79 protein-coding genes (1 of these 79 running past the window's edge) are annotated in these 52,055 nt (G+C 57.9%); 44 read left to right on the top strand and 35 right to left on the bottom strand.

Annotated elements, in window-relative coordinates; all coding sequences use genetic code 11:
* From M1B34_RS31960 to M1B34_RS33800, 28 genes are all read right to left on the bottom strand, one after another.
* Window positions 1–442, bottom strand: partial view of a tyrosine-type recombinase/integrase gene (locus M1B34_RS31960; protein WP_268267246.1) — the 5' end (the start) only. It extends 695 nt beyond the left edge of the window; 442 of the gene's 1,137 nt are visible here — the first part of the coding sequence; the start codon lies at window positions 440–442; its stop codon lies off the left edge, out of view.
* Window positions 442–675 carry a hypothetical protein gene (locus M1B34_RS31955; RefSeq protein ID WP_268267245.1) on the bottom strand — a complete coding sequence of 78 codons (234 nt, stop codon included), beginning with the start codon at window positions 673–675 and terminating at the stop codon, window positions 442–444. Before M1B34_RS31955 ends, M1B34_RS31960 begins: the two co-directional genes overlap by 1 nt.
* A 38-nt stretch (window positions 676–713) precedes the next feature.
* Window positions 714–1,253 carry a hypothetical protein gene (locus tag M1B34_RS31950; RefSeq protein WP_268267244.1) on the bottom strand — a complete coding sequence of 180 codons (540 nt, stop codon included), beginning with the start codon at window positions 1,251–1,253 and terminating at the stop codon, window positions 714–716.
* Between the two features lie 49 nt (window positions 1,254–1,302).
* Window positions 1,303–1,503, bottom strand: coding sequence for a hypothetical protein (locus M1B34_RS31945; RefSeq protein ID WP_268267243.1), 201 nt, complete (start codon window positions 1,501–1,503; stop codon window positions 1,303–1,305).
* A 177-nt stretch (window positions 1,504–1,680) separates the two neighbouring features.
* Window positions 1,681–2,082, bottom strand: a complete 402-nt coding sequence (locus tag M1B34_RS31940) for a hypothetical protein (RefSeq protein ID WP_268267242.1) — start codon at window positions 2,080–2,082, stop codon at window positions 1,681–1,683.
* Window positions 2,079–2,468, bottom strand: a complete 390-nt coding sequence (locus M1B34_RS31935) for a hypothetical protein (RefSeq protein WP_268267241.1) — start codon at window positions 2,466–2,468, stop codon at window positions 2,079–2,081. The genes M1B34_RS31940 and M1B34_RS31935 overlap by 4 nt, the downstream gene beginning before the upstream one ends.
* A gap of 48 nt (window positions 2,469–2,516) precedes the next feature.
* Entirely contained in the window at window positions 2,517–3,167 is a 651-nt protein-coding gene (locus tag M1B34_RS31930; RefSeq protein ID WP_268267240.1) for a hypothetical protein, read from the bottom strand.
* Between the two features lie 253 nt (window positions 3,168–3,420).
* Window positions 3,421–4,212, bottom strand: coding sequence for a hypothetical protein (locus tag M1B34_RS31925; protein ID WP_268267239.1), 792 nt, complete (start codon window positions 4,210–4,212; stop codon window positions 3,421–3,423).
* A gap of 45 nt (window positions 4,213–4,257) precedes the next feature.
* Entirely contained in the window at window positions 4,258–5,418 is a 1,161-nt protein-coding gene (locus tag M1B34_RS31920; protein WP_268267238.1) for an RNA-directed DNA polymerase, read from the bottom strand.
* Window positions 5,419–5,630: 212 nt separating this feature from the next.
* Window positions 5,631–5,987 (bottom strand): four helix bundle protein, encoded by a 357-nt coding sequence (locus M1B34_RS31915; RefSeq protein WP_268267237.1) that lies wholly within the window; start codon window positions 5,985–5,987, stop codon window positions 5,631–5,633.
* 38 nt (window positions 5,988–6,025) lie between these two features.
* Window positions 6,026–6,499: an HNH endonuclease gene (locus M1B34_RS31910; RefSeq protein WP_268267236.1), complete on the bottom strand. Its 474-nt coding sequence runs from the start codon at window positions 6,497–6,499 to the stop codon at window positions 6,026–6,028.
* A 53-nt stretch (window positions 6,500–6,552) separates the two neighbouring features.
* Entirely contained in the window at window positions 6,553–7,173 is a 621-nt protein-coding gene (locus M1B34_RS31905) for a DUF1566 domain-containing protein (protein WP_268267235.1), read from the bottom strand.
* Window positions 7,174–7,249: 76 nt separating this feature from the next.
* Complete coding sequence (locus M1B34_RS31900) at window positions 7,250–7,840, bottom strand: DUF1566 domain-containing protein (RefSeq protein ID WP_268267234.1); 591 nt, start codon at window positions 7,838–7,840, stop codon at window positions 7,250–7,252.
* A 56-nt stretch (window positions 7,841–7,896) separates the two neighbouring features.
* Window positions 7,897–8,208, bottom strand: a complete 312-nt coding sequence (locus M1B34_RS31895) for a hypothetical protein (RefSeq protein WP_268267233.1) — start codon at window positions 8,206–8,208, stop codon at window positions 7,897–7,899.
* 69 nt (window positions 8,209–8,277) lie between these two features.
* Complete coding sequence (locus tag M1B34_RS31890) at window positions 8,278–8,805, bottom strand: hypothetical protein (RefSeq protein ID WP_268267232.1); 528 nt, start codon at window positions 8,803–8,805, stop codon at window positions 8,278–8,280.
* 7 nt (window positions 8,806–8,812) lie between these two features.
* Window positions 8,813–9,310 (bottom strand): siphovirus Gp157 family protein, encoded by a 498-nt coding sequence (locus M1B34_RS31885; protein ID WP_268267231.1) that lies wholly within the window; start codon window positions 9,308–9,310, stop codon window positions 8,813–8,815.
* Window positions 9,307–10,050 (bottom strand): hypothetical protein, encoded by a 744-nt coding sequence (locus tag M1B34_RS31880; RefSeq protein ID WP_268267230.1) that lies wholly within the window; start codon window positions 10,048–10,050, stop codon window positions 9,307–9,309. The genes M1B34_RS31885 and M1B34_RS31880 overlap by 4 nt, the downstream gene beginning before the upstream one ends.
* A 42-nt stretch (window positions 10,051–10,092) precedes the next feature.
* Window positions 10,093–10,413, bottom strand: a complete 321-nt coding sequence (locus M1B34_RS31875) for a hypothetical protein (protein WP_268267229.1) — start codon at window positions 10,411–10,413, stop codon at window positions 10,093–10,095.
* Window positions 10,414–10,572: 159 nt separating this feature from the next.
* Complete coding sequence (locus M1B34_RS31870; RefSeq protein ID WP_268267228.1) at window positions 10,573–10,944, bottom strand: hypothetical protein; 372 nt, start codon at window positions 10,942–10,944, stop codon at window positions 10,573–10,575.
* On the bottom strand, window positions 10,941–11,078 hold the full coding sequence (locus tag M1B34_RS31865) for a hypothetical protein (RefSeq protein ID WP_268267227.1): 138 nt from the start codon (window positions 11,076–11,078) through the stop codon (window positions 10,941–10,943). Before M1B34_RS31865 ends, M1B34_RS31870 begins: the two co-directional genes overlap by 4 nt.
* Window positions 11,075–11,260: a hypothetical protein gene (locus tag M1B34_RS31860; protein WP_268267226.1), complete on the bottom strand. Its 186-nt coding sequence runs from the start codon at window positions 11,258–11,260 to the stop codon at window positions 11,075–11,077. Before M1B34_RS31860 ends, M1B34_RS31865 begins: the two co-directional genes overlap by 4 nt.
* Entirely contained in the window at window positions 11,257–11,694 is a 438-nt protein-coding gene (locus tag M1B34_RS31855; protein WP_268267225.1) for a hypothetical protein, read from the bottom strand. Before M1B34_RS31855 ends, M1B34_RS31860 begins: the two co-directional genes overlap by 4 nt.
* 24 nt (window positions 11,695–11,718) lie before the next feature.
* Window positions 11,719–11,907 (bottom strand): hypothetical protein, encoded by a 189-nt coding sequence (locus tag M1B34_RS31850; protein ID WP_268267224.1) that lies wholly within the window; start codon window positions 11,905–11,907, stop codon window positions 11,719–11,721.
* A 21-nt stretch (window positions 11,908–11,928) separates the two neighbouring features.
* Window positions 11,929–12,246: a hypothetical protein gene (locus tag M1B34_RS31845; protein WP_268267223.1), complete on the bottom strand. Its 318-nt coding sequence runs from the start codon at window positions 12,244–12,246 to the stop codon at window positions 11,929–11,931.
* A gap of 167 nt (window positions 12,247–12,413) precedes the next feature.
* Window positions 12,414–12,557, bottom strand: coding sequence for a hypothetical protein (locus M1B34_RS31840; protein WP_268267222.1), 144 nt, complete (start codon window positions 12,555–12,557; stop codon window positions 12,414–12,416).
* A gap of 115 nt (window positions 12,558–12,672) precedes the next feature.
* Complete coding sequence (locus tag M1B34_RS31835) at window positions 12,673–13,161, bottom strand: Lcl C-terminal domain-containing protein (RefSeq protein ID WP_268267221.1); 489 nt, start codon at window positions 13,159–13,161, stop codon at window positions 12,673–12,675.
* A gap of 1,448 nt (window positions 13,162–14,609) precedes the next feature.
* Complete coding sequence (locus tag M1B34_RS31830) at window positions 14,610–15,443, bottom strand: FkbM family methyltransferase (RefSeq protein ID WP_268267220.1); 834 nt, start codon at window positions 15,441–15,443, stop codon at window positions 14,610–14,612.
* A gap of 165 nt (window positions 15,444–15,608) precedes the next feature.
* Window positions 15,609–16,346, bottom strand: coding sequence for a S24 family peptidase (locus M1B34_RS33800; RefSeq protein ID WP_279653530.1), 738 nt, complete (start codon window positions 16,344–16,346; stop codon window positions 15,609–15,611).
* 114 nt (window positions 16,347–16,460) lie between these two features.
* On the opposite strand from M1B34_RS33800, the gene M1B34_RS31820 reads away from it, so the two are divergent.
* From M1B34_RS31820 to M1B34_RS31615, 42 genes are all read left to right on the top strand, one after another.
* Complete coding sequence (locus M1B34_RS31820) at window positions 16,461–16,697, top strand: hypothetical protein (RefSeq protein WP_268267219.1); 237 nt, start codon at window positions 16,461–16,463, stop codon at window positions 16,695–16,697.
* Between the two features lie 30 nt (window positions 16,698–16,727).
* The gene (locus M1B34_RS31815) at window positions 16,728–16,928 is read left to right on the top strand and encodes a hypothetical protein (protein WP_095111155.1); all 201 of its coding nucleotides are present in this window, start codon (window positions 16,728–16,730) and stop codon (window positions 16,926–16,928) included.
* A gap of 19 nt (window positions 16,929–16,947) precedes the next feature.
* The gene (locus tag M1B34_RS31810; protein WP_268267218.1) at window positions 16,948–17,163 is read left to right on the top strand and encodes a hypothetical protein; all 216 of its coding nucleotides are present in this window, start codon (window positions 16,948–16,950) and stop codon (window positions 17,161–17,163) included.
* Between the two features lie 84 nt (window positions 17,164–17,247).
* Complete coding sequence (locus M1B34_RS31805; protein ID WP_268267217.1) at window positions 17,248–18,057, top strand: Rha family transcriptional regulator; 810 nt, start codon at window positions 17,248–17,250, stop codon at window positions 18,055–18,057.
* Window positions 18,057–18,995, top strand: a complete 939-nt coding sequence (locus tag M1B34_RS31800) for a hypothetical protein (RefSeq protein WP_268267216.1) — start codon at window positions 18,057–18,059, stop codon at window positions 18,993–18,995. Before M1B34_RS31805 ends, M1B34_RS31800 begins: the two co-directional genes overlap by 1 nt.
* Window positions 18,970–19,746 (top strand): hypothetical protein, encoded by a 777-nt coding sequence (locus tag M1B34_RS31795; RefSeq protein ID WP_268267215.1) that lies wholly within the window; start codon window positions 18,970–18,972, stop codon window positions 19,744–19,746. Before M1B34_RS31800 ends, M1B34_RS31795 begins: the two co-directional genes overlap by 26 nt.
* Window positions 19,743–20,090: a hypothetical protein gene (locus M1B34_RS31790; RefSeq protein WP_268267214.1), complete on the top strand. Its 348-nt coding sequence runs from the start codon at window positions 19,743–19,745 to the stop codon at window positions 20,088–20,090. Before M1B34_RS31795 ends, M1B34_RS31790 begins: the two co-directional genes overlap by 4 nt.
* Complete coding sequence (locus tag M1B34_RS31785) at window positions 20,087–20,557, top strand: hypothetical protein (RefSeq protein WP_025856078.1); 471 nt, start codon at window positions 20,087–20,089, stop codon at window positions 20,555–20,557. The genes M1B34_RS31790 and M1B34_RS31785 overlap by 4 nt, the downstream gene beginning before the upstream one ends.
* On the top strand, window positions 20,554–20,865 hold the full coding sequence (locus M1B34_RS31780; protein WP_268267213.1) for a hypothetical protein: 312 nt from the start codon (window positions 20,554–20,556) through the stop codon (window positions 20,863–20,865). The genes M1B34_RS31785 and M1B34_RS31780 overlap by 4 nt, the downstream gene beginning before the upstream one ends.
* Window positions 20,862–21,467, top strand: coding sequence for a recombination protein NinG (locus tag M1B34_RS31775; protein ID WP_268267212.1), 606 nt, complete (start codon window positions 20,862–20,864; stop codon window positions 21,465–21,467). Before M1B34_RS31780 ends, M1B34_RS31775 begins: the two co-directional genes overlap by 4 nt.
* On the top strand, window positions 21,464–22,045 hold the full coding sequence (locus M1B34_RS31770; protein ID WP_268267211.1) for a hypothetical protein: 582 nt from the start codon (window positions 21,464–21,466) through the stop codon (window positions 22,043–22,045). Before M1B34_RS31775 ends, M1B34_RS31770 begins: the two co-directional genes overlap by 4 nt.
* A gap of 271 nt (window positions 22,046–22,316) precedes the next feature.
* Window positions 22,317–22,655, top strand: a complete 339-nt coding sequence (locus M1B34_RS31765; RefSeq protein WP_268267210.1) for an MFS transporter — start codon at window positions 22,317–22,319, stop codon at window positions 22,653–22,655.
* Window positions 22,652–22,996 (top strand): hypothetical protein, encoded by a 345-nt coding sequence (locus M1B34_RS31760; protein ID WP_268267209.1) that lies wholly within the window; start codon window positions 22,652–22,654, stop codon window positions 22,994–22,996. Before M1B34_RS31765 ends, M1B34_RS31760 begins: the two co-directional genes overlap by 4 nt.
* Window positions 22,997–23,044: 48 nt before the next feature.
* Window positions 23,045–23,668: a putative metallopeptidase gene (locus M1B34_RS31755; protein ID WP_268267208.1), complete on the top strand. Its 624-nt coding sequence runs from the start codon at window positions 23,045–23,047 to the stop codon at window positions 23,666–23,668.
* Window positions 23,669–23,699: 31 nt separating this feature from the next.
* Entirely contained in the window at window positions 23,700–24,173 is a 474-nt protein-coding gene (locus M1B34_RS31750) for a DUF2280 domain-containing protein (protein ID WP_268267207.1), read from the top strand.
* Entirely contained in the window at window positions 24,173–25,723 is a 1,551-nt protein-coding gene (terL, locus tag M1B34_RS31745; RefSeq protein WP_268267206.1) for a phage terminase large subunit, read from the top strand. The genes M1B34_RS31750 and terL overlap by 1 nt, the downstream gene beginning before the upstream one ends.
* A 16-nt stretch (window positions 25,724–25,739) precedes the next feature.
* On the top strand, window positions 25,740–27,602 hold the full coding sequence (locus M1B34_RS31740) for a phage portal protein (protein ID WP_268267205.1): 1,863 nt from the start codon (window positions 25,740–25,742) through the stop codon (window positions 27,600–27,602).
* 3 nt (window positions 27,603–27,605) lie between these two features.
* Entirely contained in the window at window positions 27,606–28,421 is an 816-nt protein-coding gene (locus M1B34_RS31735; protein WP_268267204.1) for a phage head morphogenesis protein, read from the top strand.
* Between the two features lie 25 nt (window positions 28,422–28,446).
* Window positions 28,447–29,607, top strand: a complete 1,161-nt coding sequence (locus M1B34_RS31730) for a DUF2213 domain-containing protein (protein WP_268267203.1) — start codon at window positions 28,447–28,449, stop codon at window positions 29,605–29,607.
* 2 nt (window positions 29,608–29,609) lie between these two features.
* Entirely contained in the window at window positions 29,610–30,104 is a 495-nt protein-coding gene (locus tag M1B34_RS31725; RefSeq protein ID WP_268267202.1) for a structural cement protein Gp24, read from the top strand.
* A gap of 5 nt (window positions 30,105–30,109) precedes the next feature.
* The gene (locus tag M1B34_RS31720) at window positions 30,110–31,141 is read left to right on the top strand and encodes a DUF2184 domain-containing protein (protein WP_268267201.1); all 1,032 of its coding nucleotides are present in this window, start codon (window positions 30,110–30,112) and stop codon (window positions 31,139–31,141) included.
* 11 nt (window positions 31,142–31,152) lie between these two features.
* Window positions 31,153–31,539: a hypothetical protein gene (locus M1B34_RS31715; protein WP_268267200.1), complete on the top strand. Its 387-nt coding sequence runs from the start codon at window positions 31,153–31,155 to the stop codon at window positions 31,537–31,539.
* Between the two features lie 214 nt (window positions 31,540–31,753).
* Window positions 31,754–32,173, top strand: a complete 420-nt coding sequence (locus M1B34_RS31710) for a DUF4054 domain-containing protein (RefSeq protein WP_268267199.1) — start codon at window positions 31,754–31,756, stop codon at window positions 32,171–32,173.
* Window positions 32,174–32,773 (top strand): hypothetical protein, encoded by a 600-nt coding sequence (locus M1B34_RS31705; RefSeq protein WP_268267198.1) that lies wholly within the window; start codon window positions 32,174–32,176, stop codon window positions 32,771–32,773.
* Window positions 32,770–33,141, top strand: a complete 372-nt coding sequence (locus tag M1B34_RS31700; RefSeq protein WP_268267197.1) for a hypothetical protein — start codon at window positions 32,770–32,772, stop codon at window positions 33,139–33,141. The genes M1B34_RS31705 and M1B34_RS31700 overlap by 4 nt, the downstream gene beginning before the upstream one ends.
* Complete coding sequence (locus M1B34_RS31695) at window positions 33,138–33,683, top strand: phage neck terminator protein (RefSeq protein WP_268267196.1); 546 nt, start codon at window positions 33,138–33,140, stop codon at window positions 33,681–33,683. The genes M1B34_RS31700 and M1B34_RS31695 overlap by 4 nt, the downstream gene beginning before the upstream one ends.
* Before the next feature lie 17 nt (window positions 33,684–33,700).
* Window positions 33,701–34,846 (top strand): DUF3383 family protein, encoded by a 1,146-nt coding sequence (locus M1B34_RS31690; RefSeq protein ID WP_268267195.1) that lies wholly within the window; start codon window positions 33,701–33,703, stop codon window positions 34,844–34,846.
* Between the two features lie 10 nt (window positions 34,847–34,856).
* Entirely contained in the window at window positions 34,857–35,264 is a 408-nt protein-coding gene (locus tag M1B34_RS31685; protein ID WP_102624732.1) for a hypothetical protein, read from the top strand.
* Window positions 35,265–35,267: 3 nt separating this feature from the next.
* Entirely contained in the window at window positions 35,268–35,669 is a 402-nt protein-coding gene (locus M1B34_RS31680; RefSeq protein ID WP_268267194.1) for a hypothetical protein, read from the top strand.
* Between the two features lie 156 nt (window positions 35,670–35,825).
* Window positions 35,826–37,118, top strand: a complete 1,293-nt coding sequence (locus M1B34_RS31675; RefSeq protein WP_268267193.1) for a hypothetical protein — start codon at window positions 35,826–35,828, stop codon at window positions 37,116–37,118.
* Between the two features lie 2 nt (window positions 37,119–37,120).
* Window positions 37,121–37,777 carry a phage baseplate protein gene (locus tag M1B34_RS31670; RefSeq protein ID WP_268267192.1) on the top strand — a complete coding sequence of 219 codons (657 nt, stop codon included), beginning with the start codon at window positions 37,121–37,123 and terminating at the stop codon, window positions 37,775–37,777.
* Window positions 37,777–38,085: a phage baseplate plug family protein gene (locus M1B34_RS31665; protein ID WP_268267191.1), complete on the top strand. Its 309-nt coding sequence runs from the start codon at window positions 37,777–37,779 to the stop codon at window positions 38,083–38,085. Before M1B34_RS31670 ends, M1B34_RS31665 begins: the two co-directional genes overlap by 1 nt.
* Entirely contained in the window at window positions 38,082–39,497 is a 1,416-nt protein-coding gene (locus M1B34_RS31660; RefSeq protein WP_268267190.1) for a baseplate hub protein, read from the top strand. Before M1B34_RS31665 ends, M1B34_RS31660 begins: the two co-directional genes overlap by 4 nt.
* Before the next feature lie 72 nt (window positions 39,498–39,569).
* Window positions 39,570–39,977, top strand: a complete 408-nt coding sequence (locus M1B34_RS31655) for a hypothetical protein (RefSeq protein ID WP_268267189.1) — start codon at window positions 39,570–39,572, stop codon at window positions 39,975–39,977.
* Between the two features lie 79 nt (window positions 39,978–40,056).
* Window positions 40,057–40,764: a Gp138 family membrane-puncturing spike protein gene (locus M1B34_RS31650; RefSeq protein ID WP_268267188.1), complete on the top strand. Its 708-nt coding sequence runs from the start codon at window positions 40,057–40,059 to the stop codon at window positions 40,762–40,764.
* Window positions 40,761–41,111, top strand: coding sequence for a contractile injection system sheath initiator (locus tag M1B34_RS31645; protein ID WP_268267187.1), 351 nt, complete (start codon window positions 40,761–40,763; stop codon window positions 41,109–41,111). The genes M1B34_RS31650 and M1B34_RS31645 overlap by 4 nt, the downstream gene beginning before the upstream one ends.
* Window positions 41,104–42,324, top strand: a complete 1,221-nt coding sequence (locus M1B34_RS31640; RefSeq protein ID WP_268267186.1) for a baseplate J/gp47 family protein — start codon at window positions 41,104–41,106, stop codon at window positions 42,322–42,324. Before M1B34_RS31645 ends, M1B34_RS31640 begins: the two co-directional genes overlap by 8 nt.
* Window positions 42,324–42,965, top strand: a complete 642-nt coding sequence (locus M1B34_RS31635) for a baseplate wedge 1 family protein (RefSeq protein WP_268267185.1) — start codon at window positions 42,324–42,326, stop codon at window positions 42,963–42,965. The genes M1B34_RS31640 and M1B34_RS31635 overlap by 1 nt, the downstream gene beginning before the upstream one ends.
* Before the next feature lie 37 nt (window positions 42,966–43,002).
* Window positions 43,003–44,250 (top strand): hypothetical protein, encoded by a 1,248-nt coding sequence (locus tag M1B34_RS31630; RefSeq protein ID WP_268267184.1) that lies wholly within the window; start codon window positions 43,003–43,005, stop codon window positions 44,248–44,250.
* A complete protein-coding gene (locus M1B34_RS31625) occupies window positions 44,247–44,618 on the top strand; it encodes a tail fiber assembly protein (RefSeq protein ID WP_268267183.1) in 372 nt (123 codons plus the stop codon). Before M1B34_RS31630 ends, M1B34_RS31625 begins: the two co-directional genes overlap by 4 nt.
* A gap of 115 nt (window positions 44,619–44,733) precedes the next feature.
* On the top strand, window positions 44,734–45,315 hold the full coding sequence (locus M1B34_RS31620) for a glycoside hydrolase family 19 protein (RefSeq protein WP_425273562.1): 582 nt from the start codon (window positions 44,734–44,736) through the stop codon (window positions 45,313–45,315).
* Window positions 45,312–45,869: a DUF2514 family protein gene (locus M1B34_RS31615; RefSeq protein WP_268267182.1), complete on the top strand. Its 558-nt coding sequence runs from the start codon at window positions 45,312–45,314 to the stop codon at window positions 45,867–45,869. Before M1B34_RS31620 ends, M1B34_RS31615 begins: the two co-directional genes overlap by 4 nt.
* Here the strand turns inward: M1B34_RS31615 and M1B34_RS31610 are convergent.
* The 4 genes from M1B34_RS31610 to M1B34_RS31595 form a co-directional block, all read right to left on the bottom strand.
* The gene (locus tag M1B34_RS31610; protein WP_268267181.1) at window positions 45,811–46,143 is read right to left on the bottom strand and encodes a hypothetical protein; all 333 of its coding nucleotides are present in this window, start codon (window positions 46,141–46,143) and stop codon (window positions 45,811–45,813) included. The genes M1B34_RS31615 and M1B34_RS31610 overlap by 59 nt on opposite strands.
* 593 nt (window positions 46,144–46,736) lie before the next feature.
* The gene (locus M1B34_RS31605) at window positions 46,737–47,483 is read right to left on the bottom strand and encodes an acyltransferase (RefSeq protein WP_268261887.1); all 747 of its coding nucleotides are present in this window, start codon (window positions 47,481–47,483) and stop codon (window positions 46,737–46,739) included.
* Window positions 47,484–47,630: 147 nt separating this feature from the next.
* Complete coding sequence (gene prfH / locus M1B34_RS31600; protein ID WP_123334326.1) at window positions 47,631–48,251, bottom strand: peptide chain release factor H; 621 nt, start codon at window positions 48,249–48,251, stop codon at window positions 47,631–47,633.
* Window positions 48,251–49,384: an RNA ligase RtcB family protein gene (locus M1B34_RS31595; RefSeq protein WP_268267180.1), complete on the bottom strand. Its 1,134-nt coding sequence runs from the start codon at window positions 49,382–49,384 to the stop codon at window positions 48,251–48,253. Before M1B34_RS31595 ends, prfH begins: the two co-directional genes overlap by 1 nt.
* 317 nt (window positions 49,385–49,701) lie before the next feature.
* Here M1B34_RS31595 and M1B34_RS31590 point away from each other — a divergent pair, with 317 nt between their 5' ends.
* Window positions 49,702–50,052, top strand: a complete 351-nt coding sequence (locus M1B34_RS31590; RefSeq protein ID WP_268261884.1) for a hypothetical protein — start codon at window positions 49,702–49,704, stop codon at window positions 50,050–50,052.
* Window positions 50,053–50,301: 249 nt separating this feature from the next.
* Here the strand turns inward: M1B34_RS31590 and csrA are convergent, their stop codons facing one another.
* Entirely contained in the window at window positions 50,302–50,496 is a 195-nt protein-coding gene (gene csrA / locus M1B34_RS31585) for a carbon storage regulator CsrA (protein ID WP_007920550.1), read from the bottom strand.
* A 268-nt stretch (window positions 50,497–50,764) separates the two neighbouring features.
* On the opposite strand from csrA, the gene M1B34_RS31580 reads away from it, so the two are divergent.
* The gene (locus tag M1B34_RS31580) at window positions 50,765–51,121 is read left to right on the top strand and encodes an SPOR domain-containing protein (RefSeq protein WP_123330841.1); all 357 of its coding nucleotides are present in this window, start codon (window positions 50,765–50,767) and stop codon (window positions 51,119–51,121) included.
* A gap of 82 nt (window positions 51,122–51,203) precedes the next feature.
* On the opposite strand, the gene M1B34_RS31575 is transcribed toward M1B34_RS31580, so the two are convergent.
* Both M1B34_RS31575 and M1B34_RS31570 read right to left on the bottom strand, forming a co-directional pair.
* A complete protein-coding gene (locus M1B34_RS31575; protein ID WP_123330843.1) occupies window positions 51,204–51,893 on the bottom strand; it encodes an endonuclease in 690 nt (229 codons plus the stop codon).
* Window positions 51,894–51,897: 4 nt separating this feature from the next.
* The coding region (locus M1B34_RS31570) for a DUF1654 domain-containing protein (protein WP_268267248.1) at window positions 51,898–52,055 on the bottom strand (158 nt) is incomplete at its 5' end.

The raw sequence follows: 52,055 nt of genomic DNA, 5'->3' as shown, positions 1-52,055 counted from the left end.
TCTGCACCCACAGCCCGCGGTGCTTCGTGTAGGCGTTGTTGCTGAAGTTATCCAGGTACTCGGCCATGGCCAGCACATCCAGTTGTCCGATCAGGCGGTCGCCCAGATCCTGCCGGTAGCGCACTAGCTTGAACTTGATTTCCTCCAAGGTGCGCGCCGCGTATGAACGGTCTGGTAGCCACTCTTCTTCGAAGCGTGTCAGCAGGTTGCTCACGATTGGTAGGCGGTCGCCGGTCAGCACGGCCAGCAGCGAGCCGTCATCGACGACCAGCTCGGCGAATTTTAGGTTGGCCGCCCGGGCCAGCTTGATTGCCTCCTCCAGTGGGCGGTTGATGCTGGTCATCACGCCGGTGACCGGGTTGCGGTACCGCCAATACTTCCCGTTCGGGTAAAGGTTCGGCGGCAGCTTTCTGTTTTGCAGCGTGCGGGGCCGGGCAGCCATCAGTCGAGCTCCAGCATCTTGGCCAGCAGCGGGTCATTCGATCCCATCACCGCCGCTTGTACATCGACGAAATACATCCCGCCTTTTACCTCTCCGATCACTTCGCCTTCCTCAATCCATTTTTTCAACTGCTGCAGGCTCGGCTTTCCGCCGACGTACCGCAACTTCCTGTATTCGCCGGCCTCCATGAGGCGCGGCAGCTTGACCGTAATCTGGGCCAGAACTTTTGCCATGATGATGCTCCGCGCCGCGCTGGGCGGCAGAAGGTGGGTTAGGCGGTGGCTTTCTTGATTGCGGCCCGCGCGTCGAACATGGCGTAGTACAGGCGGTGGAAGATCGCGCAGCTCGGGTCTTCGTGATCGTCGCCGCCGTGTTCGAAGATTCCGTCGATGGTGCCGCTGTAGTTGCTGGCGATCTGCTCGCATTCGCCTGCCACCTGGGTTAGCGCTATTAGTGCCTTCAGCAGTTGCTCGCTGCTGGCGCGTTCCTCCCGGCCGATATCCCAGAACCGCTGCCCCCAATGATCCACCGGTGGCGGGTTGGTGTTTTGAGCGCCAAAGGCGATGGCTCCGACGATTGAGTCGCACAGGTCGCGCTTGTAGGCGTTGTCGCCGTCGATGCTCAGGCCGCGCCGGCGCAGGGCGCTGACCACCTCGTTTTTATCCAGGCCTTTATCTTCAAGGACGATGTCCCGCTCTGGCTCGCCGGGCGTGACAATGACCAGAGCAAGCTTGGCGCCCGGCAGGCAGTACTCGCTGAGTTTGACCAGTGCGTCGTTGGCTGCTTCGTGGAAACGCTGAATTGCTGACATAGGAATACCTCGCCCGCCGCTCACCGGCAGGCATGTAGGGGGATTGGGGTTAAACGAGTTCGGCGGGGACGCTGCAGGTCTTGCCGATGGCTACCGCCAGTACGGCACGGCACACCGCAATCGCTCGCGTCTCGCCGTGAGCGCGCTGAAATGGATCGCGCTTCGTGTCGGCCACCCAGTTGACGGCGTGGCCGGGCTCGACCCACACGGCGTACTTGGCGACCAGGCGCTCGCACTGTGCGTCGTCCACCGGTGGCGCACAGAAGGCCAGTTGCAGTTGGCCGGCCGCCGGTGACGGTGAACCTTCGATTGACTCTACGGCCCAGCCAAGGGCGGGGCGGCCAGATCTTCGGTTCTAACGCTGACCATATGGCTCATGGCCTTGGCCCCTTGTAGATGAAGACGTAGGCGAACCAGAGGGTGGCGATCATGGCGTCACCTGCTTGATATGGCTGTCGATCCATTTCCGCATCCGCTGCCAGCGCTGCTCTGGGGTTTCGTTCCATCCACATTCGTCGTTCTCGAACACGACTTCGGCGGCCATAGCTGGCGCAATTCCGAAAGCTTCCGACACCGTCTCTCGGCAATGCGCATCGATGGTGCTCATGTCCACCCCGCGCTTTGCACCGAGAGCGCCGAGGGTGCAGAACTGGCCGTCTGCTTCGAGCGTGTCTGCCACCAGGCGCTTTTCAGGCATGGCGTCGAGAGCATCGCGCAACTCGACCAGGAACGCCTGTCCGCGCTTTCCCCTGAGCGCCGAATTCACAGCGCCCCGCCAGCAGATCAGATCCCAACCACCACAATCGTCGCTGTATCCGCTCCGGCTCATGACCTTCTCCCGATTTCAGCTGCGGCTTCGACGATTGCGCGGCGAGTTGCCCCGAACGGATCGGCGTGGTGGTACATGGTGTGTTCACCGAACCGCTCAGCGTCCACGCAGGTGTAAGGCCCGGTGTCGCCGTCGAACGGCTCGACGATGTGGATTGCCACGCCTAGGCGCTCCATGCGGCCCATGACCACCGCCAAGCGCAGCGCATCCCCGTCGTTGATGAGCGGGTTCCAGTGTCCACGGACACCGGACTTGCCAGCCAGCCGGAAAGGCCACTTAGGATCGCTGCAGGTGCACGGTTCGATATCGATACGGGCGGAGTGCGCGGCCTGAATGAGTAGCTTGCGATCAGCTGCACCCAGGTCTTGTTTGTTTTCTTCAGGCATGACTTCGTCCTTGCCGCTATAGCGGCTGACTTGAATGTGGGGGAGGGGTTACTTGGTGTTGAGGCGGGCTACTTCGTCGAGGCAGGCATTCCAGCCGTGCTGGTATGCCGGATGATTTATTGGGTCGTAACTAGGCTTGCGCTCCGGCAGAACCACCGCAACCGGCGCGGGCTGCTCGGCGTAGAGCGGTGACAAATCCTTAACATCCACAGCGTTAGTGTCCGGGGCCTCGTGCTCGACCTTGTCGCGCCAAACCAGGCCTATGCCAGCGGCATGCACGCGAACCTTGTACGACCACGCCACCGGCTCGCCCTGGGGCTGGGCGGCTGGCATGTCATTGCCGTGCGCATCGCAAATCGCAGCCATGTTTCTCAGGGAATCCAATAGCTCCTCCTTGCTTGGGTTGCATCCTATGTCATGGCCGATGGCGTCCCATGCCTCAAGGACTGTGATGGGTTCCGTCTTGAAGCCTGAGTAGTACAGCTGTACGGCCTCTTGCTTGGAAAACGGATAGCCCAGGCCGTTGGCGATTAATTCGTCTTCGGACGGGTGACGCGCATCAAGCAGGGCTCGCAGCCTTTCCATGGCGGCCCATCCTGCGACCAGCTCAGAAGCCGTTGCGCCACGACTTGCATCGGCCTTTAAGGCCGCCTCAAGATCAGCAAGCGGCACGCCGTCAATCGTTGGGTTGGTGGTCATGGCTCAGTCCTTACTTTGTTATCGGCATGAGCGCCGCGATAAACCGCCCACTTGTCCCAGTGGATTACAGATTCGTCGTCGCTCTGTTCGTGTCGCCACATGAAGTGACCGCTGTCCAGCTGAATCAGTTTGTACCCAGGTGGCATCTTGCATCGGCCAAGGATATGGCTTACGTCCTGATGATCCATAAATCACCTCAGGAAATCAGTTGTGCCAGTGCCGGCAGACACCAGCAGTAGGCTGGGAGTTGGGTTCAGTTTGGCGCACGAGGGGCGGCCGGTTTGCAGTAAGGGCAATCCCTGGCCTTCACGCCGACTGGCCTGAGATTGTCGATCCATCCACGGCCATCGCAGTGCTTACAGGAATGCTTCATTATCTTAGCGTTATGCTGTTTTGGAACTATTCCTTGCCCCACCACTGCTTCGATTCGATCGGCCAATTCGTCGTCGCAATTACCGACCACGCCACGTACCTGACCAACAGCCTCACGCAACAACCCCTCCAGCACCTCAACCCGGCGTTCCGCTGCCTGTCCGGCTTCGAACTCGGCGCGGTGGCGTTGCTCCAGTTCGATAACCTGCTTACCGAGAGCGCACTCTTTAGCCGCCAACTCAACAGCAATCGCTGCGTTTTTGTCGGCGCGATCATCCGCTACATTCAGAAGCTGTTGCAGGGCGTCACGCACGGAGGTCAATTGTTCGAACTCATTGGTTGCCCGGGCAATCCCGCCGAGAGTGATGACGCCTTCGACAGCGGCGCAGGCATCCATCAAGCCCTGATCTGGCCCCGCTGTTCCTCCCGTGGTTCTGGCACAAAAGACCAGTTTTTTAGACGCTTCCCCTATGGCTGATACTGCGCTCTTGAAGACGATCAGATCGTCGCGCAAAACCTCCAGATCTTCCTGCAACGCAGCCTCGCGCTCCAGCGCCACATCACGCTCGGCGGTGATGCGGTCGAAGTCCGCAACACCAACGAATTGCGCATCGTCGAATTCTGTCTCTACAACGTGTCGGTGATCGGCACGAAAACGCTTTACTTCGGACACAGTAATTTCCTTGCCGGGCCATGCCCAGGCGGTGGAGTGGAGGAGTTACTTCTTTTTGAAGGTCTTGGTCAGTGCGGCGTTGACGCTGTTGCCGCGCTTCAGCGCGACGTTTGCCAGGGCTGCGCGATCCCTCTGGCTGTGGCTGGCCTGGCTGAGCAGGCCGAAGTAGCTGTTGGCGGTCTCGCGCAGGTCCTCGACCGGCGCCGTGGCAGTTCGCTTCAGCGCCTGTGTCAGTGACCGCTTACGCGTGGTGCGCCGCCAAGGCTTGATCACGTGCCCGACGAAGTCTACGCCGCGGTCAACTGGCTGCAGGATGGTCTTGGTCGGGTTCAGCTTGGCGCCAAGCCCTGGCAGGAAAGCTTCGACCTGGGCCAGCCACTGATTGAGCTGCTGCGGCGACTCATGCAGGAACACGAAGTCATCGACGTAGCGGATGTAGTGCTTTGCTCGAAGCGCGTGCTTGGCGAACTGGTCAAGCGCATCCAGGTACACATTGGCGAAGAACTGAGACGACAGGTTGCCAATCGGTAGGCCGAGGCGCGCCGGCTGGGCCGCCAAGCGCTTGTGCTGCGGTACCCGGTTGAAAAGGCGCGGCGGGCTGCGAACCTCATAGTCTTCCCGCGGGTCGTGCATCAGAATCTGAACAGCCAGAGCCTGCCACCAGGGCTCGGTGATCCTGACGGCCAGTTGCCGGCGCAGCACCTGCTTGTCGATCGCTACAAAGAAGTTGGCCAGGTCTAGCTTCAGATACCAGCACGGCTTCGACCAGTTCTCACTGGCACTGCGAATCTTCGACTCAAGGCGCTTTGCGGCGTACAGCGTGCCGCGCCCTTTGATACAGGCGCAGCTGTCCGCTATGAAGCTGCGCTCGATGCCGGGGCCGATGTGGTTGTAGAGCAGGTGGTGGACGATGCGGTCCCGAAAGGCAGCCGCCCAAACCTCGCGTGCTTTTGGCCGGGTTACCACGAAGCATATGGAGCGGCCTGGCCGGTAATTGCCGTTGACCAGGTCACTGTGGAGCTGTGACAGGTTCTGCTCGAGGTCCATTTCGAAAGCCAGCGCACTGTCGCTGTTGCGCTTGGAGCGCCGGCAGTCGTAGTAGGCCTGGACCAAGTCGCTGAACGGGTAGGGCCCAAGGTTCGAATCTGCGGACGGGGCGGACGAGGAGCTCGTTGTTCTTGTCGTTGTTGTTCTGATTGCCATCATCGAAGTTCATGTTGAATGCGTTGTTGGCGGAGCGCTGCGACCTATCGTGCTATCTACATCTCCAAGCCGAAGGCAGAGCCGATCAGCCTGGAAACTGCGCGAGACCTACACGGACGCTTTAGACCGGCGGTATCTCTTGTGCGCATGGCGGTGACCTATCAGGTCAGCGGCACGACCAGATTCAATTCGCACAGACCAGAAAGCCGTGGCTCTCAGGTAGCGGGCGCGGTTGGGGTGGAGCGTTTCCAGGCGCTTGCCTGCTTGCCAATTGAGGTGGTGACCTCTATTGCCTTGGCATGCTGGGGCACGCTGATGAAGCGGTTCTCCTTGAAGAGCCGCATCAGGAACTCGATCACCTGGACCTTTTCGACCAGGGTGGTCAGGTAGGGCCGCCGGTCCCGGGTCGAGTTGGCCCGAGCAATCAGCATCAAGACATCAATGCACTCATCAATAACGCGCTTCCCAAGCTGCTGCTTCAGGTCGCGGGGGATATTGCGGGTCAGGTTGGTTGCCATGTGCAACAGGCCCATCGCCGCAGCGTAGATCTTTAACTCTGTGTGCATTCCCATGCGTGAATCCTCCTTGATTCGACTTCAGTGCGCAGCAGTCATGGCTTCCAGCTTTCGCCGCGGATGATTGAAGATATGGTCTGTGCCGTCACCCCGTATTCACGACCAATAGCGCCGCCACCGTTTATCCGGCAGTAGGGTACAAACCTCGCCTTAATCGCCTCAACCTGCTCGCTCGTTAACTTGGCTTTTCCATTGATCTCTCCTCGCGTCGGCGTATTCCTGCCCTTTGCGTACATGTCTTCCATGTTGTCCTTCTGAGTGCCGAGCACCAGATGGTCTGGATTGATGCATGCCGGACGATCGCAGGTATGCATAACCAGCATCCCTTCTGGTATCGGCCCCTTTGAAAATTCGTATGAAAGCCTATGCGCGTACAGCATGGTCTTTCCTACCTTCAGGCCGCCGTACTTATGACTGCCGAGGGTTGATCCAGTCCAAATTACGCAGTCGCCATCTCGAACTGATTTTGCTTTTAGTCTGGCTTGGAGAATGTCTTTATTGATTGCCATAAGGCTTGCTCTCCAAGAGCAACCGCCGCAGGCGGCCGGATTAAAGGAATGAATCAATCAAGCAATTGACTGCGGACGGGGCGGACGAGGAGCTCGTAGCTCTTGTCGACGTCGTCCTGATAGCCATCAACGAAGAGCAAGTCGAATGCGTTGTAGGCGGAGCGCTGCGAACTCGACCAGTAAGCGCGCTCCTGGAAGGCTTCAGGCTCGCCTTCACGAAAGCCCGCATGAGTGGTTTGGGCCGGGTCTTGCTCGCTGTACAGCAGGCCGACGGGCTCGCTGTTTGGGTTGTCGCCACTGCGGCCGTACTGCCAGTTGTCATCGGTAGTTGGCTTGAAGTGACGGTACTGCAGTTCTTGCACGTCGCGCGCCGGGATGGCCCAGTCGCTATGGCCGCCGATGGTGAGCCCGAGAACCTTCTGTGCCAGCTCGCTGCCCGAGGCAGCCATGGCTTCAGTGTTGGCTCGACTGTTGGTGAAGCTGTCGGCGCCGTCGATCTTGGCGCCGTACTGCCCCCAATTGCCGCGCAATTCATGCTCTGCGCCGGCGGTGATGTTTAGGTAACGCTTTCCGGTTTCCGGGTCGCGGGTGATGCCCAGGACGAAACCGCCACCGTAGGCCTGGCCGATGGCCGGGGTAGCTTGTACTGGTGCTGCTTGAGCAGTTGCGGACATGGTCTTTCCTCTTTTCGAAGGCAACAAAAAAGGCGCTCATGCGCCTCGGGCCGATCAAGAACGAATTACTGAAGAATCAAAGAAACAATCTGCGGACGGGGCGGACGAGGAGCTCGTAGACCTTGTCGGTGTCGCCCTGACCGCCAACAACGAAGAGCACGTGGAATGCGTCGTAGGCGGAGCGCTGCGAACTGCTCCAGTACAAGCCGCCGGTGATCAGTCCATGCACCCAGGCCTGGTACAGCTGGGAGGCGGCTGGCAGGTCGAAGTCGGAATGACCGTCTTCGGTGTGGGCCCGCGCCGCCTCTGCGGCAGGGTGGCCGCCTGCAGCGATCAGGGCATCAGTGTTGGCCTTGCCGTCCCACTTGCTGGTGGCGGCAGACTCAGTACCGCGACGACCCCACTCATGCTCACCCGCATCCTCTGTGGCGAAGATCAGGTAATGCTCTGGTACGTCGCCCTTGGCGGGCTGGAAGCCGCCATTGATGCCGCCTTGGCCGGGCCAGTAGGCGCCGATGGGAGGGATATCTTTTGGCGCACCGGGACCGACATTCGCCGCCGGCAGCACTTGGGCGAATACGCTGGCCATGGCCAGTTTTGCCAGGGTGGAGGCGGGCATCTTGATCGATGCGTCACCGTGCTTGAGGGTGATCATTTCGGGCTTCATGGGTATTCCTCAGGATGGCGCCGCCCTCCGTGATCGGATGCAGCGAGTAGGGTGAGTTATTCGTCGTGGCAGATGCGGAGGGCTTCGCGGTTGTAGGCGAGTTGCAGTTTTGCCGACACGTTTTCGCTGATGCTTATTTCGTGTCGTGGAGGCGTGAAGAATGGTGCTGACCCGCCCGGGCCAAGAGCATGGAGATGATGCAATGCCAGGGTCATGGCCTCGCCCTGTTCCTCGATGCTGTGCCAGGCCATCAAGTCAGCTAAGACTTGGCGGGTTCCGGCCATGGTGTGGAGTCGCAATTCTTCCTCGCCGCGAGTCTTTCGCCTCGCCGCAGTCTTTGCTGAGCGTTCTTTCGGGGCGGCAGCCATGGGTTACCTCTATTCCGCTGGCGGGTAGGTCCAGCCAGGTTTGGCGTTTGCGTTGCTGAGGGCGCTTTTTCATCGGAAGGCTGGCTTCAACTTTGGGTAGTCGATGCCGTAGTCATCGATGAGGCGATAGAGGAGGCTGTAACTGATCCCGACCGAGAGGCAGCACTGCTGGCGGTTGATTCCTTTGGCGATGCATTCCTTTATCTGAATCACCAGTAGCGCATCCAGATCAGGGTCAGCTTTGTTTGGGGGGCAGCTGTTTTTCCCCCGGATCAAGAACTTGATCCCGTTCCTACTGGCGATACCCTTGAGTACGCCGAGCGAAATATCTTCCTGAATGCATATTTCTCTCCGGGTCATGGTCTTGGCTGACTCTCGGATGCGGGCTACCTGCTGGCTTGTTTCGGCCCTCACCGTAGACCGCTGGAAGTTTGGCGGCTGGCAGCGCTCTTTCGGTGGCTTTTTGACTTGAATGACGCGCTCGGGGATTTGAATCTTGCCGCCGGCTGCAAGGAACAAAGCGGTTTGATCTGCGATTTCGTTCGACACTGGCCGGTGCTGTTCGACCAAGCTGAGGTTGTTGCTGACGTAGGTCATGATGGCCTCACTTGATGCTGATCGAGCTTTTGCCGATCTCGGAATGGGCGCCTGGGACTTCCTGGCCATCCTTCAAAGCCTTGGCGATGGCCGCCTTGTCCGGTGCGCTGGTTACTTTGACGTTTACGAATTCATCAGGGATGGCTTTTTCATCGTCGATGACCACGATGGGCTTACCCTTGCCGCAGGTGATGGTGAACAGCGGGTGGGTGATCTTGGTGATACCTGCTGCATCCATGTTGGTGCGCAGATATTCCTTGAGGCTTTCCTTGCGGTTGGAGATCAACCGCTTGCGCTCGGTGAGGCGGTCAATCTGCGACTGGATTGCTTCAAGGTCGCCGTCGAGGTTCAGCGTCACCATGGCAATGGCCTTGCCCTTTTCCTGGAACTCGCCTTCGATCCCTTCCATGGTGTCGCGCAGGGCGACAGCCAGGTCTTCGTCGGCGGTCTCGGCCAGGGCGGCCAGCTCTTTGAATTGCTCGGTGATGGTGTACAGGGCTGTCATGCTGCTGACTCCTGATCGAATTTAGGTGAAAGATCGTTCAGCTCTTTGTTGATGCGCTGAACTGCGCCGTTGTCCTTGCGCGCCGCCAGGATGCGTACGGCGTGATCGTGGATCTTCTTGAGTTCCTGAGCCGACTTGGCGCCCTGCATGGTCTCGACGACCGACTTGATGTAGTCCAGGCGTTCCTGTTTCTGCCGGGCCTCTTCGGTGACCTTGTCTTCTGCCTTGGTGATGGCGACCTCATCGCGTACCGCATCGACGTACGCTGCGTCGTCGAACAGGCCCATGTGGATGTCAGCAGCGAAGCCGAGTGGTTGCAGGCACTTGCCGATGGCGTCAGTAAGCGATTTCTTGGCAGCCTCCCAGTCGGTCATGATCTTTCCTTGCTGGAAGTACACAAACGGCGTGTGGCCGTAGTGCTGGATCGTGCATTTCTGTCCATCCTTACCCAAGTACCACAGCTCAATTTTCAGCGTGTGCAGCTTGGCGTTGATGCGAGGCGCATCCGGCCATTCCTTGGTGGGGGCCTGGAGCGGGCCGCCTTCGTCGAAGCGGTCTTCCAGCACCACCCAGCCCCAGCCCTCGCCACAAGGGCCGAAAACCTCGGTTGCTTTGTGCATCAGGTAGGTAGGCTTGATGGCGGTGCCTTTGAAGCCGCCCATACCGGTGAAGTTCTTCGTTGCGCTTGGATCGGTTACATCGACCTGATCCCAAATACGAGTGTTCGCATTCGTAGACATGAGTTCTCTCCGCGCCACCGGAGAGGGGCGCTGTGAAGGGGGTTATTGGGTGGCTTTGGCGATGGTTTGTTCGAAGCGAGCAGCAAGCCCTGCGTTCACCTCGGCTTTCTCTGTGCTTTCGGCAGTGCCCTTTGCGCGGTGCAGGGCCTCGTAATGGCGCAGTGTCCCAGCGGCGACAATCAGATCGGCCAGAAGGCCTGGAGCCTGGGCGATCAGCTTGGCGTCAGCCTCTTCGTAGACCCAATCGACGACCTGCTCTTGGTCTTCGTTGAAGTCGATTGCGAAAGCGCGCTGACCTGGCACATTCTTGTGCGTAACTTCGCGGACGGTCCACGGTGCAGGGGTATGCTTTTGTTCGGACATGGGTATTCCTTGCCGCGATGCTCGCAGCGATTGAAGGTGTGGGTTATTGAGTGATTCGATCAGCGATTGCCGGGGCGAGTAGGGTGATGGTGATGAAGAGCAGGCCGGTGATGGCAGAGGCCCAGCGGATGGCGCGCCGCCGGTGCTGCTGGCGAGTGGTCATGGCCAGGGCCTCAACTGCTGCAACACCAGCTCATGCAGCGCTTTTCCGTTGCGGCTGATGCGCTGGCCGCGGAGCTGCCATTTTTTCGTGCTTGGCCAGCAGTCGATCATTCGGCCATCAGGAAGAGTCAGCACTACGTGGAATCCGTTGTTGTGCTTCTTGTGGGCAATGCCTGTCCGGGACAGCCAGCCATCAAAGCGCTGCATGGCCTCGGCCTTCATGCGCTTCTTGTGGCCCTCTGGATTCGGCTCGCTGCCTTCACCTCCACAATTGCGGCAGCAGCGCGGGTAACCCACGTCCTCGCCGATGAATTCGCAACAGCTCAAGCAGTGGCTGCCGTCTTCGATATTGTCTTCGTAGAAGCTCACATCGCCACCCGGCAAGTCCAGCGGCCCGCACACTTGCAAGGCTGCTCGATCCATTTCACGTCTACCAGAAACAAGAAACCCTGATTTCTCAGGGCTTCGGCGATACCTTTGAATGATCCGGCGATGATGGTCATGCCGCCTCCTTGCGCACGATCTTGTTCAGCCGAGCGCAGTAATGGTCGAATTCCTTGAGGGTGATCGCTTGGTCTACGAGAAACCGGGCGATCATGCCTTGAACGATCAGGGCCTCATCCGGCGTGCTCGCCGCGTGCATGAGGCTTTCAAGTGCTTTGTCGATCAGGATGTGAGCGCTCATAGGTCGCCATCCACGTCGTCTTCTGCTGCTTCCCGCTCTGCTGCTGCGCCGTCTTTGGCGTATTGCCTGAGCAGGTCCATGGCGATCTTCTCGACTGCTTCAACTGGCCGGCTTTCACCGAGCAAAGCCTGCGCGTGGCCGCGGGCTTCGCTCTCGCATCCGCTGATGGAGGACAGAAGCAGGCGAGCAAAGGAGTCTCGCTCGTCCAAGCCGTCGATCTGGCGCTGGTTGAGATGGCCCTGCAGGTAGGTGCAGAAGGTGTCGAACGTCACCGTGCGCTTTTGCCCGTAGCGCCGCTTCCAGGTGATGTCCATGCCGGACACCAGGTAGGTGGCTGATTGTTCCAGCCAGTCCCGTTCCGGGCCGTCATCGCTCACATCCGGAGGCAGCATGGCGTCATACCGGGCTTGGCATATCTGCATTGCAGTGTTCATGGTCGCCTCCAGGGTGGCGGGCAATTAATATTCGTAGTCGGCGTAGTCGGCGACGCCAGAAGCGTTGTGGTTCTCTTCGCCGCAAACCCGGCACTCCAAATAACTGCAGTCGAAAGTCCCGTTGATCACGCGCGGGTCTCCGCTCCAGTCCCTAACGAACTTCCAGTCGTGGTCGACTTCGCCGTCGACGACTTCGCATTGCTTGTCGCTCATGGCGACCTCCAGTGTTTGGGGTTAGGCGGAACGGGCGGCTGTATGCGCCGACCGGCTTGGAATCCTGCAAATAAGTCCGAACTCCTCGCCGATTTCGATTACTTCGCGGAACGGAAGCCCGTCATCAGCGAGCAAGCCTTCATGCTCCACGTCGAACTTCCAGATCAAATCCATGAGGCTGTCGCAGCCCATGCAGGTCTTGACTGCGTAGAAATCGCCATCCCACTTCCCGGCAATGTTGATGTAGCGCTCGCCAGGGTTGATGGTGCGGCGGCAGCATTCGCAGTTGTGCGGGCTCCGCGCCTTGACGATGTTTTTGCTTTGGAATGAATCGCTCATGACTCTCTCCATTCGTTGGTTCACCTGTATTCGTTCAACACTCATGTCTCCCGCTGGTTGCCGATGGGCGCGGGGGGAGGAGTGCTGACGGGTAGAGGCGGAATAAAGAAAGGCCGGTTGGACGTCCGGCCTTTCAGATGCAGTGGTTTGAGTTTTGGGCGGGACCGTCAGCGCCAGAACGCCGAGAGCCCCTGTCGAGAACCCCAGCGCTCACGATGGAAGCGCAAGGGATCGGTTGGCAGGCCGTCATCAGGTGGCGGTTCTGGCCGCGCATGGCTGAGCGCTGCGCCGATCAGGAACAGTAGGAGCATGTGATTCTCCAGTTGAAGGTGCAGGTGGCCGGCACTGCCCGGCGTGTTTCAGGCCTGGCCGCTCGTACCTGAGCAGCCCCGCGAATCACCTGCGAAAAACTAATGAAGAAATGAATTACTGAAGGAATCTGCGGACGGGGCGGACGAGGAGCTCGAGGTGCTTGACGCCGTAGTACTGATAGCCATCATCGAAGTGCATGTAGAAAGCGTAGTAGGCGGAGCGCTGCGTCGAAGACAGGTAGTACCACTCTTCGCTGAACGACTCAGGCGCGAACTGCCAAGCGTGATGCAGCTCGCCAATGGATGGCAGATAGAAGTCGTTGTGTCCGCCGGCGGTGTATGCGGCTGCTGCGACTGCGGCGGGATGCTTTCCGTCACGCCCCAGCAGGATCTGCGTGTTCGTGAGCCCATCAGTTCTGCTCGTAGCCTCTACGCTCACACCGTAATCGCCGTACTCGTAACGGCTTGGCAAGTCCTGATCTGCGTAGATGACATGGCACAGACCTTCCGGGTACTGGCGAAGGCCGCCGTAAATTCCGCCCTGGCCTGGCCATACAGCGCCAATTTCAGGGATGGTGATTGGTGCTTTCTCTGCTGCTTGCATGGGTTATTCCTCGTCGGGGATGGTTTCTGCATCAGGGTGTGATCTGCCCAGGAATCGAACCTGGAAGACTTACGCGTTCGGCTACCGTGCGACCGTCACCTTGCGCTGCATATCTGTGGCGATACCGGCCTTCATACCGTCGAACCGATCCACAAATCACACTCCGATGCAGCCTGGTGCTGGGGAGTACCAGGGCCTCGGGCAGTTAACGACAGGCTGTCGTGGCTCAGGTCCATGCATTCCGTTTCAAGCGCTGCCAATAACAGCTACGCAGGCTGCAGCGGGGCCTGGCCCTCTTTCAGCATCAAGCCTCGCTCAATGCAGAACTGGATCTCAGCGTCGTAACCAGCTCGGCTCAGAACTTGCTGACCGTTCTGGTCGTAGATCGCTCGGTGGTGGCCGGCGCCGCTCTTGCGTGGCGTCCTCTCCACCGTGTATCCGTGGCGCTGGAAGCAGCCGTTGGGACTGTTTGGGTTCGGCATCATCTTGCCCTCGGTTGATTTCCCGTCAGGTCCTCTTGCGAAGGCCTGCCAGTGAAAGCTTCACTCCGGCACCCTGATCGGCTGCTGGTCGATGATCGTGATTGATCCCCGATCAGTTACCGCGACCCTGGCCGTCAAGCCTGGGTGGAGCTCAGCAAGCCGTGGGTGCGACTTAAAGTCAGTGACTCGGCCCATGCGATCGCCAAGGCCGAGGTAGATCACGTCGCCTATTTCAATTTCACTGCCGCGTTTCGTTGGCATTTCCGTATCTCCGGTTGTCATCCCAAGCAGCCCTCGCGAGAAGGCTGCTCAGTGATGCTTTCCAGTTGAACCCGTGCAAAATTTGCACTAGTTCGTTTCTCCACCACGCGCATCGCCCGATTCATATCTCTGGCCGGCGTCACACATTTCGTGGACGGTGTTCTTCGCCGGCTGGCTTGCGTGGTTTCGCGTACTCACATCTGGTGAGCACGGCCAGTTCCAGAGCTGGCATGGAGATCGAATTTATTGCTCGCGCTGTACCCATTCCTGGGGATCGATCTGCGAGGTTCCCGTGCTGTTAAAGAGCGGCGGGTCTCTTGAGGCCCTTCGCAGGGGCTGAACCGCTGCGATGGGGTAAATTTATCCCTGCGATAAATTTTCGTCAATATCAAAATGATAAATTTCTGAAAATTAATGATGGCCCGTTTATCTGAGGTGTCAGACACGCACAAAAAAACCCGCTCGGTGGCGGGCTTTTCTGCAATCAAGGTGGGGGTATGGCATGGCAAATCAGATGTTGTTTTGGCGGTGGTCGTCGCGCGAAGGATGAGGCGAGAGAGAGGGAGGGGGCAGCTAAAGGCGCAAGGAATTAAGTCAGTTTTTAGAATCCTTTCTGATCAGCTGGCAATCCGACAGCTATCTAAGGTATGCCTAGGAAAGCTAGCACCACAGAGGCCGGCAGAAAGCCGCCATAATGACGCGATATTATTTATTTTTTATATAAAGAAAATCTGCATTACCATCAGTGCAAACAAGTCTGTATCCGCTACTTGTTAGTAATGAGTGGATTTCAGAAATTCTTGCGAATCCTTTTTTTGAAGGGCAGTTCAATTCGTCAAATTCAACCAGGATTTGACTTGGCTTGAAACCTTCAGAAATGCACTGAGTTAACACCTCAATTTCGGCCCCCTCAATATCAAGCTTCAAAAGTGAAACATCGCTTGAGTTTATGCCGGTTTCACGAATAAGCCCCGAGAGAGTCACCGCTTCAACCTCTATAAAGTCAGTATCTTTTCTATAGTTATTTTGAAAGTTTATTATCGAGTGTGAAACATGGCTGTGGTCGGGAGGGGAGAAAAATTTCAACTTTTCTGATTTGTTCCACAGAGCCTTTGTCACTAATGTTAGCTGAGATTTGTTTATATTTGATAGGTCGTACGCCTCGACTGGTTGAGTTCCAGAATTTACGTATTGCGCAGACCGTGACCTACCTATGTTTTTCTTTATTTCTTCAAAGTGGGAAATGGCACGCGGGGTGGGGTCAACCACTATAACCCTAGCTGCATATTTTGCAGCAAACTCTATGTCGAAAGACGCGTCCTCGCCAAGGCCTGCGCTAATAATTAAAGAATTCTTTAAGCTCCCATCGTCTAAAAAATTCCAGCCACCATATGAAGTGCCAAGCCTAACCAAATTCAACCCTCGCTCATTTTTTATGTCTTGCAAGGGGTGGCGAGGCATGCCTTTAATATTTCTATAAATTCGGCGCATCAGTTTATATGCCTGCGTGTCGCCAAATATGTTCTTGATTGCGCCCATAGATACTTCCTCCGTGAATGGCATGACATTGTCAGTTGTCTATGCCGGCGTAAATGGTTAACTTGTATTTAATTTAGTTGTGCTAGACCGTAAACCGATTTGTTCGTAGCCATCTACATGATTTAAATTATTTTTTGCGACGCTGGCAATCCTGGCTTGTTAGTTTTAAAAAAATGAAGCCGCCCAGAACACACGACCAACAATGCTAATATCTTCTGATAGCATTTCCTCATATGTATAATCTTCATCATCATATTCGTCACGATTAAAGCTACGCAATCTAATCCCGCCCCTTGCAAGGCGATATAGCTGCTTTACTCGGACATGACCAGAGTGATTAATTGCATACATTTTGCCATCAACTATCTCTGAAACCTTTGTTTTCGTACAATCAACGGCTACAGTACTGCCATTTTGCAGTACGGGCTCCATAGAGTTTCCAGAAACGAGAACGCACACTGCTTGATCTGGCTGCACGCCCATTGATCTTATGGTGTATTTGCCAAACCGTAACTTCCGTGTCCCGCTAACCTGTACCACTGTCTTTCCATCCCCAGCAGACAGCTCAACCTCTTTCAGGAAGGGCAATTCAATCTCATCATCATCAAGTGGCGTTTCATCACTCCACTCATCTATACCGTGAGACACGATCTCAGCGTTTGTCTTTTCATGACCGCGCCTTCCGTCGCTGTGATGCAGATGATCCATCCAGCCTCTTGGCAGCCCTGCCGCCTCTTCCACGCGCCGAGCAAGATCATCCCCCAGGTTTCGCTTAGGATTTTTAGAGATTATCAGGCTGATAACTGATGGCGCCGTATCACACAAGGCTGCGAAATGTGCTTGCGTTTCGTACCGAGCAACGACAGCTCGAAGGTTTTCTCTGCGAATTGTATTGATATCCATTGGCTAAGCATGCTCGGTTTTATCTCCCTGATAAATAATCGATGAGATCAATATTTCCTTGCCTTGAAATTATCATTGAGATAAATTCGATTTATCTTCAAGAAGGGCAAAAATATGAAAACTCCTGTTCCTGATATGCAGAGCTGGTTAGCGCGCGCTAGCCATGCCGAGCGCCAGCGCGTTGCCGATGAATCGGGAATTTCTATTGGCTACCTATGGCTCATTGCCGGCGGCCATAGAAAGCCATCAGAGCGTGTGGCCGAAAAAATCCATCGAGCTACCTCAGGACAGGTTTCGGCGCTCTCCTTCTTTCCAAAACTCGCAGCAATTGTTGCTGAAACAGCCGCTTAACCACTCCATCAGCCACAAGGAAACCCAAGCATGTACATGGATCCCAACCAAAAGCGCGCCATCCCGGTGAAGGTTCGTTTCGAACCAGTGCTTGATCGGATTCTGCGCAAGGCAGCGACCAAGACTCGCATGCAGCACGCGACCTACCTCTACGAAATCATCGAGTGGGCGGTAGCTAACGGGGTGATCGACGAGCTCATGCAGGACAAACAAGAAGATATCGCGGGGTGAAGCCCCTTTGGAGGGCCGAATGACCGTAATTCTCGAAAAGCTTCCGCCTGCGCACAGACAGGAGATTCAGCGGTTGATGAACAACAACGGCTGGAGCCTTGAGCGGGCACTGAACGAAATGGTGGAGGCGTCCATAGCGGCAGGTGCGCTTTCAGTAGTGGGGAAGCGGAAGGCAAAAGTTCTTCAGCTTGTAGTGACCCCCAAAAGGGCCTCTGGCAGGGACTCTTCAGGGTAACCGAGAGGGCCTCTGCCGAACGCCAGGCACAAAAAAGCCGGGATTGCGCCCCGGCTAATTCGATACCACTTGATGGGGACGATTATGCATACCCAAACCGATTCAATCAACACCCAGTCAAATGTCGCGACACGTTTTGCAGAGTCCGAAAACGTGTCGCGGACTATGTCGTCTCGCGAGATCGCCGACTTGGTTGGCTCTCGGCATGACAAGGTCAAGCAGTCTATCGAGCGCCTGGCCGCTCGCATCGACAGCAATGGAAATCCCGTGATTGCTCTTCCCCCAATGGGGGAATACCTCGATAGCCTTGGTCGGAAGGCTTCCGAGTACATGATCTGTAAGCGAGACAGCTTCGTCGTTGTCGCACAGCTCAGCCCTGAGTTCACCGCTGCGCTTGTAGACCGCTGGCAGGAGCTGGAAGCCCAAGCTGCCAAGCCACAACAGCTCACTACGATCGAGATCCTGCAGATCGCCATGGAGTCTGAAAAGGCCCGGTTGATGCTCATCGCCCAGGTTGAGCAGCAGGCCACGAAGATTCACTCCTTGGAAAACCTGTTCAAGGAAGGAATGACCCACACCCAGTTCTGCAAGGGCCTCAATGGGGTCAACGTCATGCAGGTGGGCAAATACCTAGAAGGCCGGAGCTGGCTCTACAACGAGAGCAAGTCGGGCTTGCGCCTGCGTGTGGCGTCTTACGCGCGCGACAAGTACATGACCGAGCATCAGCACGAAGTTACCCCTCATGGCCGCGAGCCTTTCATCTCCTTCACGCCAGTCCTGCTTAAGAAGGGCGCTGTACGCCTGTACGACCTGTACCTGGCCGGCGAGCTGCCCATGAAAAAGACCTGGGACGGCCTGTTCACCCACGACAAAGCATTCAAGGGGGCCGCGTGATGGCTCGTTCCAGAAACATCAAACCCGGGTTCTTCTCGAACGAACACCTGGCAGAGGTGGATTTTGCCACCCGCTTGCTCTTCATTGGAATGTGGACCGAGGCCGATCGGGAAGGGCGCCTTGAGGATCGCCCGCGTCGTCTGAAAATGGCTCTGTTCCCGGCGGACAACGTGGACATCGATGCGATGCTGTACAGCCTCCATGATTTGGAGTTTATCGACCGCTATAGCGTTGATGGTCGCAACTACATCCAAGTGGTGAATTGGGCCAAGCATCAGAACCCGCACCTCAAGGAAGCAAAGAGCGTCATCCCTGGAAAGCCCGTTGTAGAGCCTTGCCAGGTAAAGACTGGTGCTAGCACCATGCAAGCACCAGACAAGAACAGTTCTTTCCAGGCTGATTACCTCTCTCTTGATTCCGGATTCCTGATTCCTGATTCCCTCTCTCTTGATCTTCCGATCGAAGATCAAAAACCCTTGCCAGTCGCTGAAGCTCCGGCTGCGCCGACGAACATTCAGGTTCTGAAACCAAAAGCCACACGGCAGAAGACCGACGCCCAGATCGCCAATACCAACACGTGGGATGCCTACACGATTGCCTACCTAGAGCGATATGGGGTTGAGCCTGTTCGGAACGCGAAGGTGAGCTCCCAGGTAGCCCAGCTTGTTAAGCGCCTAGGGGCTGAAGAGGCACCGCAGGTGGCGATGTTCTACGTGGCTATCAACGATTCGTTTTTCATCCGCGCTTCGCACGAGTTCGGATTGCTGGTGGCGCGTGCAGAGGGGATTCGAACTCAGTGGCTCACAGGGCGCCAGGTGAACGCCGTGACCGCCCGCCAGATGGAGAACACGCAGGCGAACATCAGCGCCGCCCAGGAAGCTAGCCGCAGCATTCTGGAAGGGGGTGAGAGCAATGCTTTCCTACGCCGAAATCGCTGAGTTGAGTATGGCCATCTGCGCCACCGCTGAAACGCTCGGGCAAACGTTGAGCGCTCCTGCCGCAAAGCTGATGGCCGAGGATCTTGCCGAGCACCCAATGGACGCCATTGCCAATGCGCTTTGGTCATGCCGTCGCGAGCTGACTGGAAAGCTGACCCTGGCTTCCATCCTTCAGCGTGTGCAAGCCGCCGACGGGCGTCCTGGCAAGGATGAGGCTTGGGCTATCGCCATGACCACGAACGATGAGTTCGAGACTGTGGTGCTGACCGATGAAATCCAGTTGGCCCTCGCCGCTGCTAAGCCTGTGCTCGACGCTGGCGACAAGATTGGCGCCCGTATGGCGTTCATCAGCGCGTATGAGCGGTTTGTCGGCCAAGCCCGAGAGGACGCTAAGCCTGTGAGCTGGCACGTCTCTGTCGGCTTTGACGCCAACCGCCGCATCCAGGCCGTAACCAAAGCCGTGGAATTGAAGCGCATCCCCCGCGAACACGGCCAGAAGTACTTGGCTGACTTGAGCGTTGAGCCGATCACCGAAGACGGCCGTGCTATCGCTGGCTTGCTCACGGGAACTGTCGCCCGGCCCGCTCCGGCACTTCGGGAAAAGCTGCTGTTGGTCAAGTCTTCGATGCTGGAGATGCGCGCAGCAAGCGCTGAAAAAAAAGACGAGATGCGCATTGAGGCAGCAAACGAGCTGGCGGATCGCCGGGCGCTGCTTATCAGGCAGGCCAAGGAATTGGAGTCACGAGCATGACCATCGACAAACAGAAACTCCAGTCCCTGCTTTGGAGCGAGGTCGCCGCCTGGAAGGCTGACTGCGGGGAGTGGAAGCAGAGCACTGAGGCGCTGGGTGAATTCCTCGGTGAGAAGACCGTGGAGGAAGTGGCGCTGGAGTTGTTGGCCGAGAACGCTCAACTCAAAAATCAGGAAATTGAGTTGAAGGCTGAGGTCGAAGCTCTGCGTGACGATGCAGAGCGGTACCGCGGCGTTCGCCGTGTAGCCAATCAGCAGGGCTATAGCGACGAGCAGTTTGACCAGCAGACCGACACCAGGGTTGCGCGCTTCGACGACGACATGGGCAAAGGAGAGCAGCCATGACCGACAAGATCAGCGTCAACTGCCGCTCCATGCTCACCGAGGCCATCACCCGAATGTCCAAGATGTTCGAAGACAAGCACTTCGTGGTGGTGAGCCTTCGCCCGGGCAAGGATCGCACCCTGGACCAAAACCGATTGTGGTTCGCGATGTACAAGCGCATCGCAGAGATGACCCAGATCGGTGACGCCGCCGACGCCCGCCAGTACTGCAAGTTGCACATTGGCGTGCAGATCCTGCTGAACGAGGACGCGGGGTTTCAGGCCGAGTGGTACCGAGTGATGCGTCACCTCCCGTACGAAACGAAGCTGGCCATGATGGGGGAGTGCAAGCTCTTCGGACCGGACGGCTTCCCGGTGACCAGCCTTTTCAATCGGGCCCAGGGCATCGCCTACACCGACCGCATCGTCGCGCGCTTTGCTCCGCAGGGCGTGTACTTCTCTGACCTGCTTAGCCAGGAGGCCGCATGATTACTTGGTTCGATGTGATCGTTTACGCAATCGGCTGGGTTGTGCTGATAAGGCTGGCATGGGCAATCGGCAAAGCGATTCCTAGGATCGCTATCGCAGTCGGTCGCGCATCCAGTGTTTGCCGATGGACGAAAGCGATCATCCGCACGCACAGCCTTGATGGTCGCGCGGGCTTGTCATGGATTCCACTGTTCTTCTGGACGTTCATCGGCGGTTTCAGCAATTCGACCGACAAGTTGTATCACAAGCACGGAGTTTGGTCGGACATTGGCGACTGGACGGTATTTCCTGCCAAGGAGGCTGTATGACCATCGAACGGAAGCCGGCCAAGCCGAAGAAATGCCGCGTTGCTACGTGTAGGGCCTCATTCGTCCCTTCGCGTATGGGGCAGGCGGTGTGCAGTCCGGCCTGCGCAATGATCGACGCACCACGCCACCAGGAAAAGGCACGCAAGTCGCTTGCTCAGGTGGAACGATCCGAGATCAAGGTCCGTAAGGAGAAGCTGAAGAGCAGGGCGGACCACATACGCGAGGCCCAGGCCGCAGTGAACGAGTACGTGCGCCTGCGTGATGCGCACCTGCCGTGCATCAGCTGCGACTCAACGCCGAACGACAACGACCTCATGACCGGCAGCCGGTGGGACGCTGGGCACTACCGATCCGTCGGTGCCTGCCCAGAGCTGCGCTTCGAGCCGCTAAACATCCACCGCCAGTGTGTGAAGTGCAACCGCAACCTTTCCGGCAACGCCGTGGAGTACCGCATTCGTCTGGTGCAGCGCATCGGTGCGGAGAAGGTGGCCTGGCTGGAAGGGCTACACCCGGCCTGCAAGTACACCGTGGATGAGATCAAGGCCATCAAGGCCGAGTACCGGGCAAAGACCAAAGAGCTGAAGAAGGGGGAGGCAGCATGAAGATCAACTCAGCGCGCCAAGCGTGGCATGACTGCAAGTACAACCCGGCCCCCGGCCAGACCTCCGATGTAGTGCAGTTGGGCGTGGTGGTGCAGAACACCGAGCGCGGGCCCACTGCCAACCACGCAGTGCACGGCGCCCTGGCTGGTCATATCCAGTCAGCAATCGCACGGCTGCATCCGCAGATCCGCGTGTTCGGCGACTTCATGTACGCCGCGCACCAGGACGACGACATTCGCGAGGCGGCGGAAGAGGTCGTGTTTCTGATGGTGGTGGGCAAGTCGCCAAGGATGACGGCAGCCAAGCGGGAGAAGCTGGAGTATGTCGTGAAGGGCGTCATGCGCCGGTACCGTCATATGCATCAGGGCGGCCAGTCGGCCAACGAAGACCCGCTGGCCAATGCCGAAAAGTTTCGGGCTTGGCTGTGGCAGGTGTTCGAGGTACGACTGGAGTCGTGCAACTGGGAGCGGGATTGGGGTGGCGTGCTGCAGCTGATCTTTGAGTGTTGCGAAGATCTGGACCGACGCGCACTGAGCCCTGTTGCAGCGGTAATTTACGAAATGCGCGAGGCCGCATGAGGGCCTATTGCGTTCCCGTGCGGCTGGTGGCATTATCTCGCCACTGTTAGAGTTTTGCCTTCGGCAACTTGCTCGCTGATCCAAGAAAGCCCGGCCAAGTGCCGGGCTTTTTGTTGCTAGCGATTTCCCCAAGCCCTCAGAGCCTCTGACTTGTCACGCTGATGAGGGACCTATTCAGGGCCTCGACATTGATCGGGGCCTTTTCGTTTCGGGCTATGCCCAGGCCGACGCAGGCCTTTTTTCTTCAATCATGCCCCACGGAGTAGAGCGCATGGAGTACTTGCAGCGCCTGCTCGACAAGATCGACAGGTTTGAATTGCTGATTGCAGGCCTGGTTGGTGCCGTGGTTGCCAGTTGGTGGCATAAGGACGACTTGGCGGACTGGCGTGCCTGGATGATCTTTCTGGTCACTGGGGTGGCTTGCTCGCTGTACCTGACGGGCATGGTCAGCACCTACTTGGGTGTGACAGAGCCCAACATCGTCGCCGGCGTTGGTTTCCTGCTGGGCACGTTCGGCGGGTCGCTCCTGGCGGCCATTAACCGAGCCATCAAAGCCGCTGACCTCTGGGCGCTTATTCGCCAGAGGTTCGGGGGAGGCAATCCACCATGAATCTTGAACTGATCAACTCCATCGCCTGCGGCCTGATCGCCTTGTGGGCGACCTGGTGCGTACTGAGCGGGAAGGTGAGAGACGGAATTCTGGGCAAGCTGATTTATTCGGCGATCGCCATCAGCGGGTTTGTCGTGATGGCGCGCAGTCAGAACATCTTCTTCGGTCCGAGCTCGGCCGGCCTGACGCTGCATGTGTCCCTGGCCCTGGCCGGCGCCCGCCACATCTTCATGGTCACGTACTGGAAGCCTGTGAAGGCCTGGCTCTGCCGTACGTTGAATTGCGAGCACTGCATGGGCTGCCCGAAAGCGCCCGAAGGTGTCGATCGGCGCAAGCAGTAATTCGCGCCACGATTTGGCGCATTCGAAAACGTGGCGCGGAGAAAAGGTATGGATAGGCCATATCCCCCGACGTCATTGCTTGAGCTTTCCGAGCTATCCGACTTCGGAATCCGCCTGACGCCCGCTCCTGAAGTATGGGAATGGCTCCAGGCCGAGATCCTCGCCGACACCGGCAGCATTCACAACGAAGACCATGCCCACTTACTGGATGCAGACATCCGGATCATGTGGGCGTCGTCGAGCTTCGCCAAGCAGGGCCGCACAGTCCTGGGCCAGGCTGAGCAGGTAGCGTTCCGCTCCGGCGGCTGGCAGAAAGCCCGGATGGAGCAACAGATGCGTGACTGGTTCGGCGATGTGCCGGCCTTCGTCATCACTCTGGCTGCCGACTACTGCGCCGAATGCAGCGACACCGATTTCTGTGCGCTGGTTGAGCATGAGCTGTACCACATTGCTCAGGCGACAGATCAGTACGGCGCACCCAAGTTCACCCAAGATGGCCTGCCCAAGCTCGAGATGCGCGGACACGATGTCGAGGAGTTCGTCGGTGTGGTTCGACGCTACGGTGCAAGCCCTGACGTTCAGGTGCTGGTGGATGCTGCAAACAAGCCCGCCGAGGTGGGTAAATTGAATATATCGAGGGCCTGCGGAACCTGCCTGCTCAAGCTGGCCTGATTTTGGACAGGCATAAGACAGGTGGAAATCTATGGCAGTCCTTCAAAACGAAGTGAAGGCCTTTATTGTGCAGGCGTTGGCTTGCTTCGATACGCCGTCACAAGTGGCTGAGTTGGTCCAAAAGGAATTCGGGCTGACCATTACGCGGCAGAAGGTTGAATCGCACGACCCCACGAAGATCTCCGGCAAGTTCCTGGCTAAGCGCTGGGTGACCTTGTTCGAGGATACCCGCAAGCGTTTCCGTGACGACACAGCAGATATCCCGATCGCGAACCGGGCATTCAGGCTGAGAGCCCTTGGCCGGATGGCTGAGCGCGCAGAGAACATGAAGAACATTGCGCTCGCTGCTCAGCTGCTGGAGCAGGCCGCCAAAGAAACCGGTGGCACCTACACCAACAAGCAGCAGGTAGATCTCAGTTCGACAGACGGGACGATGACTCCCACAAAGGACCGCCCGATTGACGCCGAGCTGGTTAAAGCCCTGGTAGACAAGCTGGTGGACTGATGGCTATCAAACCGATCGAGTGGGATGCGCTGAGCCATGCTGAGCGCTCCGCCCTGGTCGCAGCGGGCGAGCACAGCCCTCTGGCCTTTACCAGCTTGTGGTTCAACATCACCCAGGGCGACAGCTTCAGAACGAACTGGCACCACCACTACTTCGACTATGCCGCCCGCCAGATGCTTGCCGGTGACGCGCAGAACGTCGTCGTGAACATCCCGCCAGGCGGCACCAAGACCGAGTTCTGGTCCGTGCACCTGCCGGTGTACACGATGGTGAAGCACCGCCGGGTGCGCATCCTGAACACCAGCTATTCCAAGAGCCTGGTAGACGAGAACAGCGAGCGCAGCCGCTCCCTGGTCAAGTCGACCGAGTTCCGCGAGTTCTATCCCTTCGAGATCGAGAAGGACAAGGTTGACGACTGGACACTGGCTCGGGACGGGAAGCGTATCCACCAGCTGTTCAGCCGCTCAAGTGGCGGCCAGATCACGGGCGTCCGTGGCGGATACATGGGTGACGGCTACACCGGCCACATCCAGGCGGATGACTGGGACAAGATCGACGACCTCTTCAGCGAGGCGAAGCGCCGGAAGTCGCATACGCGGCTGGTTAACACCCTGCGCAGCCGCAAGGCGCACAGCGGCACGCCGTTCGTGGCTATCCAGCAGCGTGGACACGTCGACGACTCGACGGCGTTCCTGTTGTCGGGTGGCATGGGCCTGAAGATCGATCTGCACATCAAGATCCCGGCCCTGGTCAATCAGGAATACATCGACTCACTGCCTGACGGCATCCGCGAACGCTGCATCAAGAGCGTGTGCGGGTCTGAGCAGGTAGACGGCTACTGGTCGTACTGGCCGGCCAAGGAAAGCGTTCACGACCTGATCGCGCTCCGCACGGCTCACCCGTACACGTTCAGCAGCCAGTACATGCAAGACCCCGACACGCTGGACGGCGGGATCTTCTCGGCTGATGACTTCCAGTACTACGGCGACGTGGATGCTGGTGCCGATCTGCCGCTGCCAGAGAAGTTCGACTACCGCTTCATCACTGCCGACACCGCCCAGAAGACCAATACCTGGAACGACTGGACGGTTTTCGCGGAGTGGGGCGTGGCCGAGGGCCGCATCTACCGGCTGAGCATGAAACGCGGGCGGATGGACGCCAAGACGCTCCGTCGCGAGTTTGAGGCGTTCGTGAAAGGCGCCTGGGCCAAGAACGGGAAGGCCAACGGCGTCCTGCGCCGGGTCTATGTCGAGGACAAATCGAGCGGTACCGGCCTGATCCAGGAGATGGAAAAGCGCTTGCCGCTCAAGGTGACTCCAGTACCTCGGGACCGCGACAAGCTGACCCGCGCACTGGATGTGCAAGGCTTCCACGCCGCCAAGCTGGTCTGCCTGCCCTACGACGACAGCCAAAACTACGAGTTCGTGTGTGAGGTCGCATCCTTCACAGCCGACGACAGCCACAAGTACGACGACCAGACAGACGTGATGATCGACGCCTTGTCCGAGGTTTACATCAAGGGCAAGCGATCGATCCGCGACCTCCTATAACCAATTCGGTGACCTCATGAGCAAGAAGGGCTTAGTGCCAGCAGACAAAAAGCTGGGCAAAGCCCTTGTTCGGGCCGCTCAGAAGCACGAGGCGCAGATCAAGTCGTCGAGTGACGGCCTGGTGAACGTCGTGTCCGGCCTGGGCACGCAGAAGGCCAAGCGCTCACACAACCAGTTCCAGTACGGGTTCCTGAACGACTTCCAGCAGCTGGACGCGGCATATCAGACCAGCTGGCTCGCCCGCGCGATCGTGGACTACCCGGCCGAGGACATGACCCGCGAGTGGCGCACCCTCAAGTGCGACGATGCGGACGTGATCCGGGCCGAGGAAGACCGCCTGCAACTGCCGGCCATGGTGAGCGAGGCAACCAGCTGGGCGCGCTTATACGGTGGTGCTGGCATCCTCATGCTGACCAACCAGGACCTGACCAAGCCGCTCAAGCCGGAGAAGATCAAGAAGGGCGACCTGTACCGCCTGTTGGTCATCGACCGCTTCGACATGACGGCGATGGACCTGAACCAAACCAACATCCTGGCCGCGAACTACCTGCAGCCGGAGTTTTACACCATTGCCGCCGGCGCCCAGATGATCCACTGGACGCACTTTGCCCGGTTCGCCGGTGCCAAGCTGCCACGCCGCCAGCGAGCACAAACACAGGGTTGGGGTGACTCAGAGCTGCGCAAGTGCCTAGACGACGTGATGGATATGGTCGCCAGTAAAGACGGCATCGCCGAGCTGATGCAAGAAGCGAACGTCGACATCATCAAGCGTGTCGGCCTCTCGGATGAGCTGGCCAGCGATCAGGATGACGCCATCACGGCGCGCTACGCCCTGTTCAGCATGATGAAGTCCTCGATCAACCTGGCGCTGCTGGATGACGAAGAGACCTACGACCGCAAGACCCTGGACCTGTCCGGGGTGGCGCCGGTTCTTGACCTGCTCATGACATGGATCGCCGGCGCCGCTGGCATCCCGGTAACGCGCCTGTTCGGCGAGTCGGCCAAGGGCCTGGGCAACGATGGCCAAGGCGACGACACCAACTACTACAACCACCTTTCCTCGCGGCGCCTGACCCAGATCGACCCCGGCCTTCGCCAGCTCGATGAGGTGATGGTGCGCTCGGCCACGGGCCACTGGCTCGACGACTTCAACTACGTCTGGAACCCGTTCAAGCAGCCTGATGCGGTGCAGATCGCTGCTGCGAACAAGGCCAAGGCCGAGACCGACATGCTCTACAAGGACGGCGGGGTTGTGACCACCAGCCAGATTCAGCGGCGCCTGCAGGCCGAAGAGCTCTACCAGTTCGACGACGAGAAGATCGAAGCTCTGGAGGCTGATGAGGACCTGACCATGTTCAACGACCCGGTGGATGACGAACCAGATGCTGACAAGAAGTCGACCTCTGACGCCGCCCCAGCGCCGCTGTATGTGTTCAGGCCAGTATTGAACGCTGACGATCTGATCAATTGGGCCAAGGCGCAAGGCTTCACGCAGACCCTGCCAGCAGATGATTTGCATGTGACCGTGGCGTTCAGCAAGTCGCCTGTTGATTGGATGAAGGCCGGAGAGGCGTATAGCTCGCGTGATGATGGTGGTGTGACTGTTCGCCCTGGTGGCCCTCGCATGATTGAGCAATTCGGTGAGGGCGCTGTAGTTCTGGCGTTTAACAGTTCTGACTTGTCGTGGCGCCACATGTCGCTGCGGGAGATCGGTGCTTCGTGGGATTACCCGGAATACCAGCCGCACATAACCATCACCTACAACTCGGGTGATGTGGATGTGAGCAAGGTCGAGCCATACCGCGGGCAGATCGTTCTCGGGCCCGAAGTGTTCAAGCCGATCAAGCAGAACTGGAAGGCGGATGTCAGCGAGGAGTAATCCATGGACATGATCGGCATCCAGTACAACGCCAAGCTGCAGCGGCTAGTGAAGCAGGTCAGGGAGTCGATCAACAAGGAGCTTCTGCCGCTGGTTCGCCAGTTGGCGCCGGAGTACACGCAGGACGCGGTGGTCACAACTGACGCCTGGTCTGACCTGATCCTCAACGCCATGTCCACGCTGGTGAGCCGCTGGTCGTCACCGACGGTACAGGCCGCCGGCGCACGCATCGCTGGAGAGTTCGTTCAATCGTCGCTCAAGAAGTCCGAGCGCGACCTGAAGAAGTCGGCCGGCATCGACGTGTACAGCGGCAACAGCGCAATGCAGGACTACCTGAAGGCCTCGGCCCAGCAGAACGCCCAGCTGATCAAGTCAATCCCCGCCAAGTATCTGGAAGAGGTGCAGACGCTGGTAATGGCGAACATGCGTTCCGGCATGCGGCTTGGCTACATCGAGAAGGCGTTGCAGGAGCAGTTCGGCGTGACCCAGCGCCGCGCCAAGATGATCGCCCGCGACCAGACATCGAAGATCAATGGCGAGCTGGCTGAGAAGCAGCAGAAGGGCGCCGGCTTCGAGTACTTCCAGTGGATTGACTCCGACGACAGCCGTGTGCGGCACCGCCACTCGGAGATAGCCAACAAGGTCACCGCCTACGGCAAAGGGATCTACCGCTGGGACGACCTGCCGCTGAGTTCTGACGGAAAGCCGATCAAACCCGGCTCCGACTATCAATGCCGATGCATCGCACGCCCAGTAAGCGCTCGCGAGGTCAAGGCCAACCAAGACGCAGGCCGCACAGCGCCGGGCGTCTACCGCTAATTCATCCAATCCGCGAGGCCGCAACATGAAGTGCACGGTTTTCGACCGGGCTGGGTATCGCATCACCCAGCGAGAGTACACGGACGAGGGGTTCCTCAAGGTGCCAGCCAGGGTGGCTCGCACCGGGATTCAGGAATACCTGGCCAGAGAGCTTGGGCTCGACGGTGACCCAAGCCGCATTGTTCGCGTGTATCGGCCGCCCGAAGAAGTTTTCTCGCCCGATTCGCTGAGCACCTACGACTCCAGCGACATCACCAACGATCACCCGAAAGAGCTTGTCACTGCGCTGACCTACAAAGGCGTGGCGGTTGGTGTGGTGCGTGGGCCTGGGCGCCCAGATGGTGACTTTGTGGCCGCCGACCTGATCGTCAAGGACCAGAAGACCATAACCGACATCAATGCCGGTAAGTGCGAGGTCTCCGCCGGCTACACCGCAATTTACGACCATGCGCCGGGCGTAACCGAAGACGGCCAGGCGTACGAATACATCCAGCGTGAAATCCGGATCAACCACGTTGCGATCGTTGACCGAGCAAGGGCGGGCGCCAATGCCCGCGTTTTTGACCACAACCCAGGAGGCAACACAATGCCTGTACTTATCACCACCGATAGCGGGCGCAGCGTTGATGTTGCTGATCCTGCGAACGCCCAAGTGGTCGCCGACTCGTTCGACCGATTGCTGAAGCGTGCCACCGATGCGGAAACCAAGGCTGATAAGGCCCAGGCAACCGCCGACAAAGCCGCCGAAGACCTGGCCGAGGCCCGCAAGGCGTCGAGCGACGAGGCGATCAACGCTCGCGTCGTCCTGATCGGCAGCACCCAGGCCCTGGCCCGCAAGGTCGCCGGCGACGGCTTCACCTGCGACAGCCTGGACGTGATCGAGATCAAGCGCGCAGCACTGGCCGTTGCCCTGCCGAAGCGTGATTGGTCGGACAAGTCCGCCGGCTACGTTGAAGCCGCCTTCGATGCCGAGTCCGAAAAGGATGATGACGAAGACGACGACAAGGACGAGAACGGCAACAAGAAGCCGAAGATGCCCACCGGTGACGCCGCGACTCTCCTGGCTCAATTGGCCCAGCTGGCCAAGGACGGCGCCACCACCAAAACCACTGCCGATGCCGCGCCAACCCCGTACCAGGCCCACAAGCAAAGCTTGTCCGGCGCCCACAAACAGAAAGGAGCCTAACCATGCCAGTTCAAGGTGGTAACGCAATCAACCACGGCGTCGCGTACGCGGGCATGGTCGCTGATGGCGAAGTGTCCAACGGCGTCTCCAAGGTCAACAAAGGCACCACGAACATCGCCTACGGCCTGGGCGTCGTAAGTGACGGTGACGACGGCGCCAAGCTGCCTGTCGCTGCATCGACCGCGCTCCAGTTTGTCGGCGTAGTGCGCCGCGAACTGAACCGTGCCTACACCCAGACTGATGTCTTCGGGGCGGTCGCCAAGCGCGACATGACTGTAGAGACCATGGCGCCTATCTGGGTGACCGCTCGCGTAGCAGTCGCCAAGGACGATCCGGTCTACCTGGTTGTCGGCGACGGTACCGGCACCAACCAGGGCCAGTTCTCCAACGTGGTCGGAGCGGCCGCCACTCTGGCAGTCCTGATCCCGAACGCCAAATGGGTCAGCTCCGCCGGTGCCGGTGCGCTGGCTAAAATTTCTCTCAAGGTCGGGGGCTAATCGACATGACCCAGCTCAAAAAAATCGTCGTAGCCATCGATGCAGCTATCGCGCACCAGATCGGCCGCGATGCGTACCAAGTGACCTTCAACGATGGTCTTCCGACCCTCGACGATGGCCTGGCGTTCTACATCAGCCAGTTGGCGAGCCTGGAATCTCGTATCTACGAGGCCAAGTACGCCGCAATCAACTACATGGAGTTGATCCCGGTTGAAACCTCCCTGCCTGAATGGGTGGATAGCTGGGACTACACAAGCTACGACGGCGTGACCATGGGCAAATTCATCGGCGCCAGCGCTGATGACCTGCCGGATGTAACGCTGAACGCGAACAAGTCTTCTGTGCCTATCGGCTACGCCGGTAACAAGTACAGCTACAGCCTGGACGAACTGCGCAAGTCGCAGGCCCTGCGCATCCCGCTGGACAGCTCCAAGGGGCGCCTGGCCTTCCGTGGCGCACAGGAGCATACACAGCGCGTGGCCTACTTCGGTGACGCCGCTCGCGGCATGACCGGCCTGTTCAACAACGCTAACTTGGCGCTGTCCAACTCGACGCTTAACTGGTACGACCCGGCAACCACCGGCGCCCAGATCGCGGCAGACCTGAATCAGATTCTGATTGATGGCTACATCAACTCGGCGACTGTTCATGTGTTCGACACGCTCGTTCTCGACGCTGCTCGGTTCGCAAAAATCGCAAGCATGCCGATGTCCATCCAGTTCCCGGAAAAAACTGTTCTCAAGTATTTCCTGGAAAACAACCAGTACACCGCGCTGACGGGTCGGGCTCCGGTTGTTAAGAGCCGCCTGCAACTTTCTGCTGCTCAACTGGCTGCTGGTGGCGTGTCCAACGGCAACAAAGATCGGATCCTGGCCTACGAGCTGAACGACGAAAACCTGGCTATGCAGGTGCCTATCCCGTGGCGCTCCCTGGCGCCGCAGATGCATAACCTCAAGGTTAACGTGCCGTGTGAGTACAAAATCAGCGGGACCGAGTTCCGCTACCCGTTCTCCGGCGCGTACCGCGACCAGTTCTAACCAGCCGATCCATGGCCGCCTCCGCTATGCCCGGGGCGGCGGCCAATGACTCCGGGCGAGGATTCGACATGTTCCTGAAGAACGAAGCAGCACGACTGATCACCATCAATCACCTAGTGGATGGTGCGCAAACCAGCTACCCGATCCTGCCTGGTGAAAACCCGGCGGTCGAAGTGCCGGACGAGGTGGCCAAGATCGATTTCGTCAAGGCTCTACTGAAGAACGGCGACCTGCGCCGCGTTGGCGCTGATGAGCTGGAAAGCGATGGCGATGACGAAGGCGGCGACGACATCGAAGCTCTGCGTGAACAGGCAGGCCGAGCCGGCGTAAAGGTCAACAAGACCTGGGGTAAAGCCCGGCTGCTGGAAGAAATCGCCAAGGCCGCCAAGGCCGAGTAACGCCCGGGCGCCTGGCGCCCACCCATTCATAGCGAGGTTGACGACATGAGCATAAAGGCGGCTGTTGACGGTGAAGTGGCAGTTATCACTGGCCCCGGATTTGAGTTCAAGAAGGTCGGCGACCTCTCTGTTTTTACGCAGACCGGGAAGATTCCTTCAATCCGTGCTGCGAAAATCGTATGCAAGCTGCTGACCAGTCGCCAGGGGGAATAGCGTGATTATCACCCCTGAGATGATTGCGGCTTTCCGCGGCAATCCCGTGTTTAAGGCGTTCATCGACACGACGAAGTGGCCCGACGAATACATCGTTGAGGCCCTTTGCGAGGCCGGCACTGAAACTGGCTCCAGCCGGTGGGGCGCCCTTGAGCTGACCTGCGACAACTTCAAGTGGCGAGGCATGCAGTACTTCGCGGCGCATTGGCTGGCGACCAACTTTGCCACGCTCGGCGCCAGCGGTACACCGAACTCGGAAGCCCGGCTGAACGTGGCCCAAAAGTCAGTTGGCGACGAATCTATCGCCTACCGCGTACCGCAGATGATGGACGCCGGCACCGACTGGCTGACCTACACCAACTACGGGCAGCAGTTCTACAGGCTTAAGAAGCGCGCCGGAATGGGTGCCAAGGCGGTTTAGATGATCACTCTCGACATCCAGGGCTTTCAGGAGCTGCAGGACGAACTGGCGAAAGAACTGAACGCGCTGAAGTCGAACAAGGTTGTCACCGTCGGCATTCATGAAGAGGCCGGCGACGTTGAATCTGGCGACCTGACCATGGCCAGCCTGGGCGCGATCAACGAGTTCGGCGCCGACATCAAGCACCCAGGCGGAACGTCCTACGGTTACGCCAGCAAAGCTGCTGCTGACCGCGATGAGGTCCGCTTCCTCAAGACCGGCAAGGGCTACATGGAGTTGGGCGTCACTCAGGCGCACACCATCAACATCCCGGCCAGGCCTTGGCTTGAGCCGGGAGTGGCGAGCGCGACGCCAGAAGTGCTACTGACCATCCAGGACGGCATGGATGCCGGCAAGTCGATGGACCAGATCCTCGAGGCAGTCGGTGTGGTGGCCGCGGGCAAGGTGAAGGTGTACATGACCGACCTGAAGACGCCGCCCAACGCAGCGTCGACCATTCGCAAGAAGGGCAGCAGCAACCCCCTCATCGACTCGGGCGCCATGCGCCAGTCGGTCACCCACCAAGTTTCCATTGGTCCCGCATCGGAGGGTCTCGAATGAGCCTGAACATGGAGGGCCAGATCGATGGCGTGTTCGAGAGCGTCGAGGCATCCCGCACGGTTGACGCTGGCGGCGATTGGGTAGACGGCATCTGGACGCCGGGCACGCCGATCACCACGCCATACACCGTGAACATCCAGCAGGCCAGCGACCGGGAGATCGATTTCATCCGCCAGGGCGGAGAACGGATCACAGACGTGCGTCGCATCTACATCAATCAGGGCGAGATGCAGTTGATCGATCAGACCGGAACCTGGGCGTTTCTCGGGCAGCAGTGGAAGGCAACCAAGTGTGACAACCGTTGGTGGCGTAACTACTGCAAGGTCATCGTTATGCGGATTGACGATCAGTCAGGTGGCCCAGCATGACCAACCAAGAACTATTCGCAAAGCTGCGCCCGATTGTGATGCTAGCGACCGGCGTGCCTGAGTGCTTGCTGGCAGATCAGATCGGCCCCGGCAGCATGCCCGCGCCTCAGGGTGCATACGCAACGATCACGCCCAGGCAATCCGTCGGCGAGCGCGGCCAGGCCAACATCGTTTCGCGGGACATTCCCGGCAACCAGGTAGAGGTTGATGTGCGAGCGCAGATCATGTGCTCGGCCAGCGTCAACTTCTATCGGGGCGAGGCCCTGATGTACGCAGAGCGCCTGAAGCAGGCCAACAAGCGTCCGGACGTAAGCATGATGCTGTTCAAGTCCAAGATCGGCTGGAACAGCACCGACGCAGTCAACAACCTCACCAGCCTGCAGTCGGCAAACTTCGAGCAGCGTGCGCAGATCACCATCCGCCTGATGTACGAAACCAGCAGCCTCCCGGCGATCAACAACATCCTGAGCGTCGAAGTAGCGCTTGAGAACGAAAAGGCACGGGTCCTTGAGACCTTCACCGTCGAAATTGACCCCGCATAACCATTGGAGCTCTCAAGATGAGTTATCCCGCCTCAGAAATTATTCGCATCAACGCAAGAATCAGCCCTGCCGGACTGGGCACTGCGAACTTTGCCAGCGCCATGCTGTTCGCGCCACAGCTTGAGCTGCCGGTAGGATTCGCACCCGACACCCACCGCACGTATTTCAGCCTGCCTGCACTGTCTGAAGATTTCGCCGATACCACCGAGACATACAAGGCCGCCCAACGCTGGCTCGGTGGCACTCCGGCTACTCGCCAGATTCAGGTTTGGGGTGCAGCAACTGCTGATGCTTCTCGCGCAGCCACGCTGAACAAAGCTCGAAACATGATCTGGTGGTACTGGACCATGTGGACCGCTCCTGTCCTGGCCGTTAAGGCGGATGTGCTGGCTATCGCTCAGTGGTGCGAAGACAACACCAGCATGTTCATCGACAACCAGACCGGCGCGTCGGTTGCTGAAATCCGCGACCCGTCTGATACGGATGACATCGCCACTCAGCTCTCTTCTGCCGGCTTCCGTCACGTCTACACCGCCGCTCACGCCACCGACCCTTACTCTGGGTCGGCTCTGGCCAAGCATTTCGCGGCAGTTAACTACAGTGCCGATGGATCAACCATTGATGGCGAGTACAAGAAGTCGCCAGGTGTGATCGCTGAATCGTTGAGCGGCACCGCCTACACGGCGATGAAGAGCAAGTCCAAGAACGTTACCTTCTACACCGAGGTGGACAATCAGGGCTCCAAGGACATTGGGCGCTGGATCAATACAAACACCCACAGCACCTACGGGGAAACCATCGATGATGTCGTAAATCTCGATGCCTGCATCAACTTTCTCCGCACTTCGCTCTACAACGTGACCGCAAATCAGCCAACAAAGCTGGGCCAGGACCCTACTGGTCAAGCAATGCTGATCAACGCCGGCGCCCGCGCAACCCTACGCACCTTTGTCGGGAACGGTTATTTGGGGCCACGCAACTACACCGACCCTGACGACGGGCTTGAAAAGTACACCTTTGGGTTTGAAATCCTGACCAAGCCAGAAGACATCCTTGATATCTCTGATGAGGATCGAGACGAACACAAGGCAGCACCTTTGCGCATCCGCCTGTTCCGCAAAGGCTCCATCCGCATTGTTGATGTTGACCTCGACGTTTATTGATAGGTGACCCATGAGCCTGAACAATTTTGCAAACAACCTCACCGTGGTCACTATCAACGGACGGCAGATTAAGGATTGGGGGGAAACAGCAACACCAGTAACTGATGCCCCAATCGACGCCAAGCGCCAACTCCGTCGTGGACAGGGTGGCAGTGCCGTTAGCCTCGACAGAATCAACCCTGGCCGCGAAGTGAACATTTACCTTAACCCAGGCTCGTCGGATTCCGCCTATGTGCAGGGATTGTTCAACTCGAACGCGAACATTACGTACACCTACACCCAGATCGGTACGCTGGAAACAGCACTGGGCTCGGAAGGCGTCATCGTGAACGACGGCCAGCGAGGCCGAGCCGGCTCAACCATCACGGACGACCAGTTCACGATGCAGTTCAACATTTGGGAAGCGACAAGGGGCTGATAGATGAGCGTGAAACCATTCACCATCGGCGGCGCGCAGTACAACGCCGCCATGGCCAGCGCCGTCGATCAAGACCGCCTGATGTCCCTCCTGTCCGGCGCCGTGCTGGAGCGATTCGCCACGGCTGCGCAGGCGGGCATTGAGGTCGATGACCAGCTGCTCTGCTCGATGTTCATGTCGATGCGCCAGGACGTGAAGTCCCAGGTCGTGCAGATCCTCATGACCCGAGTGTTCATCAACGGCACTGAGCGCGCTGTCACCGTCGCTGACTTCGGCGGCAAGATGGTTCAGTACAACCAACTGCTTGCTGAGCTTCTGCGCTGGAACCTCTCCGATTTTTTCGACTGGCTGCCAAGCGGCGCAAAAGGCGCTCGGCAGGACGGGGCGGAAAGCGCGGCGCAGTAAATTGGTTCCTGATGCGCCCCTGTGTCGGGATTGTTGGCGTGTGCCCGCCGCTATGCACCTGGGCGCAACTTGAAGACGGAACCCACTCCCTAGCCAGCGTCGAGCGCTTTAACCAGGCCATGGACGAACTGTGGGATCAATACGAGGCTGCGAAGAATGGCTAGCAAAGTACTGAAGTCATTCCTGATCGGCATCGGATATGACACCAAGGCCCTGGAAGTCGGCGACAGGAAGATCAATGCCAGCCTGAACGGAATCAAGTCCAATGCCCTTGGAATCTCCGCGGCTCTCGTGGGCGCTTTCGGCGCTGGTGCAAGCGCCATTGTTGGTGTGGCTGATCGCGTAGACAAGCTGGCCATGTCCACGCAGAACCTGCGCACCTCTCAGGCCGCTGTTTACAACTACGGTAACGCCATAAAGCTGATGGGCGGGGACGCAGCAGATGCTGTAGACACCCTGCAGCGCTTCGAAGAGATCCAGAACAATCTCCGCCTCAAGGGAGACGCCGGGCCAATCAATGATCTGGCAATGGCCGGGCTCGATGTTAGCTCGCTCTACGAGACGCAAACCGGCGAAGAGTTCATGCGGGCGCTTGCCAACATGATCCCCAACTTGGATGAGGGGCAGCGGTCAGTTGTCCAAAACTCCCTCGGGCTTTCTGACGGGGTATTCCGCTCGCTGGCCGGCGGCGTTGATCAACTTGATGAGACGATGAAGCGGGCCAGTGGCCTGACTGGTTCTGTCGATCAGCTCACTGAAAATGCAAGAAAGCTGGCGGAGAACTCCGCTGAGTTCAGCCTCATCATTGAAGGCGTCAAGAACGAGCTTGCAGAGAAGTTTCTGCCAAGCCTGATCGGCGCGGGCAATGCCGTGAACAACTTCCTCAAGGATCACAGGGGGGAGATTGGAGAGGTGATTGATTACGCTGCTGATAACGCCGGCGCAACTGGCGCTCTTGGTGTTTCAGCTACCGCTGCAATCGTCGGCGCCACGGCTGCAAAGCTAGGGCTGAACACTATTGGCGGGGCAGTGAGCAAGGGCGGAACTGCAGGGGTTGCTGTTACCGGCGGAGCAATTGGGGCAAACGTTCTAAACCGATCCCTGGACAAGTACGTACCAGGCTATGGGGACGCCTCTCGCGGTTTCGATGATTGGCTCAAGGGGGTAACTGGCCTTGAGAGAATCCAGAGTCCCATGGAACTCATATTCGGTAGCAGATCGGCTTCTGACGCAATGCCGCCAGCAAGTGGTTCGAATGCCGATGAAGAAAGGCAGGCCAGTGCAGAGGCTTTGGCTGGCGCGCTAAGTCGAGCCCCAATCAAGCTTGAAAGCAGTCTTAACGCCACGATCCAGATTGATGGGCAGGCCTTGGAAGCCAAAATCATGCAGGTCAACGAGCGTCAAAACTACGAAACCCTAGGGGATCTTAAAACGACGACGGAGCGATAGCCGTGAGCATTATCAACATCTTCACGCGCCAGGCGCCAACCATCGCAGGCTATTCATTCGATGCGGTTCTGGAAGATACGTTCGAGGCCACGGTTACGATCACTTCATTCCCGATTGAGTCGGGCGTGAGGATTTCAGGCCATCGCATTCTGAACCCATTCAAATGGACAATGACCGGCGCAATCAGCAACAACCCGGTCAAGGTTCAGCTGACAGACTTCCTCGGCGGCGCGCTTTCCAACCTGACCGACAACCCCATCGTATCTACGGTGGCTGGCTTATCTGCTGGCTGGCTGGCCGGTAGCGACGAGACTCGGGCTAGTAGCACATTGGATTTCCTAATTGTGCTGATGCAGCACGCTGATCCGTTCGATATCGATGCTGGCGACATTCTGCTTCGGAATATGGCGATTACGCGCCTATCCCGCACCAAGGAGCCACGCAATGAAGGTGGTTTGGAGTTCGTTGTTGAGCTTCAAGAGGTTATTGAATTGGACCGTATCCAGCGTGCTCTTCAATGTGTGCCAGACCAGCTACGTGATGGCGACCCTTCAAAATCTGCGTTATCCCGAGCGATAAGTCGCGGTCAGGAGATTGCCAAAGAGGCATCCGATAGCGTGTCGAATGCAGTCAATGGAATTCTTGACGGAGTGGTCTGATGAACACAATCCCACTGCGAGCCGGATCCGCCAACGCCCACCAGCGGTTTGGGGTGCAGCTCGGCGAGAACTTGATTGACTTTGAAATCGACTTTATCTCCTACCTGGACTCACCAGCCTGGACCATGAACCTGCTGCGCGATGGTAGCCGCATCGTATCCGGCGCAATGCTTGAGCCTGGCAGCGACATCATCCAAAGCTACCGAACTGGTATCGGTCAGATGGTTTTCGCCGGAAAGGATGTGACCCTGGATAACCTCGGCATTGATAACTTCCTCGTCTGGATACCCCCACTGGTGGAAACATGAGAGAGCAAGTTTGGTCGATCGACATCAACGGCCAGCCGTACATAGAGCTTCAGACGGGGCGCCGCCAATTTCGAATCCAATTCAGCGTCGATATCTCGCCAGGTGATGCTATTTCTTTTGCTGATATTCGCATCTACAACCAGGGCAAAGGCTCAAGAATCCCCCAAGGGGCAAGCATCGTCTTGCGGGCCGGATACAGCGATAACATTGATGCAGTGTTCACTGGATATGTAACCAACTCGCTGCGTGAGCGGGAGCCTGTCCAGCCTGAGATAATCTCCAGGCTGGTCTGCAGATCAGGTCAGCCGGCGGTTGACCGTGCTTCAGCACAGCTTTCATTCGGAGTTGGTACAAGGGTCGAGGAAGTGATCCGGGCCTTGGCCGCCGCTTGGCCGCTACCGATCGATATCGACAACGCTCAATTTGCTGATGCCAAGCCTCTGTCATCTGGCTTGGTGGTTGACGGAGATATTCCGTCGGCCATGACTGACCTGGCATACGCCTACAAATTCGAATGGATGCAGGACCGCGGCCGTATCGTAGTCACTAAGCCGAACATGCCCAGGACCTCAACAATGGTAAAGGTTGATCAGTTCAGCGGGATGATCGGCATCCCCGAGGTTTCCAGGGGCCCAGACGGACTTGGCGTGTTTGTCGCTGTGCAACTCAACCCAGCCTTGCGTATCAACGGGAAAATCAACGTTGAGAGCGAGTTCGCCGCGTTCAATACTGGTAACTTGTTTATTTCCGAACTCAGCGGCGACGCAACTGCCAATGGCGAATACAACATCTTCGCAATGAAGCACTCAGGTGACTCTCACAGTGACCTGTGGAGAACCGAAATTGACGGGCTTAGAGCCGGAACTACGCCCCCAGCAGCCGAGACCGCAACCCCGCAAAACGGCAAGTTGGTATGGGGGGCGAGGGTGGATCAGGCGTTCCGCGTAAAGGTTCGTGAGATCGCCGGCCGCTTATCAACAGACCCTAACTGGCTCATGGCTGTTATGGGATTCGAGACTGGCTACACCTTCAGCCCGGCGGCGCGCAATCCGGGCAGTACCGCTACTGGCCTCATTCAGTTTCTGGAGTCGTCAGCACGAAGCCTTGGAACATCTACCGCGCAGCTTGCGCGCATGAGTGCGGTGCAGCAGCTCGATTATGTTGAGTCTTACTACAAGCCCTACTCAGGTCGAATTCGTAATCTGGGTGATGCATACCTGGCAGTGCTGTGGCCGGCAGCAGTAGGGCGACCAGACTCGTACGTGATGTGGGAGCGCGATAACGGCCCATACCAGCGTGAGTACGCGGCCAACTCTGGCCTTGATGTGAACCGTAATGGCGTCATCACCCGGGGGGAGGCCGTGGCCTCTGCAAACTCCTCATACATGCGCGGGCAGCAGTTCGTACGGTGATGGATACGCGGTTTTTTTTTGGTGATCTGCTACATTCCAGGGAAATATTCGACGTATCGCCGGGCCCCTTAAATGTTAAAGAAAAATCTGATTGTCTTAGCTTTATCAGCGATCTTTCCTACCGTCACGCTGGCTGTTGAGGAGAGGCAGTGCGACGGACGACAGATGTACAATTATGTCGATGTCGCGATAAAGGCTGGCTCAGGCGTTGTGAATGTGGCCAATGATCCTTCATATGGAGCCGGGTCTGTTACGCACGCTCTAAGATCGAAGAACATGGAAATATACAACGCCATGTCAGTGTCGATTCGAGAGCATGACCTTTATCTGGCGCGGTCTGGATGCAAGTCGCTGAACGGCGGCCCCACAAAAGGGATGATGTCCACCTTGCGGCAGGTTGATGCCAAGATTGGCGGCTTGATCAACCGCCAGTACAAACAAAAAGGCGTGCTAACTGATGGGTTCGGCAGCGCTAGATAAATCAGGATCCGTATCAGAAATATGAGCAGGCCCGCTTCGGCGGGTTTTTTATTGCCCACGATAATTTCCGGAGCAGCAAATGATTGAGTTAGAAGGCCGAGCAAAGCAGGCAAGGCTGATCCGGTACGCGTTCAGAGAGCTGATGAAAGGGGTTTGCACATCAGTTCCCGGAAATATCTTGACGTTCAACCCTGCCACTCAAATGGCACAAGTTCAGGTTGGCATCGTCAGGGTAGACATCAACGACGCGGAATTCACACTCAAGCCAATTATTGAGACTCCCGTCTATTTCCCAGGCGGAGACTACTGCATCGAGTACCAGATCGACTCAGGTTGTGAGGGCGACATCCTGTTCTCGCAGCGCTGCATTGATGGTTGGGTGCAGAGCGGTGGGGTGGCGGCTAACCCTATCGGGCGATTCCATAACATGCAGGACGCCATGTTCCTGCCCGGCTTCAGATCGAAACCTAATGTCCTGCCGGACTTCCAGAACAATGGTGTGCGGATGCGCAACCGGGCCGGCACCCAGTTCGTGTGGCTGAAGAACGACAACAGCATCTGCATGGATAACGGTGTTGCCAGATTCAACGTACTGGCCGACGGAACCACCCTTATGCAGAACGGCGCAGGCAGCTTTCAGTTGCAGGCCGACGGCACCTTTTTGATTAACGGGTTGAAGATCACGCCGGACGGAAACGTCATCACCGCCGCCGGCACAAACCTCAACGCGCATCGCCATAGCGGTGTAACCCCGGGCTCCGGGACTAGCGGAGTTCCAGTTCCATGACCGTACGCAGGCTGGACGATGAAACAGGCGACATTGTGACTCAAGGGCAGCAGTTCATCACGGGGCAGTCGGAAGTAGCGCAGACAGTGCTTACCAGGCTTCGCCTGTTCTTGGGAGAGTACTTTCGCGACATCACCGACGGCACGCCGTGGTACGAGCAGATCCTGGGCAAGTTCACCAGCCTTTCCACCGCGGAGGCGGCGCTCAGGGCGCGAATCGCCAATACGCCTGGCGTGATCAGGCTCGCCAGCTTCTCTGCTGACTTCAACATCAATAACCGCGCCTACAGCGTAACCGCGGGAATCCTCACTGAGTTCGGCCTGGAAGAGGTAACACTGAATGGCTAGCCTGACTTCGACTGGCTACGTGCTGCAGACGCAAAACGAGTGGTTTGCCCAAGAGCGTCAGTTCTACCTGGACATTGATCCGCTATGGAACCTGGATCCATCCACGCCCGACGGGCTGAAGATGGCGCACGACTCCGAGATATTCTACGCGCTCGACGAGACGCTGCAGCAGGCCTACAACTCAAAAGATCCGAACAAGGCCAAGGGTAACGACCTGGACATCGTTTGCTCGCTGACAGGCACCATCCGCTCGGGCGGTTCGCGATCCAACACCCCACTTACGCTAATCGCAACGCCGGGCACCGTTATTCCGGCTGGAAACCGATTTGAGTCGATCACCACCGGCAGCCGCTGGGCCACGGACCAGACTGTTACAGCCGACTCACTGGGGTCGGCGACAGTCAACGCGACTTGCACAGTCGTCGGGCCAACCCAGGCGGACGCCGGCACTATCACCCGCATCGTGGATGTGGTGGCTGGCCTCTCCAGTGTGACTAACTCTGCTCCAGCAACCCCCGGCTCTGACGGTCAGCGCGACGAACAGTTGCGTGTGACTCGTGCAACGGCAGTAGGGCGCCCAGGAAACAACCAGACCGACTCAATGATCGGAGAGTTGTTCAGCGTCGACGGCGTGCGCCGGGTTAAGGTTTACGAGAACGACACCGACAGCAGCGCCGTGTCTGCGGATAATCCGTACGGGCTCCCAAGGCACTCCATCGCGCCAATTATCGATGGGGGCACCGACGATGATGTGGCTATGGCGATTTACCTCAAGAAGAACCCTGGAGCAACGCTGTACCAACCAGGAACGCCGTTCGAGGTCGATGTCACGTCGCCTAAATATCCAACCAACAAGAAGCTGATCCGGGCAAGTCGACCTATATACGTGGACATGATCCCGGTAATCCATGTCGTCAATGACGGCACGCTTCCACCCAACGCTGATCAGCTAATTAAGGAGGCGATGATGGAATACGCCGCCGGCGACCTGATCCCCGCGGATGTAGGTTTCAAGATTGACGGTTTCGATATCGGTGAGACGGTTCCGTTCAGCACGATCTTCACGCCAGTAAACAAGGTCATCGGGGCATACGGGGATAGCTATGTTGACCTGCCATCATCCAGCCTCAACGGCGGACAGACCAACGTCTCCATCGCCTACAACCAGATGTCCAGGTGGACGGAGAGCAACATCACCGTAGTGATCACGTGATGAACATCCCAGACCGTATTTACGCGCAGTACCGAGACAAGCCGAAGGCCGTGGCATGGTACGCAATCGCCAGAGCGTTTGGCGGCAGCATTGAGGCGGCAGCTCAGGCGGTGCGCAAGAGCTACGACATCGATACCGCAGTTGGCGAGCAGTTAAACGTCATTGGGCGGATCGTCGTGGCGCCACGCAGTTTTGTGGGGGCGATGCCAATGAATCCTGGCCTCTTCGATCTGACGGACGGCGATGAGTTTGGTGACGACGAGGCCATGTTCAGCGCACTGACTATCGACCAGGACGGCCAGCTATCCGACGACCTCTACCGCCTGGTCATTAAGGCCAAGATCGTTAAGAACAATGGCGACGCCACCATAGAAAACATCCTCGACGGCATGAACTTCCTGCTCCCAAAGGCAAATGTTCTGCGAGTCACTGACGGCGAGGACATGTCGTTCAGTATCGAGTTTTATGGGCAGATCACCAATCTTGAAAGGTTTGCACTACTCAATGCGGGACTTGTGCCAAAGCCTCAGGCAGTGAGATTTAACGGATTCCTTGAGGGGTTCGACATGGTCGAATTCGGCGATGCGGACGCTGAATTTGGTGACGAAGACGCAGAATTTGTAGGATATATAGGGGATTAATATGTCGCTAAAGCTTAACGAACGCTACCCAGGCCGCATGAACAACCCATCGGTCGGCTACCCTCTGGGATCTTTCAAAAACAGAACTGCGCCTGCAGCGAAGGATGGCTCTTACCTAGAGCAGGACTGGGCAAACGACAAGGAGGGTTTTTTCCAGTCTCTTCTATCGGCTGCAGGACTGGATGCTAATGGCGATGTGGATAGAGTTGGCGCATCTCAATTTTTCAACGCTTTGCTTAACTTGCAGCAGGGTCAAGCTGGAGTCGCCTTTCAAACTGGAGGGACTTCAACCGCCCTTACGCTAGCGCCGACGCCAGAAATTTCAGGGTACTCTGAAAGCCAGCGTTTCAGCGTAAAATTCAGCGTGGCTTCAGGCCTGAATCCAACTTTAAACGTATCTGCAAAAGGAGCAAAGTCTCTCAAGCAATACGACTCTACGGGAGCAAAGGTTGCTGCAATATTTTCTTCTGGCCAGGTATCAGATGTTGTTTACGACGGTGTGGACTTTGTAGTTCTTGACCCGCTTCCACCTCAAGCATCTAACTTGGTAGGAATTCAAGGAAACTCTAAAAATCTTCTCGGCGTAATTTCTGGAACAAATACGATAGCTTCGTATTCTATGGATGAAGTTGTCGTGAAAAGCGCAGCAGGTAATTATAAGACGCTGCTTTCAGTTTCGATTAGCCCTAGTATTTCGTCCTCCGGGGCGAATGGACTAGACGCCGGGGTTTCTTCGATAAGTACTTGGTACAGTGTGTGGGTTATCTGGAACGGCGCTACCGTATCGGGATTGTTTTCGCTTAGCGATACCGCTCCATCAATGCCTGCGGGCTACACGCATAAGGCAAGGGTCGGATGGGTTCGTACAGACGCTACCGCAAGTAAGTTTCTGTTAGGTGGGACACAGGTAGATTCTAGGTTTCAATACAAGGTTTCGTCAGGAACAAACGTTCCAACACTGCCGATTATGGCGCAGGGATCTGCTGGGTCAACATCAACGCCGACGTGGTCACCTGTCTCTGTTGCTGGTTTTGTGCCAACAACAGCCAAGCGAATAATTGGTGTTTTTTGTGGCGGTGGTGGATCTGGGACACAACTTATCGTTGCGCCTAACAACAGCTATGGAGGATACCAATCAACAACCAATCCCCCACCAGTTCTGGAGAATGGATCGCAAGGTAGCGGGATCTCTGAAATGATTCTAGAGAACTCTAATATTTATTACGCCAGTAACTCAGGAAGCAACGCAATGATTGCATGCTTTGGCTGGGAGGATTCGTTATGAGTGGTTACGCTATTGCATGCTGGCCGGGTACGGATCTCGTTATGAACTTCCGCGCAGTCGATGGCGTTGAAGGCGTAATGGATGGTGAAACCTTTCGCAGTCTGGCTGACGGACCGCCACCATCACCAGTGGATAAGCCAAAAACAGAAGAAGATTTTATCGTTGCCGCAAATAAGCAGCGCGACGAACTCTTGCTGATTGCGGCAACTAGAATTGCCCCGTTGCAAGACGCTGTAGATCTTGATGATGCAACACCCGAAGATGTGTCCAAGTTAAAGCTCTGGAAACAATACCGGGTGGCCGTCAATCGGGTGGTCGGGCAGCCTGGATACCCTTCAATGGTTGAGTGGCCTGATCAGCCATTTTGATTGCTACCGCCATCACGTAGTTTTTCGCCAGGAGTAATTAAATGCCGATCACAGAGCAGCAGTTGCTGCAGATCCTCCCGAACGCGGCCCAGTAGCCGGCGTTTTTGTGCCCGTCTTGAACACCGCCATGGGCAAGTATGGAGTCGTCACGCGGTTGCGTGTGGCTGCGTTCATCGCCCAGGTAGGCCATGAGTCGGGGCGCCTGCGCCGAGTTCGTGAAAGCCTCGATTACAAGGTCGAAGCCCTGATCAGCGGGTTCTCCCGTGAGCGCATCAGCGAGGCGGATGCGCGGGCCTTTGGGCGCACGCCGACCCGAGCGGCCAACCAGCAGGCAATTGCGAACTGCCTCTACGGTGGCGCCTGGGGAGCGAAGAGCCTCGGTAACACCGCACCAGGTGATGGCTGGGCTTACCGCGGGCGCGGGCTGATCCAAGTAACCGGCCGGGCGAATTACAAGCGCTGCGGGGATGGCCTGGGCGTTGATCTCATCAGCCAGCCAGACCTGCTTGAACAGCCTCGGTACGCCGCTTTGTCTGCCGCCTGGTTCTTCTACGTTAACGGGCTCAACAGCCTAGCCGATGCTGGAGCGATCCGGGACATCGGCAGCATCATCAATACCGGAAAGCCTGGGAGAACGCCCAAGGGCGCCGAGGATCGCAAAGCGCTGTATGAGACCGCCCTGAAGGTGCTCGCGTGATCAGCCTTCGCACCGCAGGTGCAGCGATATGCCTAGCGTTGGTGGCGCTGGCCTTTTGGGGCGTCTACCAGCATGGCCGGTCGACAATGGATGATGAATGGAAGGCACGCTGGGCCGTGCGTGATGCCGGCGACCAGCAGGCCTGGGCCCTGGCAGAAGTTGCCGAGCGAGAAAAGGAACAGGCCCGGCAAAACTCAATCAACAAGGTGATTCAGGATGGGCAACAAGTTATCGACCAAGCAACGGCTGATGCTGCTTCCGCTCGCACTGTTGCTGGCGGCCTGCAGCGGACAGTCGACGACCTTGCCGGCCGTCTCGCAGCCCAGGCCAGCAGCCATTCCTGCACTGCCGCCGCAAGCCAGGCAGCTTCCCGCGCCGTCATGGTGCTTGCCGACGTGTTCAAGCGCGCTGATGAAAGAGCGGGAGAGCTGGCGGCAGATGCTGATCAAAGCCGGGGAAGGGGAGTGACCTGCGAGCGTGCTTATGACGGGGTCGCTACGGCCTCGATCTCAGCTCCGAAAGCTCTCTATGGAGTTGATCGTTCTGGGCCTTGACGATCTTTAAGCTATTGATCGTATTGCCCAGTTCTGAGTTTTTCAGGTAAAGCTCTGACATCTTATTCTTGTTTTTCTCGTCCTCCGCTCTGAGCTTGTCGCGCTCTTTTGATACCTCGGCGTACATCTCGACCAGCTTAAACACCCTCTGCCTGGACTCTCGAAGCTGCCGGGTCAGTTCTTGAACCTCGTCTTCGAGCATGGCTATGTGTTGCTGGCAGGTTTCTAAAGGCGTGGGGATGCCCAACCAGTCGGTTGTGTCTTCGATGTCCACGGTAATGCCTCAGGCTGATACTGGTTTTATGTACAGTAATAGAGTCGCGTTCTTGGCGCCACTTGAGGCGATGAGATGTATCAGGGGAGTGGTTTTTTTGCGATCGGCAGGACGCCGGGAGAGGGGGACACGCTGTAGCAATATACAGCGCTAAGTTATTGATTCTATTGGGCTGATTACACCGTTTTTAGGCCATGCTAAAACATTATATTGTTATTATTTATCAACGACTTACGCGCTTTCGGGTGGCACCTTGACATGGTGGGGGTCGTTGGTTCGAGTCCAATCGCGCCTACCAAACAAAATCCGCTCTGCTGGGCGGTCTAGAAGGGCTCACCGAAAGGTGGGCCATTTTTTGTTGTTTCGGATTTCTCGCAGAGCGTTCACACAATATCGGGCTCGTTCACGCAGGGCCATGTGAGCGCAGATATCAGGTCATTTGAGCCGGATCAGTCAGCTTTATCGTTATGACGCAGCCATGGCTGCCAGATTAGAAGCCCAACGTTGAGTTGGGCTTTTTGCTTTGGGTTATTTAAAGCCTTCTGCGGGGCCATTGTGCATGGTCGCCCGGCCTGGCTTGGCATTGCCGAAGGCTAAGGCTGCGAGGCTTCGGCGAGCCATTGGGCTATGACGGTTTCGGGGTAGCCCCGATGAAAATGGAAGCGCCATGGGTACGCGGCGCGTCCGGAGCCATCCTTGAGCTTGATGGCGTTGGCGTCGCAGATGAACTTCGCAGGGCTTCCTGAAACCACGGTGTCTGCCGCGACGTCACGATTGACGGAGCTGTGGGCGCCGATCAGCGAGCCAGACTTCAGGGTGACCCCAGGAAGAATGACCGACATGGTGGCGATGGCGACGTAGTCCTCCACGGTCACTCCCATCAAGACTTCGCTGGGTGGGTGGGGGTCATTGGTCAGCACCACGTAAGGGAAAATCCAAACGTAGTCGCCTATCCTGGAGTGCTGGCCGATGTGCACGTTGCTATGAAACTTGACGTAATGGCCAATGCTGCAATGCCCCTGGATATCCCCGAGTGTGCCAATTTGAAAGGCTGTTCCGGCCTGGGTCTTCTCTCGTACTGTCACCCGATGGCCTGTGCTCAGGTTGTCGCCAAAGGACGAGCCCTCGTAGAAAACGCTATGGGAGCGAATCAAGGCGTCGTTTCCGATAACCAATGGCAGGCCGTCCGCCAGCGACGATGGCAGTCCAATTTCACAATGGGAGCCGATTACTGCGTTATCACCGATCACGACGTTGTCGTGAATGATGGTGAAGGGGCCTATTGTTGCGTTTACCCCCAGTTTTGCTGATGTAGACACGATCGCCGTCGGGTGGATCACCTGAATGTCCTTTCTCTTGAGGAATGCTCGGTTGCGAATAATAGTGGGTTTTCGTCCGCGCGCCCCAGCGGGTTTCGGTCTCTTATTGGTGCTGCTGGGCGCCCCTTCGACAGTCGTTGGCGAAGGGGCGCGTAACGACGGCTGGTTCTAACTGGCTTGAGGGGCGAACCCGGGGCCTGCAAAGGACCTGACGGGGTTGCCTCGTTCAACGCCGTGATGGGAATCCCGGCGTTGCAGGCGCAGTGCGTTGTTGGCTTGCTCTTCCAGGGTCGCCAGGCGCTGGTTGATCAGCAGCAGAGCCAGTCGTTTGTTCTGATGCTGGCTGCGCTCGGACTGCACTTTGACGCTGATCCCCGTCGCCAGGTGGGTGGCGCGCACGGCTGAGTCGGTTTTGTTGACGTGCTGGCCACCCGGCCCCGAGGCGCGCAGGGTTTCAAAGCGAATCTCGTGTTCCTGGGTGGTTTGGGGGCGGTCGAAGACTTGCCCGGCAAAGAACCAGTTTTTGCGTTTGTGCTGGGGCCGGTAGGGGCTTTTGCAGGTCCAGAGCAACGTACCGCTCCAGCGTTGGGCGAGGGCGTCAGCCTGATCGCCGTCGAGGCCGATCAGCATTGATTTGCAGGTGCCGGCCTGGCTGCCGGCTTCACTTTCGATCAGCTTCAACTCGACGCCTTGCTCCAGGGCTTCCTCGTGCAGGCGGCGCAGCGCTTTGCTCACCGCCAGTTCGCATTCGGCCGGGCCCTGGGCCGAGGACAGCTGTAATAGAAGCATCAGCAGCACCCTCGGCGTTTGTAGGTCAGCACCGGCTTGAGGCGCGCGATGACGTGCAGCAAGCCGGCGTCCCGCAGGCTGCCGACCACGCTGTCGATGGCTTTGTAGGCTTGCGGTGCTTCCTCGTACATCAGGGCGCGGTCTTCGCAGATCACTCGGCTGCCCAGGCTGGTGCGCTTGAGTTGTTCGAAGCTGAAGCGCGAATCCAGACGACCTTTGCAATCGCTGCGAATCCATTTGCGGCCTGCGCCATGGGCCAGGGAGTACAGGCTGGCGGCCATCGGTATGGGTTGAACCAGGTAGCTGTAATCACCCCGTGAGCCGGGAATGACCACCACGCCCTGCTCGGACGGGGTCGCCCCCTTGCGATGGATCCAGCCCGGCAAGCCCTCGACGGTCATCGGCGAGACCAAGTTGTGGTTAATGTCCAGCGCGGCATGCCCCTGTGCCCCCAGATTGCCCAGCAGGCGCTGGGCGATCAGGCGGCGGTTGGCTTCGGCGTAGCGCAGCGCCTGGTTGTGCCGGTGCAGGTAGTCGCGGCCTTCGACACTGTCAGCGCTGATGCCGTTATGGCCGTGTTGATCCACGTGGCGTCGCAGAATGGCTTCACCCAGTCCGCGGGAGCCGCTGTGGACCAGCAACAGCAGCGCTCGGTTGTCGAGCTTGAGGGCGTCGACGGCGTCCTGGGCGTAAACCTGGTCGATTTGCTGCAGTTCAGCAAAGTGATTGCCGCCACCGATGGTGCCCAGGGAGTGTTCGTGTCCGTTGGCTGGAAGCGCCAGTGCGGCCAGTTGTTCCTGCCAGTCCTCGCTCAGGGGCAGGTCGATGTTGCCGATTTTCTTTTCCAGCTTGTCGAGGTTGAGCCTGTGGGTGGGAATGTCCGTTTGCCACAAGGCCATGCCACAGCCGATGTCGTTGCCGACCAGAGCCGGGTAGAGGGTTTCCTGGGAGAAGAAGGCGGCGCCCACGGGGTAGCCTCGGCCTGGGTGCAGGTCGGGCATGCCGACGACGCGATGCATGCCGGGCAGTTGGGCGGTGGTGTGCAGTTGTTGGATCGCTTTGTCTTCGATCCAGGTGGTGTCGGAAGCGATCAGCGATACGCGGTCCGACAAATTGCGGATGCAATTGTCCATGTCCAATTCCTGATTGGAGAAAAATAAACTCAGGTAATGGCAGGACGAACAGGTTTTGGCGCGGAGCTAAATAATAGCGGGTACGACGATTAAACCAGGCACGTCCTGCAAGGGGTGATCAGGTCATTCATGGTGGACCTCCTTTGCAAAAGTGTGGGAAGGGGCGCGGAGATTAATCTGCTTGTCGCAGGTTTTGCAATGGGCAATGAAAAATAGTCTTCGCATCAGCCGGTTGTCGTGGAGGTTTTTTCTGGTGTGCGACGATTCCTGCCTGCGGCTCGGGTGATACTCTCGCGTTTTCAAAGCGAGGTAGCAGCATGCGGTTTTTCATGACGGTGTTCGTCACGATTCTGTTGGTCGGCTGTGCAAGTTCTACGATGAATGAGGCGCGCTCGAGGACGCCGGACAAGGCCCTGGTCTCGACCAAGGCTGATCTGCTGGTGGCGCAGTGTGTGCAGTTCGCCTGGCAGGACGAGGCGGTGTTTGGTGTCGATGGGGCGGCGTACCTGGAGCCCGGCAAGGCCGGTGGCTACACGGTCTATTCGCGGTCGGCAGAGTCTTTCGCGGACATTCGCATGCAAGCCTCGACGACCACCATCAACTACTACGCGACCCAGGACAGCTTTGTGTCCAAGCGCCGGCTGGCAGCCTTGGCTACTTGCCTCTGAGGCGGCTATCGCGTTCGAGTTGAAATTGGGGTAGCAGACGGTTCAAGCCCGACCTTGGTCGGGTTTTTTCATTGCTATAGATCGGGGAGGGAATGGCAGTTGTTCACCCTGGGCTGAGAGGGGCAGTGCAAGTTTGAGGGTGAGGGCTGTAGTGGAACGGGCGGCTTCGACAGCATCAGGCAAGGCTTGAGTGCAATCGGGACCACGCCAGCCATTGCGCTGAGACAAAGGGCTGGCTGCTCATGACATTCAAGGTGTTTCGCGTTTATCCGGGGCGGTGAGGCCCGCTTGAATACGCTGATAAATTTCTTCGCGGTGTACGGCAACGTCTTTGGGGGCGTTGATGCCAATCCGGACTTGCTGGCCGCTGACGCCAAGAATGGTGATCGTAATGTCGTCACCGATATTTATGCTTTCACCGACTTTGCGGGTGAGTATCAGCATGATCTTCTCCTTGATTGCTTTGTATGTAGGGCACCTGAATCGGGCAGTGCAGATGTCGGTTGTGTGTATAGATTAGTGCGAAGTTCCACTCAGTGGGTGCCTCTTTGTGACGCGCAGACGATGTATTAATTCCCAAGGCGCGACTATACAGAGACGATAAATATCATTCTCCCTGTTTCGACTTGATTTTGTGACAGTGCCGACCGGGCCTTGGGTGTTAAAATCGCCGCCTCAGACTTTCCGGGGGTAGGTTGTGCGCACACTAGTGATGATAGCGGCGGTATTGGCCTTGGCCGGTTGTGGCGAGGGTAAGCGGGTCGAGGCGGCGAAAAGTACGGCCGCAGCGGTTCAGGTCCAGCCGGCCCAGGTGCCTAGCGCGCCACAGTGGCATGTCCTGGTGGGCAGCGAGTTGCCTCAGGCGGTGAGTGACATGACCGGTTGGCTGATCGAGCACGGCGTCATATCCAGCGTGGTTACCGAGGGTGGCAAGCAGCGGGTGGTGATCGGGCCTTTCCCGACCCAGGCGGAAGCTGAAGCGAAACAGGCTGAAGTGGTTGAGAAGTTGACCAAGGCGAAAAAACGCAATATCGACGTGACCGTCATCCAGCTCGGCGCAGCGCAGTAAACCCCTTTAGGGGCTGCGCAATCTGGCGCTGCCCCTATTCCCTCGCTGGCGAGTTGGCCAGCGAGCGGCCCGAGCCACTGGCTTAGCCGCAGCTCTTCAGATTCACCGGGCCGACAAACTCGTTGCCGCGCCCCATGACGCAGGCCACGGTTTGATTGCGCTGGCGTTCCCAGGCCGTGACCGGGTATGTCTTGTTCCAGGCTTCGTACAACTGGCGATCCTGTTTCGACAGGCGCAGGTCGTATTGCTTGCTCATATAGAAGTAGGTCCGGGCGATCATGCCGCGAATTGAAGGCCGCGGCATGACCTTCTTCGCCTTGAAGTCGACCTGGGTCAGGCAGGAGCCGTATTGCCCTGTCTGCACCGGCAGCCAGCCGAAACTGAAATTGTTCCGATCGCCGTTCACCTCGCCGATGCTGGGCACCAAGTTGTGCAAGTCGGCTTCAGCGCGTTGAAAGACTTTGTCGTTGCGGGTGCAGTTCTTGCGGCCGCCCTGTTGCCAGCATTGGCGTTGATGGCCGATTTGCCAGGCAGGCACGATGTGCTCCCACTCGATGCGCTCGGCGCGCTTGGCATTCTTGCGTGGAACGTAGCCGCAGGCCGCCAGGTTGACTCGATTGCCGCTGTACTTGCAGCCGCAATAGAACTCGGTGGACTGCGGGGCATAGAGTTTCCAGGCGGCCTTCTTGGCTTCGCTGAAGGTACGTGGTGCATCGGCTTGGGCGGTTAGGGCGATACAGGACAGCAGTACGGCAAAACAACGGACCATCATCGAATCAATCTTCCTTCGGTACGACCCAGAAAATCTGCACACCGCCATCGTCGCGGTAGGCGAGGGTGACGTTGTCGTTCTCGGCGATTTCTTCCAGCAGGCGCTCCCACTCATCCACCGGTTCGTCGGGCAGGCGGAAGATCAGCGCGGCCTTGGCTTTTT

It is taken from the genome of Pseudomonas morbosilactucae (assembly GCF_023241715.1).
In the GTDB taxonomy this organism is placed as follows: domain Bacteria; phylum Pseudomonadota; class Gammaproteobacteria; order Pseudomonadales; family Pseudomonadaceae; genus Aquipseudomonas; species Aquipseudomonas morbosilactucae.
Note: the sequence above shows the minus strand (reverse complement) of the source record. Positions and strands in the feature narration are given on the sequence as shown.

Bases quoted from the DNA above. Each gene is read 5' to 3' on its own strand.
- M1B34_RS31730 (WP_268267203.1), top strand. From the start codon at position 28,447: ATGAAGTGCACGGTTTTCGACCGGGCTGGGTATCGCATCACCCAGCGA.
- terL (WP_268267206.1), top strand. From the start codon at position 24,173: ATGGCTATCAAACCGATCGAGTGGGATGCGCTGAGCCATGCTGAGCGC.
- M1B34_RS31830 (WP_268267220.1), bottom strand. From the start codon at position 15,443: ATGGGCGCAATCAAGAACATATTTGGCGACACGCAGGCATATAAACTG.
- M1B34_RS31840 (WP_268267222.1), bottom strand. From the start codon at position 12,557: ATGCTCCTACTGTTCCTGATCGGCGCAGCGCTCAGCCATGCGCGGCCA.
- csrA (WP_007920550.1), bottom strand. From the start codon at position 50,496: ATGCTGATACTCACCCGCAAAGTCGGTGAAAGCATAAATATCGGTGAC.
- M1B34_RS31580 (WP_123330841.1), top strand. From the start codon at position 50,765: ATGATAGCGGCGGTATTGGCCTTGGCCGGTTGTGGCGAGGGTAAGCGG.
- M1B34_RS33800 (WP_279653530.1), bottom strand. From the start codon at position 16,346: ATGGATATCAATACAATTCGCAGAGAAAACCTTCGAGCTGTCGTTGCT.
- prfH (WP_123334326.1), bottom strand. From the start codon at position 48,251: ATGCTTCTATTACAGCTGTCCTCGGCCCAGGGCCCGGCCGAATGCGAA.
- M1B34_RS31845 (WP_268267223.1), bottom strand. From the start codon at position 12,246: ATGAGCGATTCATTCCAAAGCAAAAACATCGTCAAGGCGCGGAGCCCG.
- M1B34_RS31810 (WP_268267218.1), top strand. From the start codon at position 16,948: ATGACCGTAATTCTCGAAAAGCTTCCGCCTGCGCACAGACAGGAGATT.
- M1B34_RS31790 (WP_268267214.1), top strand. From the start codon at position 19,743: ATGACCATCGACAAACAGAAACTCCAGTCCCTGCTTTGGAGCGAGGTC.
- M1B34_RS31795 (WP_268267215.1), top strand. From the start codon at position 18,970: ATGCTTTCCTACGCCGAAATCGCTGAGTTGAGTATGGCCATCTGCGCC.
- M1B34_RS31695 (WP_268267196.1), top strand. From the start codon at position 33,138: ATGACCAACCAAGAACTATTCGCAAAGCTGCGCCCGATTGTGATGCTA.
- M1B34_RS31680 (WP_268267194.1), top strand. From the start codon at position 35,268: ATGAGCGTGAAACCATTCACCATCGGCGGCGCGCAGTACAACGCCGCC.
- M1B34_RS31630 (WP_268267184.1), top strand. From the start codon at position 43,003: ATGAACAACCCATCGGTCGGCTACCCTCTGGGATCTTTCAAAAACAGA.
- M1B34_RS31850 (WP_268267224.1), bottom strand. From the start codon at position 11,907: ATGAGCGACAAGCAATGCGAAGTCGTCGACGGCGAAGTCGACCACGAC.
- M1B34_RS31860 (WP_268267226.1), bottom strand. From the start codon at position 11,260: ATGAGCGCTCACATCCTGATCGACAAAGCACTTGAAAGCCTCATGCAC.
- M1B34_RS31805 (WP_268267217.1), top strand. From the start codon at position 17,248: ATGCATACCCAAACCGATTCAATCAACACCCAGTCAAATGTCGCGACA.
- M1B34_RS31935 (WP_268267241.1), bottom strand. From the start codon at position 2,468: ATGCCTGAAGAAAACAAACAAGACCTGGGTGCAGCTGATCGCAAGCTA.
- M1B34_RS31660 (WP_268267190.1), top strand. From the start codon at position 38,082: ATGAGAGAGCAAGTTTGGTCGATCGACATCAACGGCCAGCCGTACATA.
- M1B34_RS31950 (WP_268267244.1), bottom strand. From the start codon at position 1,253: ATGTCAGCAATTCAGCGTTTCCACGAAGCAGCCAACGACGCACTGGTC.
- M1B34_RS31700 (WP_268267197.1), top strand. From the start codon at position 32,770: ATGAGCCTGAACATGGAGGGCCAGATCGATGGCGTGTTCGAGAGCGTC.
- M1B34_RS31645 (WP_268267187.1), top strand. From the start codon at position 40,761: ATGACCGTACGCAGGCTGGACGATGAAACAGGCGACATTGTGACTCAA.
- M1B34_RS31910 (WP_268267236.1), bottom strand. From the start codon at position 6,499: ATGGCAATCAATAAAGACATTCTCCAAGCCAGACTAAAAGCAAAATCA.
- M1B34_RS31785 (WP_025856078.1), top strand. From the start codon at position 20,087: ATGACCGACAAGATCAGCGTCAACTGCCGCTCCATGCTCACCGAGGCC.
- M1B34_RS31640 (WP_268267186.1), top strand. From the start codon at position 41,104: ATGGCTAGCCTGACTTCGACTGGCTACGTGCTGCAGACGCAAAACGAG.
- M1B34_RS31575 (WP_123330843.1), bottom strand. From the start codon at position 51,893: ATGATGGTCCGTTGTTTTGCCGTACTGCTGTCCTGTATCGCCCTAACC.
- M1B34_RS31905 (WP_268267235.1), bottom strand. From the start codon at position 7,173: ATGTCCGCAACTGCTCAAGCAGCACCAGTACAAGCTACCCCGGCCATC.
- M1B34_RS31650 (WP_268267188.1), top strand. From the start codon at position 40,057: ATGATTGAGTTAGAAGGCCGAGCAAAGCAGGCAAGGCTGATCCGGTAC.
- M1B34_RS31665 (WP_268267191.1), top strand. From the start codon at position 37,777: ATGAACACAATCCCACTGCGAGCCGGATCCGCCAACGCCCACCAGCGG.
- M1B34_RS31890 (WP_268267232.1), bottom strand. From the start codon at position 8,805: ATGACCTACGTCAGCAACAACCTCAGCTTGGTCGAACAGCACCGGCCA.
- M1B34_RS31625 (WP_268267183.1), top strand. From the start codon at position 44,247: ATGAGTGGTTACGCTATTGCATGCTGGCCGGGTACGGATCTCGTTATG.
- M1B34_RS31675 (WP_268267193.1), top strand. From the start codon at position 35,826: ATGGCTAGCAAAGTACTGAAGTCATTCCTGATCGGCATCGGATATGAC.
- M1B34_RS31725 (WP_268267202.1), top strand. From the start codon at position 29,610: ATGCCAGTTCAAGGTGGTAACGCAATCAACCACGGCGTCGCGTACGCG.
- M1B34_RS31770 (WP_268267211.1), top strand. From the start codon at position 21,464: ATGAAGATCAACTCAGCGCGCCAAGCGTGGCATGACTGCAAGTACAAC.
- M1B34_RS31760 (WP_268267209.1), top strand. From the start codon at position 22,652: ATGAATCTTGAACTGATCAACTCCATCGCCTGCGGCCTGATCGCCTTG.
- M1B34_RS31740 (WP_268267205.1), top strand. From the start codon at position 25,740: ATGAGCAAGAAGGGCTTAGTGCCAGCAGACAAAAAGCTGGGCAAAGCC.
- M1B34_RS31940 (WP_268267242.1), bottom strand. From the start codon at position 2,082: ATGAGCCGGAGCGGATACAGCGACGATTGTGGTGGTTGGGATCTGATC.
- M1B34_RS31920 (WP_268267238.1), bottom strand. From the start codon at position 5,418: ATGATGGCAATCAGAACAACAACGACAAGAACAACGAGCTCCTCGTCC.
- M1B34_RS31800 (WP_268267216.1), top strand. From the start codon at position 18,057: ATGGCTCGTTCCAGAAACATCAAACCCGGGTTCTTCTCGAACGAACAC.
- M1B34_RS31715 (WP_268267200.1), top strand. From the start codon at position 31,153: ATGGCCGCCTCCGCTATGCCCGGGGCGGCGGCCAATGACTCCGGGCGA.
- M1B34_RS31930 (WP_268267240.1), bottom strand. From the start codon at position 3,167: ATGACCACCAACCCAACGATTGACGGCGTGCCGCTTGCTGATCTTGAG.
- M1B34_RS31780 (WP_268267213.1), top strand. From the start codon at position 20,554: ATGATTACTTGGTTCGATGTGATCGTTTACGCAATCGGCTGGGTTGTG.
- M1B34_RS31820 (WP_268267219.1), top strand. From the start codon at position 16,461: ATGAAAACTCCTGTTCCTGATATGCAGAGCTGGTTAGCGCGCGCTAGC.
- M1B34_RS31900 (WP_268267234.1), bottom strand. From the start codon at position 7,840: ATGAAGCCCGAAATGATCACCCTCAAGCACGGTGACGCATCGATCAAG.
- M1B34_RS31735 (WP_268267204.1), top strand. From the start codon at position 27,606: ATGGACATGATCGGCATCCAGTACAACGCCAAGCTGCAGCGGCTAGTG.
- M1B34_RS31635 (WP_268267185.1), top strand. From the start codon at position 42,324: ATGAACATCCCAGACCGTATTTACGCGCAGTACCGAGACAAGCCGAAG.
- M1B34_RS31765 (WP_268267210.1), top strand. From the start codon at position 22,317: ATGGAGTACTTGCAGCGCCTGCTCGACAAGATCGACAGGTTTGAATTG.
- M1B34_RS31755 (WP_268267208.1), top strand. From the start codon at position 23,045: ATGGATAGGCCATATCCCCCGACGTCATTGCTTGAGCTTTCCGAGCTA.
- M1B34_RS31590 (WP_268261884.1), top strand. From the start codon at position 49,702: ATGCGGTTTTTCATGACGGTGTTCGTCACGATTCTGTTGGTCGGCTGT.
- M1B34_RS31690 (WP_268267195.1), top strand. From the start codon at position 33,701: ATGAGTTATCCCGCCTCAGAAATTATTCGCATCAACGCAAGAATCAGC.
- M1B34_RS31655 (WP_268267189.1), top strand. From the start codon at position 39,570: ATGTTAAAGAAAAATCTGATTGTCTTAGCTTTATCAGCGATCTTTCCT.
- M1B34_RS31885 (WP_268267231.1), bottom strand. From the start codon at position 9,310: ATGACAGCCCTGTACACCATCACCGAGCAATTCAAAGAGCTGGCCGCC.
- M1B34_RS31835 (WP_268267221.1), bottom strand. From the start codon at position 13,161: ATGCAAGCAGCAGAGAAAGCACCAATCACCATCCCTGAAATTGGCGCT.
- M1B34_RS31595 (WP_268267180.1), bottom strand. From the start codon at position 49,384: ATGGACAATTGCATCCGCAATTTGTCGGACCGCGTATCGCTGATCGCT.
- M1B34_RS31705 (WP_268267198.1), top strand. From the start codon at position 32,174: ATGATCACTCTCGACATCCAGGGCTTTCAGGAGCTGCAGGACGAACTG.
- M1B34_RS31775 (WP_268267212.1), top strand. From the start codon at position 20,862: ATGACCATCGAACGGAAGCCGGCCAAGCCGAAGAAATGCCGCGTTGCT.
- M1B34_RS31865 (WP_268267227.1), bottom strand. From the start codon at position 11,078: ATGACCATCATCGCCGGATCATTCAAAGGTATCGCCGAAGCCCTGAGA.
- M1B34_RS31750 (WP_268267207.1), top strand. From the start codon at position 23,700: ATGGCAGTCCTTCAAAACGAAGTGAAGGCCTTTATTGTGCAGGCGTTG.
- M1B34_RS31855 (WP_268267225.1), bottom strand. From the start codon at position 11,694: ATGAACACTGCAATGCAGATATGCCAAGCCCGGTATGACGCCATGCTG.
- M1B34_RS31895 (WP_268267233.1), bottom strand. From the start codon at position 8,208: ATGGCTGCCGCCCCGAAAGAACGCTCAGCAAAGACTGCGGCGAGGCGA.
- M1B34_RS31720 (WP_268267201.1), top strand. From the start codon at position 30,110: ATGACCCAGCTCAAAAAAATCGTCGTAGCCATCGATGCAGCTATCGCG.
- M1B34_RS31880 (WP_268267230.1), bottom strand. From the start codon at position 10,050: ATGTCTACGAATGCGAACACTCGTATTTGGGATCAGGTCGATGTAACC.
- M1B34_RS31815 (WP_095111155.1), top strand. From the start codon at position 16,728: ATGTACATGGATCCCAACCAAAAGCGCGCCATCCCGGTGAAGGTTCGT.
- M1B34_RS31915 (WP_268267237.1), bottom strand. From the start codon at position 5,987: ATGGGAATGCACACAGAGTTAAAGATCTACGCTGCGGCGATGGGCCTG.
- M1B34_RS31875 (WP_268267229.1), bottom strand. From the start codon at position 10,413: ATGTCCGAACAAAAGCATACCCCTGCACCGTGGACCGTCCGCGAAGTT.
- M1B34_RS31685 (WP_102624732.1), top strand. From the start codon at position 34,857: ATGAGCCTGAACAATTTTGCAAACAACCTCACCGTGGTCACTATCAAC.
- M1B34_RS31955 (WP_268267245.1), bottom strand. From the start codon at position 675: ATGGCAAAAGTTCTGGCCCAGATTACGGTCAAGCTGCCGCGCCTCATG.